Raw genomic sequence first — 55,635 nt, forward strand, 5'->3', positions numbered from 1 at the left:
CCGCGACCCGGCTGCGGGAGGTTCTCGACGCCACGCCGTCGTCCGCCCCGGTCACGGTCGTCGGGTCCGGGGCGACCGGCATCGAGGTCGCGTGCGAGCTGGCCGAGCAGGGCCGCGCGGTGACGCTGGTGTGTGGCAAGGTGCTCTGCCCCTACGTCCACCCGAAGATCCGACGCAAGTTCGCCAAGCGCCTCGCCAAGCTGGGCGTGACCGTGGTTGTCGGTGAAGGCGCCACGGTGACCGCGGTGTCCCGCGACGCGGTCCAGCTCCAGGACGGACGCCGGCTGACGAGTGACGTGACGATCTGGACCGCCGGCTTCTCCGTACCGGACCTCGCGCGGCGCAGCGGCCTGAGCACCGACGACACCGGCCGGCTGCTCACTGACGAGACGCTGACCAGTGTCGACAGCGACCGCATCCTCGCCGCCGGCGACTCGGCGTCGCCCTCCGGTGTACCGTTCCGGGCCAGTTGCGCGACCGCGCGTCCGCTGGGCGCGTACGCCGCGGACACGATCCTGGCACGGCTGGAGAACCGGCAGCCGAAGGAGGTCAACATCGGCACGGGGTTCCAGTGCTTCGCGCTGGGCCGCCACACCGCGATCGTCCAGCTCGCCTCGATGAGCGACGTCGCCAACCGCTTCTCGATTGGTGGCCCGCTGGCGCACAAGATCAAGTCGAGCTCGTACGGGCTGCTCACCGAGGAGCTGGGCAAGGAGGCGCGCAAGCCCGGGACCTTCACCTGGAGGTTCAAGGACAACAAGCGCCGGCAGAAACTGAGCGAGCTGCCTGTCGCGGCGCCGGGTTCCCGTACGGTTGCCTGATCGAGGGAACCAGGAGCGACTCGATGAGTGACAACACGATCGACCCGGCGACGCAGAGTTTGGTTGCCCACCGCAACCTGCTGTTCACCGTGGCGTACGAGATGCTCGGGTCGGCCACCGATGCCGAGGACGTGCTGCAGGAAGCCTGGCTGCGGTGGATGAAGGTCGACCGGGAGCAGGTGCGCGACGACCGGGCCTTCCTGGTCCGGGTCACGACCCGGTTGGCGCTCGACCGGCTGCGCACGATGAAGCGCCGCAAGGAGTCGTACGTCGGGCCGTGGCTGCCCGAGCCGTTGCTCACCGCACCGGACGTCGCCGACGACGTCGAGCTGGCCGAGAGCGTGTCGATGGCGATCATGATGGTGCTGGAGACGCTGTCGCCGACCGAGCGTGCGGTGTTCGTGCTGCGCGAGGCCTTCGGTTTCGAGTACGACGAGATCGCGGCGGCCGTGGACAAGACTCCCGCGGCCGTGCGGCAGATCGCGAGCCGCGCCCGGCGGCACGTCGAGGCGCGGCGTCCGCGCGCGTCGGTCACGCGCGCGGAGGCGCAGGCGGTGGCGGAGTCGTTCCGGCAGGCGCTCACGACCGGCGACTTCCGGAGTCTGCTCGACGTGCTCGCGCCGGACGTCGTCCTGGTGACCGACGGCGGCGGTCTCAAGCGCGCCGCTCTGCACCCGATCGTCGGCGCGGAGCGCGTGATCCGGTACGTCTCCGGTGGCGTGGGCAAGAGCGGCACGGCGCTGTCCGGCGATCTCACCGTGGTCAACGGCAACCCGGCGATACTCCTGCAGGTGGACGGTGTCGTCGACGGCGTGCTCGCGCTGCGGGTCGAGCACTCTCGGGTCGCGGGGATGTACTACGTCCGCAACCCGGAGAAGCTGACCCGCGTTGGGACCGAGACTCCCCTGATCCGGTCTTGAGGTGGAGGTGGACACTCCAACGACAGGGCCGCCCGTGTCGGATCGGGCCTTCGCCGTTCGTGGAAGCTGTAATCAAGGGGACAGACCGACGACATCCGAGATCCAGGAGACGAGCTGAGATGCGGTATCTGGTGTCCGTGATCGATGACAGGACGCGGCCGTTCCGGTGAGCGAGCTCGACGTCCACGAGGCGATCACCCAGGTTCATCGCGCGGAGTGGGCGCGCGTCGTCGCTTCGCTGGCCCGGCGGTTCGGGGATCTCGACGTCGCCGAGGAGGCCGCGGCCGAAGCGTTCGCGACGGCCGTCGAGCGGTGGCCGGCCGACGGCGTACCGCCCAATCCGGGTGCCTGGCTGACGACCACCGCGAACCGCCGGGCGATCGACCGGCTGCGGCGGGAGAGCAAGCGCGGGGACAAGCAGAAGGAGGCTCAGATGGAGTACGACGTCCCGCCGGAGCCGCTCGGCGCCGTCGACGACGAGCGGCTCCGGCTGATCTTCACCTGCTGTCATCCGGCGCTGGCGATGGAGACGCGGGTGGCGCTGACGCTGCGGATGGTCGGTGGTTTGACCGTGCCGGAGATCGCGCGGGCGTTCCTGGTGCAGGAGACCGCGATGGGTCAGCGGATCACCCGGGCGAAGGCGAAGATCAAGGCGGCGCGGATTCCCTACCGGGTGCCGGCCGCGGAGGATCTGCCGGCCCGCGTGTCCGGCGTACTGGCTGTGTTGTTCCTGGTCTTCAACGAGGGCTACCTGGCGACCGGGCCCGACACGGATCCGGTGCGTCACGAGCTGACCGCCGAGGCGATCCGGCTGACTCGCCTGATCCGCGGCCTGCTGCCGCACGACGGTGAGGTGGCCGGGTTGCTGGCGCTGATGCTGCTCACCGAAGCGCGGCGTCCGGCGCGGATCTCGGCGAGCGGCGAACTGGTGTCCCTCGACCAGCAGGACCGCGGTGCCTGGGACGCCGCGATGATCGCCGAGGGCCATCGGCTGGTCCGCGAGCGTCTCGCCGCCGGGCAAGCGCCGGGGCGCTACCAGATCCTGGCCGCGATCAACGCCGTGCACACCTCCGCGCGCGACGTGCGTGACACCGACTGGTCGCAGATCGTTGCTCTCTACAACCAACTGATCCGGGTCGACCCCACGCCGATCGTCGCGCTGAACCGGGCCATCGCGGTCGCCGAGCTCGACGGCCCGGAGGTGGCGCTGGCGGCCGTCGACGCTCTCGACGGCAAGCTGGCCGGCTATCACGCCTACCACGCGACCCGTGCCGACCTGCTGCGTCGGATGGGACGCAGTCAGGAATCGCGCGCGGCGTACGGCAAGGCGATCGAGCTGGCGGGCAACACGGCAGAAGTCGCGTACCTGACCCGCCGCCGCGACCAGCTGGGGTAGTTGAGCCGCTCCCCTGCCGCGAGGCTCAACGGGTGGTGTTCCATACCGGCGGGGCGTCGGCCATGCTGTGGTTGTGGAGTACGTGTCCAGAGTGCCGCGACCGCCGCTGGACGGGCTGATCGACGACCTCTACTACCTGGAGGGTGCGCCGCCGTACGCCCGGCTGATGCTGCCGCCGTCGCCGTCGGCGCTGCTCATCGTCAACCTCGGGGCGCCGTTCCGCATCCGCGGCGGCACCGACGTCGACACGGCCGAGTACGCCGACGGCTGCGTGGTCACCATGCCCACCCGCGCGCTGGAGTTCGGCTACCCACTCCCGACCCGGTCCGTCGGCGTGCACTTCAAGCCGTGGGGCGCGGCACCGTTCGTGCCGATGCCCGCGGCCGAGCTGTGTGACCGGCCGGTGACGCTGGAACAGGTCTGGGGCCGACCCGCCGTTGCTGAGCTGCGAGACCGGCTGGCTACGGCGGACGGAGCGCACGAGATGCTGACGCTGCTCGAGGAGGAGCTGATGCGGCGGCTGTGCGAGACCCCCGGACTGGCGCTGGTTCGCCATACGAGCAGCGTCATCGAGGCGACCGGCGGGGCGGTGGCGATCGGCGACCTGAGCGCGGCCGCCGGTGTCAGCACCACGCATCTGGCACAGCGGTTCAAGGAGCTCATCGGCGTCACGCCGAAGCGGCTGGCCCGCACCCACCGCTTCACCGCCACCGTGTTCGCGATCGACCCCGCCGGACCGGTCGACTGGGGCGACCTCGCCGCCGGCGCGGGCTACTTCGACCAGGCCCACTTCGGCCACGAGTTCCGGGCGTTCACCGGGTACACGCCGACCCGGTACGTCGAAGTCCGGCGGCGGTTCCTGCGCGAACATCCCGGCCACGTGCTGGACGGCTGGCCGCTGCCGGCCGATTGATTTCTTACAAGAGCGACCGCTCACGAGAACACTAGTCTCAGGGCACCCCGAAAACAGAGGAGAGTCCCGTGGGCAAAGTGGTCATGTACGCATCGGTGTCGGTGGACGGTTTCGTCGCGGACGAGAACGACCAGCCCGGACCGCTGTTCGAATGGTTGACCAGCGGTGACGTCCCGTTGGACGACAGTGGCGTGGCGAAGGTGTCACAGACGTCCTACGACTACACCCGGGCGTACTGGGACCAGATCGGGGTGACCATCGCCGGGCGCCACGTCTTCGACCTCACAGACGGCTGGGACGGCAAGCCTCCAGGCGGGATCGATCACGTGGTCGTCGTGACGCACCGGCCGCAGCCCGAGGGCTGGGACCCCACGGCGCCGTTTCACTTCGTCGACGGCGTCGAGGCAGCCGTGGCCAAGGCGCAGGAGCTTGCGGGTGACCGCGTGGTCGAGGTCGCCGCCGGCGACGTCGGTGGCCAGGCGCTGGCCGCGGGCCTGGTCGACGAGGTGCGTATGGACGTCGTACCGGTCGTGTTGGGGTCCGGCAAGCGCTACTTCGGGTCGGTCGACGCGCAGCACCTGCTGGAGGATCCCGACGCGATGATTCAGGGCAACCGGGTGCTTCACCTGCGCTATCAGGTGCGTCGCTGACTTTCTGAGTGGGTGGGCGAAGAATTCCGCTGCGAATTAACGCGTTGCGGCGCCGAGAACCAGCGGCCTAGCGTGGCGGGATGACGACCCGGCTGCAAGCGCTGTGCTTCGACGCGAACGACCCGGACCGGCTCGCGCGGTTCTGGGGTGGTGTGCTCGGCCTGGAGGTCGCCGACGACCCGAGTGGTGGACGGGTGCTGCTGCCGAAGGACGAGCTGGGGTTCCGGTTGCGGTTCCTGCCGGTGCCGAACGAGAAGTGGGGCCCGAACCGGATGCACTTCGATCTGACCAGTGCCACGCTCGAGCAGCAGCAGGAGACTGTGGCGCGGGCGCTCGAACTCGGCGGCCGGCACCACGACGTCGGGCAGCTGCCGGAGGACCTCCACGTGGTGCTCGCGGATCCGGAGGGCAATGAGTTCTGTGTGATCGAGCCGGGCAACAACTTCCTGACCGACACCGGGGCCATCGGGGCGGTGTCGAGCGACGGTTCGCAGGAGGTCGGGTACTTCTGGAGCAAGGCGCTGGACTGGCCACTGGTGTGGGATCAGGACGAGGAGACCGCGATTCAGTCGCCGCGCGGCGGGTCGAAGGTGTCGTGGGGCGGCCCGCCGTACGGGGAGAAGAAGGGGCGCAACCGGCTGCAGTTCGAGCTCGCTCCCCTGGCCGGTGGTGACGTGCGGACCGAGGCCGACCGGCTGGTCGCGCTCGGGGCGACTCTCGTCGGGGACGTGGACGGCGGCGTGGAGCTGACCGATCCCGACGGCAACGAGTTCCGCGTGGTGGCCGGCTCGTAGCTCAGGTCCTGGTGAGCGACTCGAGGACCTCGGCGATCATGCGGTGGCCCTGCTGCTCGTAGACCTCGGTGCCGACCTGGTACGCCCAGACCGTGGTGCTGATGGCGTCACGGACGGCCAGGCGGTGCCAGGCCTCGGGATCGCGCGGGTCGCCGCCGTAGCCGTCGAGCAAGGCGGCCTCCAGTGCGGGGTCGCGGCGGAACTGCTGCGCGGCGAGCCGGCCGAAGTCCGTCCAGGCTGGACGCAGGCCGGCCCGGCCGAAGTCGATCGCACTCACTGTCCCTTCGTGGATCAGCCAGTTGCGCGGCTGCCAGTCCCCGTGGGTCGGGACGAGGACGCTGGGCGGGGTCGGCCAGGACTCGACCTCCGCGCGCAGCTTTTCGACCGTGGCCGGTGGGATCCGATGGGGCTTGGCCAGCCAGCCGAGCGAGCGGAGTTGTTCGGTTGCCTCGAAGTCCTGGTCCTCGATCGCGAACTGCTCGTGCAGCAGCGCGAGCAACTGGCCGGCCTGGCGGTAGGTCTCGGGACGCCGCTCGTGGTCGGTGCCTTCGACCAGTTCGCCCGGCAGGTAGCGCGTCACGAGCAGCTTGGCGTCACTGTCGCCGTGGACGAGCTCCGGAGCGCGGTGGATCGACGTCCACGGCTCGAGCCAGTCGCGGTGCGCCTGGAGTTCGCGGGCCAGGTGGGTGTCCTGCTCGTCGCCCGCCTTGGCGACGTACCGCTGTCCTTGGTGGTCGAGCAGCAGCACCGTCGTACCGACGAGTCCCCAGCTGAGATCGCGAACGATGCGGGCGTGTGGCATCCACTGGTCCAGCAGTTCCCGCTGGCGGGCCGTCAGCGACGTCACGCGGGCACCCGTCCGTAGGCGTCCAGCAGCTTGTCCTGGAGCGAGGCGTACTCGCGCCCGCTGGCGCCCGCGCCGAAGGCTCCCATCGCGCGCATGTCGTCGCGATGGGGCTCGACCAGTTCCCACAACCCCTCGACCAGCAGCAGATGCAGCGTGGTGTCGAGGCCCGCGCCGACGCTCAGGTCCCAGCCGTGCACGACCAGTTCACCGAGCCGGAACCGTACGAAGGTGTCGTAGTCGATGTCTCGGCTCGGGTGGTGCAGCACGGCTGACCGGTCAGCTTCCTGGAAGGCCTTCAGCTGGTCCTCGCCCGTCGCCCGCACCGCGGCGACCGGATCGTCGCCCAGATGGCCTTCGCCGAGTCCGGCGGTCGCCTCCGCCGCGGACGCTCCACCCAGGAGCCGTACGGCGAACAGGTTGCCGGCCACGACGTGATCGACCACCTCGCGCACGCTGATGCCACACGGCGTGTCCCGGTCCCAGCCGTCCTCCGGCACAGCCGACACCCGTCCGAGAAAGTCGACAGTCGCCAGTGGCAGCAGATCCATGGGAACAGGTGTATCTGAAATGCTCCCTGGATGTCTCCTACGACTCGGCACCTCTATCTCGCCCGCCACGGCCACGCGTCGGCTGACGAGACCCGCTTGACCGCCGCGGGACGTCGTCAAGCCGTACTGCTCGGCAAGCGACTGAGCAAGGTGCCATTGTCGGCGATCCACCACGGTCCCTTGGCTCGAGCCGCCGAGACCGCTCAGCTGGTCGGCCAGCAGCTCGCCGGCGTTCCCGTCCGTACGTCGCCGGCCGCGGGCGACTATTGCCCGTACGCCCCCGAGTGGGACGAGTTGCCGGAAGAGTCGGCCGACGAGACTCTGAGCTGGCTCGAGGGGTTCACGGCGGAGGAACGCGCCGCCGGTCCAGTGCTGGCGCGTGAGGCAGTCGAGCTGTTCACCGGCGCGGTCGACGGCACGCAGCCCCGGCACGAGCTGGTGATCACCCACAACTTCCTGATCGCATGGCTCGTGCGGGAGGCGCTGGGAGCGCCCGCGTGGCGGTGGATCGGCCTGAACCATGCGAACGCCGGGTTGACCGTGATCCGCTACGCGCCGAGGCGGCCTGCTGAGTTGGTGGTGTTCAACGATCTGGCGCATTTGCCGGTCGAGGTGCGGTGGACCGGGTTCGCGGCGGCGCTTCAGGTTTGATCGGGCCAGGTGGCGGTGGCGGGGTCCACGCCGTGGGCCTGCGCGTTGGCGTTGATGGCGGCTTGCAGCCAGGTGTTGAGGCCGGGGTGGAAAGCGTCGTAGTACTCGGTGTAACCCGGGTCGGTAGTGAAGTTGCGGGCCAGGCAGACCTGCATGGCGTGGGTGCAGTCGAAGTGCTGGGAGATGCCGGCGCGGTGGCGTTCGGCGAGCGTATTGGCCTCGGGTGAGCCGGGGGCCACGCCGTTGCGGACGGCGGCGGCCAGGTCGGCGTTGAGCGCGTTGACCTCAGCGGCGAGGTGTTGCCAGTCGGCGGTGGTCCGGGTGGCGGCGCGGTCGGCGTACTGGGCCCACTGCGGGGTGCCGGACCAGCGGTTCTCGGCTTCCTCGACCCAGTCGATCCGCCAGGACGCGCCGAAGATCTCCGACTGCTGCTCGGGGGTGAGCTGGATTCCCTTGCCGCTGGCATCGAGCATCCGGTCGACCGCCTGCAGCATCGTCTGCAGGCGGTCGATGCGGTCGGCGAGTTGCGTGCGCTGGCGGCGCAGGTGCTCCTGCGGGTCGGTGTCCGGGTCGTCGAGCAGCCGGGCGATGTCCGCCAGCGGGATGCCGAGCTCGCGGTACACGAGCACGCGGTGGATACGCGCGATGTCCGCGGCGGAGTAGACCCGGTAGCCGGCCGGCGTACGGCCGCTGGGCACGACCAGGCCGATCGAGTCCCAGTGGTGGAGCGTGCGCACGCTGATCCCGACCAGCGCCGCCGCTCCCCCGACGGTCGAACTCTCCGCACCGCGCGTCATGCTCTCAGTCTGCCGGTACGACGATGCCCATCGCCCGCAGGCGTTCCGTGCTCTCCGCGTCGTGCGGGCGCGCCGCGGTCATCACGACGCGCGAGTTCTCGGGGGTGATCACGGTCAGCTCCAGTGAGTTCCACGGCTTGATCTCCGGCTCGGTGGTGCACCCGGGCCTCAGCTCCTCGCAGCGCGCGGCGATCTCGTCGATCTGGCTGAGTACGCACGAGAAACTGGTTGCGAGACCAGGGGCTTTCGCCGGCGCTTGTCCCGGCACGAGCAAGACGTCCTGGAACGCCCAGCGGCGCAGATGCGTGACTTGACCGGGGGCGGTGAACAGGTCGATGAACCCGAGCCCACGGATCCAGAAGTCCTTGGACACCTCCAGATCCTCGGTCGGGACGATCGTGAACATCGGCATCGGGTAGATCTCGCGGTAGATCTCGGGCGCGACGGCGTCGGGTCCCGGCAGCGGCACCGGGCTGGTGAATACGTTCATGGCGTCCATGCAAGAGCCTGACGTCGCGTCAGGGTCAAACCGAAAACCCTCGTCGCGCCCGGGGTTCGTGATGCAATCTGCGGATGACGGTCACGGCACGGGCGCTGAATCGCGCGTCGATGGTGCGGCAGCTGCTGGTGGAGCGGGAACCGATCGGGGTGGCCGACGCGGTACGGCGGGTGGTCGCGGTGCAGGCACAGCACCCGGCCTCGCCGTACGTCGCGCTGTTCAACCGGGTGGCGGGCTTCGATCCGCACGAGCTGGACGCGGCCTTCGGCAACGGGCTGGTGGTGAAGGCGACGTTGATGCGGATGACGCTGCACGCCGTGCACTGCGACGAGCATCCGGAGTTCCGGGCGGCGATCGTGCCGATGATGGACGGGACGCGGTTCCAGGCGGCGTTCGCGGCGGGCGGGCTGACCAGTGCCGAGGCGCAGGCCGTGGCGACCGAACTGGCGGCGTACGCGTCGGAGCCTCGCAGCGGCGCGGAGTTCGAGGCGTGGCTGCACGAGCGGCTGGGCACGGGGGCGACGGAGCTGTGGTGGGCGATGCGCGCGGTGGCGCCGTTGCTGCACGCACCGACCGGTGGGCCGTGGTCGTTCGGGCAGCGGCCCGCGTTCGTCGCGGCGCCGAGCAGCCCGGCCGATCCCTTGCGCGGGCTGGAGGTGCTGACCCGGCGGTACCTGGAGGGCTTCGGGCCGGCGACGGTCGCCGACATCGCGCAGTTCGTGAAGGTGCAGCGCGGCCGGGTGAAGACAGCGATCGCGGCACTCGACCTGGAGGAGCTCGAAGGGCCGGACGGCCAGCTCCTGTACGACGTACCGGGTGGCGCGCGGCCGGACGAGGACCTGCCGGTGCCGCCGCGGTTGATGGCGATGTGGGACAGCGTGCTGCTCGCGTACGACGACCGCGGGCGGGTGGTGCCGCCGGAGTACAAGACGGTGATCACGCGGACCAACGGCGACCTGCTGCCGACGCTGCTGGTCGACGGGTACGTCGCCGGGGTGTGGCGACCGGTCGAGGACGGGATCGAGGCGACCGCGTTCAAGCGCCTCCCGGCCGGCGTCTGGAAGGCGTTGAAGGGTGAGGCGCGGGAGCTGTTCGCGATGCTGAGAGAGCGCGATCCCCGGGTCTACCGGCGCTACGACCACTGGTGGAAGCACCTTCCGGCGGGCGACACCCGGGTGTTGCCTGGTCAGTAAAGTGCTCAGCTGGTGAGCACTTAGCCTGCGACACTGGCGGGTATGCGCGCTGATCGACTGGTGGCGACTCTGTTGCTGATGCAGGCCCGGGGCCGGGTGACCGCTGCCGAGCTCGCCTCCGAGCTGGAGATCTCGGTGGCCACCGCGCGGCGCGATCTCGAGGCGCTGTCGACGGCCGGCATCCCGGTCTACCCGCAGCCCGGCCGCAACGGCGGCTGGTCGCTGCTGGGTGGATCGCGCACCGACCTGAGCGGTCTGACCGCGACCGAGGCGCAGGCGTTGTTCTTGCTGGTCGGGCCCGCGGCCGCGATCGCGCCGGAGGCCAAGGCCGCACTGAGAAAGCTGGTGCGCGCTCTCCCGGAGACCTTCCGCGGTGACGCCGAGGCGGCCGCCGAAGCGGTGGTGATCGATCCGGCCGGGTGGGGTGAGCGCGACAAAGCCCGGCCGGTGCTGGTCAACGACCTGCAGCACGCCGTCGTCCGGCGCCGCAAGGTGCAGCTCACGTACGCCGGGCGCCGGGGCACGGCACCGTCGGAACGGCTGGTCGATCCGCTCGGGCTGATCGACAAGGACGACGTCTGGTACCTGATCGCGGGCACGGACCGCGGGCAACGCACGTTCCGTGTCGATCGGGTGCTGGAGGCAACGGTCACCGAGGAACCGGCCGAGCGCCCAGACGACTTCGACCTGTCGGCGGCCTGGGCCGAGGTGGTCGACGAGATGGAGCACAACCGGTCGTTGCTGGCGGCGACCGTGCTGGTGCGGGAGCGGCACCTGTGGGTGATGCAGGACCGGCTCGGCCGGCACTGCGAGGTGCTCGAGTCCCCCGGCGACGGCTGGGTCCGGACGCGGATCACGGCGCCGACGCCGCTGATGATCGCGCAGCACCTGGCCGGCTGGGGTGGGTCGATCGAGGTGCTCGACCCGCCGTCGGTGCAACAGGAACTCGCTCGTCTCGGCGCCGAACTGGTGAGCCGGTACGGGGGCTGAGCGAACACGGTTCGGAACCGGCCGGTGACGGCTGGTTGGCGGGCGACAAAGTTCCGGCACCGATGGAACCGGGACGGCTGGGTTGACCGTCAGTGGTGAGTAAGGTCCATCTGTCCCAAAGCTGTCCCCGAGCGAGCCACAGGAAGTTCTCGTGACCACCACTCCCCCTCAACCGCCCCACAACCCGTACCCGGCCCAGCCCGGCGGCTACGGTCCTCCGCCCGAGCAGTTCCCGCAGTACGCCGGCCAGCCGGGCACGGTCCCGCCGGGCCAGCCGATGCCGGGTCAGCAGCTTCCCGGTCCGGGTCAGCCGCACGAGTACCAGGGCCCGCCGCCGCAGCAGGCGCCGTACGGGCAGCCGTTCGACCAGGGGCAGCAGCCGGGTCAGCAGTTCGGGCAGCCTCCGTTCCAGCCGCAGTTCCAGCCGCAGGCGGCGCCGATGGGTGCGATGCAGTGCCGGTTCTGCGGGTCGTTCCCGGCGGTGCAGGCCACGGTCCGCGGACACATGGGCCTGCTGATCCTGATGCGTTTCCTCAAGCTCGAAGGCCCGTTCTGCCGCACCTGCGGCATCGCGACCGTGCGGGAGATGACCGCCAAGAGCATGTGGCAGGGCTGGTGGGGCATCGGATCGGCGATCATCAATCCGTTCGTGATGTTGTCGAACATCGGCCCGTGGAAGAAGTTCAACGAGCTGCCCGAGCCCGCGCCGGGCGCGCCGGGCCGGCCGATGGACCTGGGCAAGCCGCTGTTCAAGCGCCCCGCCGTCCTGGGCCTGCTGGTGCCGGTGCTCGTGATCGCGGCAATCGTGATCGGCAACCTGACCACCACGACCTCGTCCGAAGCCCAGGCCGGCGACTGCGTGAAGAACGCCGGCACGATCAGCGACCCGGACGTGAAGGTCGTCGACTGCGGCTCGCCCGACGCGGAGTACAAGGTGCTCGGCCGCGTCAGCTCGTCGGTCTCCAGCTTGTGCGACCAGTACGAGGGCGCGACGGTGACCTACACCGAGAAGCGCCGGGCGACGGGCTACACGCTCTGCCTCGGACCGAAATGAGTCGGTGGGGCCTGGCTCCCAGGCCCCACCTCGGTCAGCTCTTGTAGTACTCCGCCGCGACCGCGCTCGCCTCTTCCGGCAGCAACGGTCCCTCCGACGGGACCGGCAGGAAGCCGCCGCCGGGCTTGAGCGCGTTCACCTGGTCACCGGACATCGCGTACACCACACGGCCCAGGCCGGAGCGTTCGAGCGCACCGGCGCACATCCCGCACGGTTGGCAACTGGTGTACATCGTCGTCCCGGCCGCCGTCTCCGCGTCCAGGTTCGCCGCCGCCCATCGCGCCAGCTTCAGCTCGGGGTGAGCGCTGATGTCGTTCTCGGTGATCGAGGTGTTGTGGTCCTCGGCGAGCACGGTGCCGTCCGGCCCGACCAGCAGCGAGCCGAACGGCGGATTGCCGCTGGTGATGGCGTCGGACGACAACGCGATCGCGCGCCGCAGGAAGTCCTCGTCTGTGGTCACCGTTTCTCCATTCCTGCCTTGACGGTCGCCAGGGCCTGCCAAGCGATCTCGGGATGTTCGGTCTCGGCCGGGTCACCGACGAACGGGTCCAGCACGACGGTGTGCGCGCCGAGCTGCTCCAGTTCCTCGAGGTCGGCGAAGATCTGGTCGATCGACCCTTCGCCGGCCTTCCGGGTCGCGTCGGGCTGCGGCTCGTCGGTGAGCCGGAGCAGGATCCGCGGTACGAAGCCGGGATCCGGCGCGCCCAGCTCGTCGACTGCCACGCGGAGGCGGACGGCGGCGGCGCGATGCCAGCCCATCGTCTGACGCAGCGGGTGCCACGCGGCGCCGTACCGGATCGCTCGGTGCAGTCCCGCGTCGCTCACGCCGCCGACCCAGATCGGGATGCCGCCGGGGCCGTAGTCGCCGGTGTCCTGCCAGGCGGCCGCGAGCGCGTCGAGCAGCTGGTCGGTCTCCCGCCCACGGCGCCGGAAATCGAGGCCGAGGGCCTCGAACTCCTGGGGCGCCCAGCCGACGCCGACGCCGAGCACGAAGCGGCCGCCGCTGAGCTGGTGCAGGTTCGCCGCCATCCGCGCGACCAGCAGCGGATGCCGGTACGGCGCGATCAGCACGGTGGTCCCGAGCTGGATCGTACCGGTCTGGCCCGCCAGCCAGGACAACGTGGTGAACGGGTCGTAGAACGGAGCCGGGTACTGCTCGGCCACGTCGGGAGTGATGGCGACGTGGTCGGACATCATCAGCAAGTCGTAGCCGAGCCCCTCGACCGTCCGGGCCCAGGCGAGCAGCCGGTCCGGGGTCGCGCCGGGGCCGAAGTTGGGAACATTCACGCCGAGTCGCATGCCGTTCAGGCTAGCCAGCGCAGGGGGCGGTTCTGAACGGATTGCTCGCGGAAATCCGGGGGTCGCGCCGGGGATCTGCCGGTAGTTTGGCGGGATGACCGTGAGTCTCGATCCGACCGACTGGGCCATCCTCTGCGAGCTGCAGCGCGACGGCCGGCTGCCGCTGACCGAGCTCGGCCGCCGGGTGAACCTGAGCGCCTCGGCGGCGACCGAACGGGTGAAGCGGCTGGAGTCGACCGGCGTGATCAGCGGCTACCGCGCGCAGGTCGACCTGAGCAGGACCGGGTACGCCGTACTGGCGGTGGTCCGGCTGAAGTACCCGGGCAACAAGCACGAGCCGTTGCACCGGTTGCTGGCCGAGCGGGTCGAGATCCTCGAGTGCCTGCGAACGACCGGCGACGACTGCTATCTGCTGAAGGTCGCGGCCGGATCGATGGCGCACCTCGAGCATCTGGTGAACGAGCTGACCGAGTTCGGCTCGACCACGACGAACCTCGTCTACACCGAGACCCAGCCGTACCACGGACCACTCGGCCCACCGGCGATGTCGTGATCGAGGTCGCCGGGATCGCGCTCTCCGACGATCTCCTCCGCCGCTGGGTGGACTGGCTCGCGCCGGACCGCCAGCCGTTCTACGTGACGGCCCGGCAGGCGGCCGAGTGGGAGTTGCCGCTGTCCGACGAGGAACCGGATCCGCAGGTGCGCGACACCTACCACTCGTACGCCGTCGACGGGCGGCTGCGGAGTGCGTGGTTGCCGGAGAGCGCGTTCTCGGCGTACCCGCGGAAGGTCCGGGCGAGGCTGGTCCGGGCGCAGGTGGTGCACGAGCGGGGCGCCGTACCGGCGGTGCGGGCCTGGCGCGAGGTGCTCGGCGACGAGATCCGGGACCAGGCCGACGGGCACCGGTTCGTCTGGTGGAAGTCGTTGCTGCGCGACCCGGAGGTGCTGTTGCCGCGGATCGTGAGCGGGGAGATCGGCGTGAGCCGGCACGCGAAGGTCGGCGCGGACGTGTGGCGTGGGGTCGAGCGGCTGCTCCCCCGGGCTCACGAACTGGCCGGGACGTTTCCGGAGGGCAGCGGGCCGAACTGCTTCGGCACGGTGATGGCCGCGGCCGGGATCGAGGGCGCCGAGTCGGAGTGGATGCAACGAGAGCCGTTCGACCGGTGGCTGGACGAGTCGACCACGCGCGGTGGGCGTGACGGCGTACCGGGGACTGTGCTGGTGTGGCGATCGGCTGATCGGGCGGTGCAGCACGCGGCCGTCACACTCGGAGCCGGCTGGGTGCTGCACAAGCCGTCGCAGTCGTGGATGACGCCGCGCAAGGTCCGGACGGCCGCGGAGGTGCTGCGGGCGACGAGGACCGCCGGCTGGAGACTCCAGCGGCACACGCTGCATCGGTAGGAGCCGCGCCCGGGCAACCACGAGCACCGGCTTCGCGCGACGGTTCGCCCTGGGATCCTGCACCCCCGCCGACCAGGGGTAGCGTCCCGCGCGTGGAGTTCTCGGAGATGGTGACGCGGGCGCGCGACGTCCGCCGGAAGTACGCAGCGATGGAGACCGACCGCTACGGCCGCGAGTGGAGCCGGGAGGAGCTGATGCTCGGCTTCCTCGGCGACGTCGGCGATCTCGCGAAGCTCGTCCAGGGCAAGGAGGGCGTGCGCCCCCGCGACGACCTGGACGAGGCGTTCGCGCACGAGCTGGCCGACTGCCTGTGGTCGGTGCTCGTGCTGGCCGACGTCTACGACGTCGACCTGGAGACCGCGTTCAGTCGGACGATGGATCAGCTGGACGATCACCTGAGCTGACCGTCAGCTCGCCGTCGTTCAGGTCGAGGGCCACCGGTGTGCCCAGTTCGACCGTGCGGCTCACGGTGCACAGGCGGTCGTGGGACATCTTCACCGCCCGCGGCAACGCCTCCCGCGCCTTGTCGCCGTCCTCCCCCTCGGGGAAGGTGATGGTGAACTCGACCTTGAGGTTCTCCAGCCGGTTGCCCTGCTCGGTGTCGCGGATCTTGTCACCGCTGACCACCGCGCGGAACTCGGTCGGCTCCGCGCGCCGGCTGGTGACCACGTCGACGTCGATCGCCGAGCAGGCACCGATCGCGGCGAGCAGCAGCTCGACCGGGGTGAAGTCGGTGTCGTCCGGTCCGCCCGAACCGACCGGCAACGTGCCGCCGCGCCGGTTGTGCACCAGGTACTTGCTGTTCTGCGTGCGCTCGAAGTGGACCTGCCGCAGAGACTCGTCGCCCATCCAGAAATCGCAATCTGTTGCCGGTGGCAACGTCAGAGGTGGTTCAGCGCGTCGGCGACGGGGGTGTCGCCGGCGATCAGCTCGAGGGTCCGGCCGATCGCGGCCGGGGTGTCGCACAGGCCGGCCAGCACCGCGGCGACGTCGTCGCGGCTGACCGCGCCGTTGCCGGTGTGGTCCGCGAGCAGGACGCGGCCCGTGGCCGGCTCGTCGGTGAGGCGGCCGGGACGCAGCACGGTCCAGTCCAGGTCGCGCGAGCGCAGATCGTCCTCGGCGGCAAGCTTCGCCTTCAGGTAGACGGTGAAGGTCGCCTCCGGGTCCAGGCCGTCGATCTTGTCGACACCCATCGAGCTGACCTGCAGGTGCCGCCGTACGCCGGCCCGCTCGGAGGCCTCGGCGAACAGCGCGGCCGCGCCCCGGTCGACGGTGTCCTTGCGCGCGTTGCCGCTGCCCGGTCCCGCCCCGGCGGCGAAGATCGCGACGTCCGCGCCGCTCAGGACCTCGGCGACCTCGTCGACGCCGGCCTGCTCGAGATCCAGCACGGCGATCTGTCCGCCGGCCGCGGTGACGTCCGCCTCGTGCGCCGGATTGCGGACCAGGCCGACGACCTGGTGACCGCCGTCGGCGAGGATCCGCGTCAGGCGCAGCGCGATCTGTCCGTGTCCACCCGCTATCACGACTCGCATACCTGGAGCCTAACCCTTCACCCCAGGGCGGCAGACTGTCCCCATGTTCGCGATCGCCGCCGACGGATGCCGGATCGCCTACCAGTTGGGTGGCGAGGTAGGCGCCGCAGGCAACGGACCTGCGCTGCTGCTGCTCGCGGGGCAGTCGAACAACCACCACTGGTGGGATCCCGTTCGCGCCGACTTCGAGACCGGCCGGACGACGATCACGCTGGACTACCGCGGCACCGGCGCGAGCGACAAGCCGGACGAGGTCTACAGCACGCCGGGCTTCGCGGAGGACGCCGTCGCGGTGCTCGACGCGCTCGAGCTGGAACAGGTCGACGTGTACGGCACGTCGATGGGTGGCCGGGTCGCGCAGTGGCTGGCGATCCTGCATCCGGAGCGGGTCCGCCGGCTGGTGCTCGGATGTACGTCGCCGGGCCGGTCGCACGGGTTCGAGAGAAGCCAGGAAATCCGGAGAGCGCTCTCGGTCCGGGATCAGGCGGCGCGCGACGCCGTACTGACCGAGCTGATGTACACGCCGCAGTGGGTCGCGCGTCATCCCGGGCCGTACCCGGTGCTCGGCGACGCGACGATGCCGACGTACGCGAAGGGGCGGCATTTGGTGGCCAGCAACAACCATGACGCCTGGGACGGCCTGGACACGATCCAGGCGCCGACGCTGGTGCTGCACGGGACCGACGACGTCTTCAGCCCGGCGGCCAACGCGCAACTGCTCGCCGAGCGGATCCCGGACGCCCGGGCGGAGCTGTTGGACGGCGCTCGGCATGCGTACTTCCACGAGTTCCGCGCCACGGCGAGCCCGCTGGTCACGGACTTCCTCGCCACAGGCTGAGCGTTCCGGGGCGGGGCACGCAAGAGAGCGCTGCCCGCGGCGATCCGGCCGAGCGCGTCGCCGGGGCCGGGGCACGCCCGAGCGCACTGCCGCGCGGTGATCTGGCTGAACGCGTCGCCCGACCCGGGAGGTCAGGTCTGCCGCTGGCCGAGGTAGCAGGCGAGTGTGTCGCGGGTGCGCTGCAGGCTGTCCAGCTGCCGGTCCATGGCGGCGAGTTCGTGGTCGAGCAGCTCGCGCAGGCTCTGGCACCAGTCGAAGACGGTCTCGTTGTCCCGGATCTCGCGCGTACAGGGCAGGACGCGGCGAATCACCTCGGTGCTCAGCCCGGCGTCGAGCAGGATCCGGATCTTGCGCACGGTGAGCTCGGAGTCGTCGGCGTACTCGCGGTACCCGTTGGGAGCGCGGTCGGCGCTGAGCAGACCTTGCGCCTCGTAGTACCGGAGCAGGCGCGGGTTCACGCCGGTGCGTCGGGACAGCTCGCCGATCAGCACGTGCCCAACCTCCCTTGACCTTCCAACCAGTGTCAGCCTTTAGCGTCGTCGCATGACCACGTACGCCGTCCACCGTAACGGCCGCCCGGCCGACGACCTCGCACCACTGGCCTTCGCCGGCTACGCGCATTTCACCGCGATGCAGGTGCGCGGCCGCCAGGTCCGCGGCCTCGACCTCCACCTCGACCGGCTGCGCAACGCGTCGCTCGAGCTCTACGGCCAGGCGCTGCCCGACGAACAGATCCGCGACCACCTTCGCACGGCCGTCGCGGCCGGACCCGAGGACGTCTCGCTGGTGGCCACGGTCTTCTCCTCGACCGGCGAGTTCACCGCCGCCGCCGCGCAGCCCGAACTCCTGATTCGCACCGGCCCACCGTCGTCCGGCCCGTCAGGTCCGCTCGCCCTCGCCGTCGTCGAGCACGAACGATTCCTGCCGGCCCTGAAGCACACCGGCGAATCCGCGAAGACCTACGCCCTGCGCCAGGCCGTCCGCGACGGGTACGACGACGCGGCCTTCGTCGACCGCAACGGCCGCCTCACCGAAGCCACGATCTGGAACCTCGCGTTCTGGGACGGCACCAGCGTCGTGTGGCCCGACGCCCCGATGCTGCTGGGCACGACCATGTCGATCGTCCGCCGCCGGCTGACGGTCCCTCAGCGAGCCACGGAGATCACGCTCTCCACGCTCGCGAACAGCGAGGCGCCGTACGCCGGTGCTGTCGTGATGAACTCCTGGTCGCCAGGCGTCCCGGTCAGCCGGATCGGCTCGGTCGAGTTCCCCTCGTCGCCCGCCTTCGCCGACCTCCTGCACCAGGCCTACGCCGAGGAACCGCTCACTGACTTCTGAGGATCGGCCGCAAGCTGTCCAGCACCGTGGCGTCCTCGATCGTCGACGGGACCGCCTCGGGCCGCCCGTCGGCGATGTTGCGCATGGTCTTGCGCAGGATCTTGCCGGAGCGGGTCTTCGGCAGGGCCTCCACGATCGAGACATCACGGAACGCCGCGACCGGGCCGATCTCCCGCCGTACGGCGGCGACCAGCTCGTCGCGCAGCGTCTCCTCGGCGATGTCCACGCCGGCCTTCAGCACCACCAGCCCACGCGGCAGCTGGCCCTTGAGGTCGTCGTGGACGCCGATCACGGCGCACTCGGCGACGGCAGGGTGGGCGGCCAGCACCGCTTCCATGCTGCCGGTCGACAGACGGTGCCCGGCGACGTTGATCACGTCGTCGGTGCGGCCCATCACGAAAACGTAGCCGTCGGCATCGATGTAGCCGGAGTCGCCGGTCAGGTAGTGGCCGTCGAAACGGCTCAGGTAGTTGTCGATGTAGCGCTGGTCGTCGCCCCACAACGTCGGCAGCGCGCCCGGAGGCAGCGGCAGCCGGATCGCGATCGAGCCTTCCTCGCCGGCCGGCAGCTCCGATCCGTCGGCGTCGAGGATCCGGACGTCCCAGCCCGGCAGCGGCACGGTCGCCGATCCGGGCTTGGCGGGCATCGGTTCGAGCCCGCGCGGGTTGGCGACGATCGGCCACCCGGTTTCGGTCTGCCACCAGTGGTCGACGACCGGTACGCCGAGATGGTCGTGCGCCCAGTGATAGGTCTCCGGGTCCAGCCGCTCGCCGGCCAGGAACAAGCTCCGGAAACTGCCGCTCAGGTCGTACTTGGTCAGCTCCCCGCCGTCCGGGTCGACCTTCTTGATCGCCCGCAACGCGGTCGGAGCGGTGAAGAGCGCTTTCGCGTGATGCTGCGAGATCACGCGCCAGAACGCGCCCGCGTCGGGCGTGCCGACCGGCTTGCCCTCGTACAGGATCGTGGTCGCGCCGATCAGCAGCGGCGCGTAGACGATGTAGGAGTGGCCGACCACCCAGCCGACGTCGGAGGCGGTCCACCACACGTCGCCCGGCCCGATGTCGTAGACGGCGCCCATCGACCAGGCCAGCGCGACCGCGTGACCACCGTTGTCCCGGACGACGCCCTTCGGCTTTCCGGTCGTTCCCGAGGTGTAGAGCACGTAGAGCGGATCGGTCGCGGCGACCGGCACCGGATCGGCCGGCTCCGCGCCGGCGACCAGCGTGTTCCAGTCGAGATCGCGCCCTCCGAGTTTCCCGGGCGCGATCTCACGCTGTACGACGACGGTGTGCTCGGGCTGGTGGGTGGACAGCGCGAGCGCCTCGGAGATGATCGGCAGGTACTCCACGATCCGGTTCGGCTCGATGCCGCAGGAGGCGGCGACGATCACCTTCGGCGTCGCGTCGTCGATCCGCGCCGCCAGCTCACGCGGCGCGAAGCCACCGAACACCACCGAGTGGACCGCCCCGAGCCGCGCGCAGGCGAGCATCGTGATGACGGCCTCGGGAATCATCGGCAGGTACACGATCACCCGATCGCCCTTGCCGACACCGAGCGACCGCAAGGCACCGGCGAAGACGGCGACCTCGTCGCGCAGTTCGGCGTAGGTGTAGCTGCGCTTGGTGTCGGTCACCGGGGAGTCGTAGACCAGCGCCGTCCGGGCGCCGTGCCCGCCCTCGACGTGCCGGTCGAGCGCGTTGTACGCCGTGTTGAGCTCGCCGTCGGGGAACCAGCGGTAGATCGGTGCGGCGGAGTCGTCGAGCGCCCGCGTGGGTGGCCGCGACCAACTGATCGCTTCGGCGGCGTCCAGCCAGAACCCTTCCGGATCGGCCAGGCTGCGGCGGTAGCTGTCGTCGTACGCACCCATCACGTGCCTCCCAGGTGTCGGAGTCATTCGCAGTCTTACCTATCGGTGCGGGTGGCAACAGGCCCTTGGCCGTGGCGTGGCAAGGTGGGCGTTGTGACGGTGACGCGGGAGCAGGTCGAGGAAGCGGCGGTTCGGATCTCCGGTCGGGTACGGCGGACACCGGTGCTGCGGGTGTCCGCGACGATGACGTTCAAGCTGGAACTGCTGCAGCACGTCGGGTCGTTCAAGCCGCGCGGGATGTTCAACCGGTTGCTGGCCGCGAAGGAGGACGGCTCGCTGACCGGCGTCGGCGCCGTCACCGCGTCCGGCGGCAACGCGGGCCTGGCCGTCGCGTACGCCGCCCGCGAGCTCGGCGTACCGGCCCGGATCTTCGTGCCGGAGAGCGCTCCCGCGGCCAAGGTCGCGCGGTTGCGAACGCTCGACGCGGACGTCGTCCAGGTCGGCACCGAGTACGCCGAGGCCTACGCGGCGGCGCTCGTGGCGAGCGAGGAGTCGGGCGCGTTGTTCGCGCACGCCTACGACCAGCCGGAGGTCGTCGCCGGACAGGGAACGCTGGGACTCGAGCTGCTCGAAGAGATCGACCGGTTCGACACCGTGCTGGTGGCCGTCGGAGGCGGCGGTCTCGTCGCGGGCATCGCGGCCGCGATCGGCGACCGCGCGAAGGTGGTCGGCGTCGAGCCGGAGTTGGCGCCGACACTGACGCGCGCGCTCGAAGCCGGGCGACCGGTCGACGTACAGGTCGGTGGCGTGGCTGCCGACTCGCTGGGCGCTCGCCGGATCGGTGAGATCGCGTTCCAGGTCGCCGGGGAGCAGGGCGTCGAGTCGCTGCTGGTCGCCGACGCCGCGATCGTGGCGGCTCGCGAAGAACTGTGGCGCGAGTACCGCCTCGCGGTCGAGCACGGCGCCGCGACCGGCTACGCGGCGCTGACCTCGGGTGTCTACAAGCCGGCGACGGCCGAGCGGGTCGTCGTGGTCATCTGCGGAGCCAACACAGACCCCGGCACTCTTATTTGAGTTTGGCCGGGCGCCGCTCGTCGGTCAGGAACCAGGCAGCCAGTACGCCGGCGATGGCACCGAAGAGGTGGCCTTGCCACGAGATGCCGTCCTGGGGCAGCAGACCACCGAGGAGAGCGCTCCCCCAGACCAGGACGACGACCACGCCGATCAGCACCTGACCGATCCGGCGGTTGAACACGCCCCGCGCGATCAGGTACGCCGCGTACCCGAACACGAGCCCGCTGGCACCGATGGTGATCGTGTACGACGGCGAGATCAGCCACGTGCCCAGGCCGCCGACGGCGGTGACGATCGCGGTGACCGAGAGCAGCCGGGCCGCGCCGGAGATCGCGATCAGCGCGCCCAGCGTGAGCAACGGCAGCGTGTTCGAGATCAGGTGGCCGAACCCCAGATGCAGGAACGGCGCGGTGACGATGCCGATCAGGCCCTCGGGGTTGCGGGCGACGATGCCGTAGCGGTCGAGTTCGCCGTGCAACGCGGTGTCGACGATCTCGCTGACCCACATCAGGCCGACCAGGACGGCCAGCAACTTCACACCGCCGCCGATCCGGGCGGCGTCCACCACCGGCTTCGGCCGGCGCGCTGGGCTCGGGTAGCTCATGTCACCACCATGCCCGATCCACCCAAGCCGCACCCTCCGGCGCCGCGTTTCCGTCGGTGCCGGACGCGACGATGCTCGGGGTTAGCTTCACCACATCGCGGACACCGGGGCGCCGACGGCCCGCAAAGTGTGTCACGATGTGCAACTCGTAAGTCGCTGTGCGCGATGGGGTGGGGGCCCCGGTACGACCGCACCGTCGGTGCGCTGTCCCCGATCGATCGCCGGGCCCGTCCGCCCATGCCGTCCCTGAGGAGGATCGCGATGCCGCTCGCCGTCTACATCATCGGGCTCGCGATCTTCGCCCAAGGCACCTCGGAGCTGATGCTCGCCGGCCTGCTGCCCGAACTGGCCGGCGATCTCGACGTCACGATTCCCCAGGCCGGCCTGCTCATCTCGGCCTTCGCCGTCGGCATGCTGGTCGGCGCCCCGGTGCTCGCCGTGGTCACCCTGCGCTGGCCGCGCCGCACCGCGCTGCTGGTGTTCCTCGCGATCTTCGCGCTCACCCACGTCGCCGGCGCCCTCACCCCCAACTACGGCGTCCTGCTCGCGACCCGGATCGTCGGAGCGTTCGTGTACGCCGGCTTCTGGGCCGTCGCCGCCGTCACCGCGGTCGGCCTGGTCGCGCCCGGCCGCCGCGCGAAGGCGATGAGCGTGGTCACCGGCGGTCTGACCATCGCCACCATCATCGGGCTGCCGGCCGGCACGGTGATCGGCCAGAACTTCGGCTGGCGCGCGGCGTTCTGGGCTGTCGCCCTGATGTCGTCGCTGGCCATGATCGGCGTCCTGCGCACGATCCCCGGCGGCCGGCCCGACCCGGACAGCTCACCCCGCCTCGACGCCGAGCTGCGCGCGATGCTCAACCCGCGGCTGTGGCTGTCGTACGCGACGACCGCGCTGGTCACGGCCGCGATCCTGGTCGTGTTCAGCTACCTCGCTCCCCTGCTCACCGACGACACCGGTCTGCCGCCCGGCGCCATCCCCGCCGTGCTCGCCCTGTACGGCGTGGGCTCGCTGATCGGCATCACGATCGGCGGCCGCACCGCCGACGCGACGCCGTTCCGGACGCTGCTGTTCGGCATCACCGGCGTGGTCGTGATGTCGGCCGTGCTCGCGCTGCGGGCCGACCAGCCGGTGATCGCGATCGCGGCGGTGTTCCTGCTCGGCGGCTTCGGCTTCGCGGTCAACCCGGCGCTCAACGCCCGCGTCTTCAGCCTCGCCGAACGCGCCCCGACGCTGGCGACCGCGGTGAACTTCTCCGCCTTCAACGTCGGTATCACCGTCGGCCCGTGGCTCGGCGGGCGCGCGATCGACGCCGGCGCCGGTTACCCGTCGCTGGGCTGGATCGCGGTCGGGCTCGGCATCGTTGCCCTCAGCACCGTCGTCCTGGCGGCGCTGCTGCCGCTGCGGGCGATCCGTCCGGGTGCCGGTGGCCGGGCCCGCCAGGCGACTCACCTTCCCGGCTGATCCCACGGACAGCAGCGGGCCCCCGCGCCTCAGGTCGAGGAGCGAGGGCCCGCGTCGTGTGTCGCCGAAGGATCAGTTGACCGGACCGCTGGGGTCGATGTGCGACGGGTCGAAGTCCGCCTTGCGGTGGAACACGTACTTGTTCAGCACCCAGGTCAGCGCCCACAGACCGACACCGACCACCATCAGCCAGCCGGCGATCTTGTAGTCGTCACCGGCCCGCCCGGACAGCGGGCTGGCCAGGTAGACGCACAGGATCGCGCCGAGCACCGGCAGCGCGGTCGGCGCGTTGAAGTGCTTGTGCTCGACCGGGTCGCGGCGCAGCACCAGCACGGCCACGTTGACGATCGCGAACACGCACAGCAGCAGGAACGCCGTCGTACCGCCGAGTGCGGCCAGGTCGGCGAACCCGATCAGGAAGAACGCCAGCAGCGTGGTGAACAGGATCGCCACCCACGGCGTACGGCGCCGGTGCAGGACCCGGCCGAGCGGACCGGGCAAAACCTTCTCGTGCGACATGCCGTAGAGCAGCCGGCTGGCCATCAGCATGTTGATCAGCGCCGAGTTGGCCACCGCGAACATCGTGATCCAGGCGAAGATCTCGAGCGGGAAACTCGGCGCGCCGGCCTGGATCACCTTCAGCAATGGGGTGGAGCCCTCGTTCAGGTCCTCCGGCGAGACCAGCGTGACCGCGGAGATCGCGACCAGTACGTAGATCACCCCGGTGACACACAGGCCGATCAGCATGATCTTCGGGAAGATCCGGACCGGGTCCTTGGTCTCCTCGGCCATGTTCACCGAGTCCTCGAAACCGACCATCGCGAAGAACGCCAGCGCGGTCGCCGCGGTCACCGCACCGAACGCGGTATCGCCCTCGGGCGTGTGGAACTCGGTCAGCCGCGAGGTGTCGCCGTTGCCGCCGGCGATCGCCCACGCGCCGACCGCGATCACGATCAGCAGACCGGACAGCTCCACACAGGTCAGCACGACGTTCGCCTTGACGCTCTCGCCGACGCCGCGAAGGTTGACCACGGCAATCAACGTCATGAAGGCCAGCGCGGTGATCGTCAGCAGGCTGCCGCGGTCGGGATCGATGTCGACCGCGGAGAAGAAGTTCGCCGCGAACGCCTTCGACGCGCTCGAGGCCGAGGTCAGGCCCGAGCACATCACCGCGAACGTGAGCAGGAAGGTCAGGAAGTGCACGCCGAACGCCTTGTGCGTGTAGACCGCGGCGCCACCGGCCTTCGGGTACTTCGTGACGAGCTCCAGATAACTGGTGGCCGTCAGCAGCGCGACGACGAACGCGCACAGGAACGGCAGCCAGACCGCGCCGCCGACCTCGCCCGCGACCTTGCCGGTCAGCGCGTACACGCCGGTGCCGAGGATGTCTCCGACCACGAACAGCAGCAGCAGCCCGGGGCCCATCACCCGCTTCAGCTCGGGCCGGTCCGGTACGGCCTCGGTCGTCGCCGCACTGGTGCTCTCGCTCATCTCGCCTCCCTGGATCGCTGGGCTGCGGTCGATCACAGCCGCGGCGCACCGGGACAGATCTTCGACGTGATCCGAACAGACCATCACGCCGGCTGGTGCACCGTCGACTCATCGTCCCACCGGATCGACCGGCGCGCTTCCGGACACGCTCGCCCGGCAGGTACCTGCTCGGTAAGGCAGTGCCTGCTGGGTGAGGCAGTGCTGCTGGGTGAGGAAGGCCGGGCGCGGGGTTGAGGCTTGACCAGGCGTCCCCTGCCCGGTCCCCCGCGCCCGGCGGTACGACCCCGCTGGACGCGTTCGACCCGGTCCGGCCGATGCTGCCCTTGCCCCGGCCGGAACCAACAGCTCGAACTGACCACGTTTTACCCAGGTAGGACGCCCTCCTACCGCGTCCGGGGCGAGGTCTTGGTCAGTGGTATCCAATCCAGGACGGCCCGCACCAGGCGATAGCGTGACGCAGGCCGGACTTGTCCACTACTGGCCAGGAGACCGCATGCTCGAGTCCGTCGGAGTGTCCGCCGACGACGAAGCCGCCTACCGGGCGCTGTTGTCGTTGCCCGGCTGCAGCGTGCACGACCTCGCCCAGCGCCTCGGACGCTCCCCCGGCGACCTGCTTGCCACGGTCGGCCGGCTGGAGGAGCTCGGCCTGCTCACCACGACCTCCGACGACCCGCCACGCCTCCTGCCGACCAGGCCCGACGTCGCCGTCGATGCCCTGGTCGCCGTACGCCGGGCCGAGCTCGACCGGGTCAGGGCCGAGGCGCGCGAGCTGTTGTCGGAGCTGCGCGCCCAGGAGCAGTACCGGCCGGAGAACCTGGTCGAGGTGATCGTCGGGCAGGAGGCGATCGCGGCGCGGTTCGCCCAGCTGCTGAACCAGACCAAGGAGCAGTTGCTGGTGCTCGATCGGCCGCCGTACGCCGCGGCGGTCGAACAGTCCGACACCACGGTTCGCAGCCTGCTCAGCGCCGGGGTCACCGTGCGCGGCATCTACTCCCCCGACTCGCTGGAGGTCGGCGGCGTCGACGAGGCCTACAGCGCGGCCGACGCCGGTGAGACCTCACGAGTGCATCCGCAGGTACCGATGAAGCTGGCGATCTTCGACTCGACGGCCGCGTTGCTGCCGTTGTCGGTGGACCAGTTGGTCGACAGCGGGCTGGTGGTGCATCCGTGCGCGCTGCTGGATGCGTTGATCGAGATGTTCTCGCTGCTGTGGGACCAGGCCGCGCCGATGGCACCGGCCGCGCGCGATCCGCTCGACGCGCGGCTGATGACGTTGCTGGCGGCCGGCTTCAAGGACGACGCGATCGCCCGGCAACTCGCGCTGAGCAGCCGCACGGTCGGGCGCCGGGTCGCCGAGCTGATGGAGACGCTCGGCGCCCGGACCCGCTTCCAGGCCGGCATCCACGCCCAGCGCCGCGGACTGCTCGACCCCGACACCTAGCGTCCGAAGAACCCGAGGCTATTGCCTCGGGTTCTTCGGACGCTGCGAGAAGGGTCAGCAGGCGTTGAGCATCTGCTGGAGCGCGGTCTTCTCCGCCGACTGCAGGGCCAGCTTGTAGGTGTACTTCACCCAGATCCACTCGCGCGCGTAGATGCAGTGCACCGAGGTGTTGGTCGGTTTCCACGACGCGGGGTCCTTGTCGCCCTTCGAGCGGTTGCTCGACGCCGACACCGCGATCAGCTGCGCGATGGTCCGGTCGTTGGCGAACTGCTGCCGCCGAGCCGTCGTCCAGGTGTTCGCGCCGGACTTCCAGGCCTCGGCGAGCGGGACGATGTGGTCGATGTCGACCGCGGAGTCGTCGGTCAGGTACGTCGCGTCGTACACGCTGTACCAGCGGCCGGCGGTCGGTTCGCAGTTGGCGTCGACGGTCACGCCGGTGCCGTCACGCTTGAGCACCTCGTCGCGGGTGTCGCAGGTGCCGGACACGGTGCTCCAGTGCGGGAACAGGTCCCGGCTGTAGCCCGTGGTGGAGCCCTCGGCCTTGACGGTCAGCGTGGCCAGCTGGCTCGCCGCCGTACTGGCGGCCGGCGGGTCGGGTGGATAGGCGAGTGCGGTTCCGGCGCCGATGATCCAGGTGGTGGCCACGGCGGTGGCGAAGGTGAGCAGGCGTCGCATCGGTCAGGTCCTCCGAGGGTCGGGCGGGTCCCCCCTGACGAGCTGACCCAAGCCTTCCCCGGACACGACCGCCGGAAAACCACTCGGCGATGAAGGCTCGGTGAATCAGTCGTGCTCGACGACCGTCAGCGTCCAGCCGGCGCCGGTCCGGTCCAGCTCGGCGTGCCACTGTTCGGCGATCAGCTTGTGCAGCGCCTTCGGCGTCCCGGGATCCTTGCCCGACTCCAGCAGGAACCGCGCGACCAGGCCGCGGGTGTGCTTCGCGTTGTGCGACACCACCGAGCGCACACCGGCCCGCTCGCGCACCACCGACACCGCGACCCATTTCGCGGCCAACTCCTCGGACGGGCGCCAGGCCGCGGCGTACGTCGAGGAACGGCAGTCGACGATGACGCTCTTCCCGACCGCCGCGTCGAGCGTCGTCCGCAGCGGACCACGCCAGACCGACGCGAGCTGCCCGAGCCCCGGCAGCGTCGTACCCATCGACAGCCGGTACGGCGGAACGCGGTCGGTCATCCGCAGCGCGCCCCAGGCCCCTGACACGACCAGGAGCCGGCTGTTCGCGCGACGCTTCGACCCCGGCGGCAAGGTGGCGTAACCGAGCGCGTCGTACAGGACGCCGGAGTACAGCTCCGACGCGGGAACCGCCGGCTCGGAGCGCCAGTTGATGTTGCGCTCGACCTCGTGCGCCAGCGACGGCCCAACCCCCAGTACGCCGAACGCGTCACTGCTCGCCGACACCTTCGCCAGCGTGTCGAGCACGGTCTCGCGCGTCGGATTGAGCTCGGGGAACGACAGCGTGTCCAGGTCCACCGACCGGCCGCGAGTGCGACCGGTCTTGCCCTCCGAAGGTGGGAGGAGAATCAGGGTCACGTCAGCTCGTCCAGGATGGCCAGGTCCTCCGCGGTCGGCTCCCACGACCCCGCCGCGACGTTTTGAGCGATCTGCTCCGGCCGGGTCGCGCCCGCGATCACCGAGCTGACCGCGGGCTGGGCCGCCAGTCCACCGATCGCGACGTCGAGCAGGGACAGGTCGCGTTCGGCGGCGAAGGTTTCCAGCGCCTCGATCTTGTCGAAGTCGGCCCGGGCGAGCCGCTCCGGCATCTTGGCCAGCCGGGTGCCCTCGGGAGCGTCGGCACCGCGCCGGTACTTGCCGGTGAGCAGCCCGGACTCCAGCGGGAAGAACGGCAGGATCCCGATCCCCAGGTGCTCGCAGGCCGGGACCAGCTCGTCCTCGGCGTCGCGGTCGAGCAGGGAGTACTTGTTCTGCGCGCTGATGAAGTGCTCGGTGCCGTTGGTCCGCGCGGCCCAGTCGGCGTCGACCACCTGCCAGCCGGCGAACTGCGAGCTGCCGATGTAGCGAACCTTGCCCTCGGCAACGAGATCGGACAGTGCGGCCAGGGTCTCCTCGATCGGGGTGACCGGGTCCGGCACGTGCAGCTGGTAGAGGTCGATCCAGTCGGTGCCGAGCCGGCGCAGGCTCGCCTCGACCGCCTTGCGGATGTAGCGCCGGGAGCCGCGCACGCCCCAGTCCGGCCCGTTGCCGCCCTTCATGTCGCCGCCGAACTTGGTGGCGATCACCACCTCGTCGCGACGCGACCCGAGCGCCTCCCCGAGGATCTGCTCACTCGAGCCGAGCTCGCCGCGGTACACGTCGGCGGTGTCGAACAGCGTGATCCCGGCGTCCACCGCCGCGGTGACCACCGCCTTGGCCTGCTCGGCGTCGATCCGGCCGCCGAAGTTGTTGCAGCCCAGTCCGACCACGCTCACGGTCAGGCCGGAGTCACCTAACTGGCGATACTCCATCTCGGTCATGGGCAAACCCTATCGATGGCGCTGGGTGCGTCGGCATAGAGTGCCGATCATGCCGAGTCTCACAGTCGACGGCGCCCTCACCCGGGCGGCCGCACTCACCGTTCACAGCTACGACGTCGACCTCGACCTGACCCGCGGCGACCGCGTGTTCGGGTCCACCACCCGGATCACGTTCAGCGCGGCCGAGCAGCACAGCTGGCTGGACGTCCGGCCCGACGAGCTGATCTCGGTGACCCTGAACGGCACGCCGGTCGACGTCGCCGGCCTGAACGACGGACGGCTCGAGCTGACCGGCCTGACCGCGGACAACGAGCTGGTCGTGGTCGCCACGATGCTCTACTCCAACGACGGCGAGGGCCTGCACCGCAGTGTCGACGCGGCCGACGGCCTGGTCTACCTGTACGCGATGTCGTTCCTCGAGGCCGCGCCGCGGATCTTCGCCTGCTTCGACCAGCCCGACCTCAAGGCGCCGTACCGGGTGAAGGTGACCGCGCCGCAGGACTGGATCGTGCTCGGCAACGGCGCCGCGCGGCAGGTCGCGCCGGGCCGGTGGGAGCTGGCCGAGACCCAGCCACTGTCGACGTACTTCGTCACGCTGGTCGCAGGTCCCTACCACCAGCTCCTGGACAGCCACGACGGCATTCCGCTCGGCATCGTCGCGCGGCAGTCGCTGAAGGACGCGCTGGACCGCGAGGCCGAGGACATCTTCGAGGTCACCAAGCAGGCCTTCGACGAGTTCCACCGGCTGTTCGGCTACCGGTACCCGTTCGGCGAGTACCACCAGGCGTTCGTCCCAGAGTTCAACGCCGGCGCGATGGAGAACCCGGGCTGCGTGACGTTCCGTGACTCGATGGTGTTCCGCTCCACCGCCACCGACTCCGAGCGGTCGAACCGGGCCCGGACGATCGTGCACGAGATGGCCCACCAGTGGTTCGGGGACACCGTCACGATGAAGTGGTGGAACGACCTGTGGCTGAACGAGTCGTTCGCCGAATACATGGCGCACCGGGTCTCCACCGCCGCGACCAAGTACGCCGACAACTGGATCGACTTCGCGTTCGACCGCCGCTGGTGGGGTCTGCAGGCCGATCAGCGCAGCTCGACGCACCCGGTCGCCGCCGACCCGGGCAAGGACGCCGCCGCGTCGCTGGACGACTTCGACGGCATCTCGTACGCCAAGGGCGCCGCGGTGCTGAAGCAGCTGGCCGCCTACCTGGGTGACGACGTGTTCCTGGCCGGCGTCCGGGCGCACATCAAGGACAACGAGTTCGGCAACGCGACGTTCGCCGACCTGGTCGCGAAGTGGACCGCGGCCGGCGCGGTCGGGCTCGACGAGTGGGCGCAGGCCTGGCTGCGGACGCCGGGCCTGGACACGATCGCCGCCGAGCGCACCGCCACCGGCGTACGGCTGCGGCGGACGGCACCGGCGCAGTTCCCGGCGAACCGCCCGCACAAGTTCACCATCGGCGCGTACGACGCCTCCGGCGCGCAACTCGCCTCCGTACCGGTGCTGCTGGACGCCGACCAGGTCGACGTCCGGCTCGACCCGTCGGCCGCGGTGATCGTGCCGGACGCCGGCGACGACACCTGGGCCAAGATCCGGCTCGACGCGGAGACGCTCGCGCGGCTGGCCGACGTCGTTCCGAAGATCGAGGACGGCGTGACCCGGGCGGTCGTGTTCAACAGCCTGCGCGACGCCACCGGCGATGCCGAGGCCGACCCGCGGCTCGGGTTCGAGACCGTGCTCGCGCTGCTGGCGACCGAGACCAGCGACATCGCGGTCGGGTCGATGGTCGGCTGGGCGCGGACGCACCTGCTCGGCATCACGCTGCCGTACGAGGAGTACCGGGCGCGGTTGTCCGCCGTACTGACCGAGCGGGTGCGGTCGGTCGAGGCCGGGAGCAGCGTGCAGCTGATGGTGCTGCGCGCGGCGATCCACACGAGCACCGACGCGGAGCTGCTGCGCGGCTGGCTCGACAGCGTGAACGTGCCGGACGGCATCACCGTCGACGCCGACCTGCGCTGGCTGATCACGCTGCAGCTCGCCCGGCTCGGCGCGATCGACGACGCCGGCATCGACGCCGAGCTCGCTCGCGACACCTCCTCGGAAGGGGTCGTGCACGCCACCCGGTGCCGCGCCGCGCTGCCGACCGCCGAGGCCAAGGACCGCGCCTGGGCCCAGATCATGACCGACGGCGAGGTCTCGAACTACGAGCTGTACGCCGCGTGCGAGGGCTTCTGGCACCCGTCGCAGACCGAGCTGACCGCGCCGTACGTCGACCGGTTCTTCGCCGAGATCGCCGGGACCGAGAAGCTGCGGTCCGGCTGGGTGATCGCCAGGGCGGCGACGCTGGCGTTCCCGGTCTACGCGGTCGAGCAGCGCACCGCCGACCTGGCCGCCGGGCTGGTCGCCGACGAGTCGGTCGCGGCCGGAATCCGGAGGTCGGTGGGTGACCGGGCCGACGATCTGCAGCGCGCCCTCGCGGTGCGTACGGCGTACCCGGTCGGATGATCACTACGGGTTGTGACTAGTGTGACTGGTGTGACCAGAAGGACCTTGCTGAGCAGGCAAGATGTGATTTCGTGACGTAACCTCCACAATGACCGCCCGGCACGGCGCGCCGGTCTTGGTCAGGCAGCACGTCACGGGAGAGACTGTCGAGAACCGCACAGGAGAACATAGGCAATGCGCGAGGCGAGGCTCGTCGGTCTGAGCCAGGACGGCACCAAGCTGGTCCTGGCCGTGGCCGAAACGGGTGAGGAGTTCGCCGTCCCGGTCGACGACCGGTTGCGTGCGGCCCTGCGCGGCGACCGTGCCCGACTCGGCCAGCTGGAGATTCAAATGGAGAGCGCGCTGCGCCCACGAGACATCCAGGCTCGTATCCGCGCCGGCGAAAGTCCCGAGGCGGTGGCCGCCGTCGCCCAGATGCCGATGGAACGGGTGATGGCCTTCGCCGGCCCGGTCCTGGCCGAGCGCGACCACGTGGCCAACCTCGCCCAGCGGGCTTCCGTCCGCCGTCGCGGGGGCGGCGACGCCCCCACCCGCAACCTCGGCGCCTGGGTGACCGAGCGGCTGCGGATCCGGGGCGTGGACCCCGGTGCCGCCGAGTGGGACGCCTGGCGGCGCGAAGACGGGCGGTGGGCGGTCCGGGTGTCGTACCCGGTCGCCGAGGACGACGAGAAGGTCGCCATGTTCGCCTACGACGCTCCCGGGCGGTACGCCGTACCGGACGACGACGAGGCGCGCTGGCTGGTCGGCGAGCAGGCCCAGGTGATGCCGCCGCAGCAGCCCGAACGCCGGCTGACCGCGGTCGCCGACATCGATCTGTCGCTGGCCCCCGACCACGGCGCCGACAGCTACGAGGCGGCCGGTTTCGAGGACACCGTCAACCTGAACCGTGCCCGGCAGTACGCCCGCGACAACAACCCGCGGGACTTCGGCCAGGACATCGACCGGGACTTCGGGCGCGACCCGCAGTCGCCGGTCAGGGACCGTCCGTTCCCGCGCGAGGGGGCCGGGCGGGACAACTCCGGCCGGGAGCTGCCGGGCCGCGAACCGGCCGGGCGTGACTTCGCCCACGACTCGGTCCGCGAAAGCTTCACCGGCCGCGACGTCGACCGGGGTCCGCGCCGCGTGCACTCCGTGCCGTCCGCCGACGAAGAGCCGACCCTGATCAACATCCCGACCGAGCCGCCGCCGACCCTGCGGCCGACCGTGCGCGCGGTCGAACGCCCGGCCCAGCCGCCGACGGAGTCCGCCGCCCTGGCTCCCCCGGAGGAACGCGCCGCCGCGCCCGAAAACCCGTTCACCGAACGCCGTACGCCGCCGCCCGCGCCTGAGCGTCAGACCGAGGCTCGGCAGACCGAGCCGGGTCCCTCCGAGCGCCCCGCCGACCTCCGTCAGCCCGACCGCCCGGCCGACCTCCGTCAGCCCGAGCGGCCGGCCGAGCCTCGTCAGCCCGAGCGGCCCGCCGAGCCTCGTGACACCGAGCGTCCAGCCGAAGCCCGTCAGGCGGCAGTGCGGCCCGAGCCCGCTCAGCCCGCGGGGCCCGCGATCCCGAGGCCGTTCGATCCACGCCGCGGCGCCCAGGAGAACCGGCCCAGCCAACCGACCCTCCCGACCCCCAACCAGCCGGCTCGCGCTCCCCAGCCGGCCGCGGACGCACCGGCGCGCCCGGCAGCGGGCCCTCCGCCGACCAACGGCACCGCGATCGGCGCCGCCACATCAGCAGGCTCGCCTCAGCCCGGCGAGCACGCTGAAGCGCCCGCCGAACCCACCCCGGAGCCGAAGAAGAAACCGGCTCGCCGAGGCTCCAAGCGCGCCAGCGTCCCCAGCTGGGACGAGATCATGTTCGGCAAGAAAGCCGACTGAAGCACAGGCTCACACCAGCGCCCCGCCGTCCGCACCAAGGGACGGCGGGGCGCTGTGCTGCTGACCGGCCACGGACAGTCGTCTCAGATCGCGGTCGGTGTTTGAAGCCGGCCCGGAGGTCTGTCATGATCCTCCGCATGCGTATCTCGCTGTGTTGTCGCTGTTGTTGTCGCTGACGCGCGCCGTCTGAGGCGCGCGAGGCCCTGTCCATTCCCAGGCCCGCCCGCCGACACCAGCACTCACAGGATTCCGGATACTCCCGATGAACCTCTCCGCACTCGCCGACCTGTTCGCGTCGAACGGTCTGCGCCTGCTGCCCGGCTCGTACGCCGTCCCGGTCGACCTGCTCGTTCAGTTGCCCGACGCAACGATCGTCCGGTTCACCGCGCGCGGCCGCACGCTGCGCCTGCGCCAGTACGCCGCCGGCGCGCTGACCACCGTCGTGATCCCGACCGAGTGCGGCTGCGGCGACCACCACCCGCAGACCGGCCCGAACCGCGTCACGATCAGCGCGTATGCCGAACCGCTCGCCGAGCGCGTGATCGACGGCGAACTGCTGTTCGGCTGGACCCGCCACGAGGCCGGTCTGCTGCGCCTGGCCGACGCCGTACCGTACTTCTTCGAGCTGCTCGCCGCGCTCCCCCAGCCGGAACGCGCCCTGGTCGGCGTCGCCTGATCAGAGCGGCCGCGACGGACTGGTGGTCGCCAGGTACACCAGCCCGTCGTACTCCTGTGTCAGCAGCGTCGGCGCGAACTGGTACTTGTACGTCCAGCGCTGCACGAACGCCCCGAAACTCCGGAACATCTGCGGCTCCTCCAACCAGCCCTTGATCTCCGCCGGCGCCTCGTCCACCGCGCGCAGATCGAGAAAGTGGTCGCCCGGGTTCGCAGCCGCCAGCAGCCCCTCCAGCGAACTGAACCCACCGCGCTCCAGCTTGTTCACCTCGACCGGCCCGCCCAGATCACCCGGCCATGGGCCCGGCCACATCCGCCGGGCCCGGAACGCGCCCGACCCGCACAGCAACGCCACCGCGTAGTACGCCGACCCGTACCGCTCGCGCAGATACTGTCCCATCGGCCGCAGCTCGGGCGACTGCCGGCTCGCGGCCAGGTGCCCGTTGTGCGCCCACAGCACAGCCTTCAGGTCGTTGCCGTGCAGAAACGCGCTCACCGCGTCAGCCATCGCCCGGTCCCGGACGGCGAACGTCGTCGCTCCGGCGTCCTTGTGCTCCTTCGACGAGCACACCACGTCGGCCGCCCGGACGAGCTGCTCACCGGCCGCCAGGACCTCGTCCGGCGCCGAGTGCTTGTCCAGGAATCCGACCAGTGCCTCGGTCTCCCGCACCAACAAGCGCTTCGGGTCCGGCTTGGCCCCCGGCCCGGCGTCGACCTCGGCCGCGATGCCGCCGTCGAACAGCTCGAGCCGCTCCGGCGCGTTCTGCTCCAGATAGCCCCGGACGACGGCCAGCGCCGCCGAGCACTTCTGCGGATCGATGCCCACGAAGCCGACCTGCTCGTCGGCCGGCCGTCCGGCGTTGTACTTGCGCATCCACTGGACCATCGCGACGACCTCTTCGGTCCGCCAGACCCAGAAGCCGAGATCGCTCACCACCGTCGGCGCGTCACCAGGACCGCCCCGGACGTAGGCGTCCACCGCGATCGCCGCGGACTCGCTCGCCTCCATCAGCAGCGTGCGGAACCCGAGCTCGGTGACCAGGAACTCCAGCAACCGGTGCTTGAGCTGGAAGAACTCCCGCGTGCCGTGCGTGGACTCGCCGAGCCCGACCAGGCGTACGTCGGCCAGCACCTTCTTCAGCGGTTCCAGATCGCCGGTCGGCGTTCCCGCCTCGACTCCGGCCAGCGGCCACGCCGTCCGCTCCAGCCACTGCCGCACCCGAGGCTCACTCACGCCGGAAGCCTATCCAGCCAGGTGCCGGCCCGAGCCCTTGAATAAGTAACACGCATGGTTTAACTTACACGAACGTTCCCGCTGCGTGTGCGGCAGATCACGTCCGGCTGTCGCCCCGGCGATCCCTTGCTTGCTTCCGGCCCGCCACCTGGAGGTCCCCCGATGACCGTACGACGACGCCTGCTCGCGGGGCTGTTACCCGCGACGCTGCTGGCCGGAGTGCTCAGCGCAGCACCGGCCGCGGCGGCCACGATGTACCCGAGCGGCGTCGGCGCCGATCTCGGCGCCACTCCGACCACGCTCGGCGTCGCACCCGCCGCCGGAGCCGACCCGGCCGGTCTGCAGGCCGGGACCGAGCAGGGCCGCGGCTTCTGGCGGACCAACCAGGCCGCCGGCACCAGCTGGTTCTCCTTCGACGTCGACCGCGACTACGTCGACGAACTGAACACCGACGACGTGGTCGTCACCGTCACTTACCTCGACTCTGGTACCGGGTCGCTTCAGCTGACCTACGACGCCGCGGCCGGTCCCGAGACGCGCGCCGACGACGTACCGCTGAAGAACACCGGCCAGTGGCAGACCGGCACCTTCGCGCTCGCCGACATCGAGTTCGCCGACCGCCTCGGCGGCGCGGACCTGCGCCTGTCCGGCAGCACCGACATCACCGTGGCCGGCCTGCGGATCAGCACGGCGGGTGCCACGGTCGCGCTCGGCGCCTCTCCGCTCGAGAGCGGTATCTCGCCGCGTGCCGGGGACCGGCCGGAGAACCTGAAGACCGGTGTCCAGGACGGCCGGCCGTACTGGCAGACCGACCGGACCGCGCCCGCGCCGGGCACGAACTTCTTCTACATGAACGTGTCGGACACCTACCTGTACGACAACCGGGGCCTGGTGCTCGTCAGTGTCGACTACTTCGACGAGGGCAACGGCCAGTTCGGGCTGCACTACGACTCCCCCGGCGAGACGATCCCGGAGAAGTTCAAGAACTCCGAGGTCGTCACGTACGGCGACACCCGGACCTGGAAGACGCACACGTTCGCACTGCCCGACGCGGTGATGACCAACCGCTCGAACGGCGCGGACTTCCGCATCCACATCGGCGAGGGCGCGGCCGACCTCAAGGTGGCGGCCGTCCGGGTCGCGAAGGTCGCCGGAGCGCTCGACGTCACCGAAGGCCTGAACGACCTGATCGACGAAGCCGCGCGCGCCCACAAGGCGGCCCGCGAAGGCAGCCGCGACGGTCAGTACCCGGCGGGGAGCCGCGCGACGCTGCTCGCCGCGATCGACGACGCCCGCGAGGTCGCGGCCACGCCGAACGTCACCGACGTCCAGGTGAAGGCCGCGCTCCAGACGCTGCAGTCCAAACTCGACGCGTTCACCGCTTCGGTGGTCGACACCAACTTCGCGCCTTCCGGTACGGCCTCCGCCAGCGGCGGCACCGGCGCCACGAACGTCAACGACAACAACCACGAGACGGCCTGGACCAGCGGCGCCGGCGACGCGTGGCTGCAGATCGACCTCGGCACGGCCCGCAAGGTGAACGACGTCCGGGTCGAGTGGGCCCAGGCGTACTCCCCCGACTACACCGTCCAGGTCTCGAACGACGGCCGGATCTTCACCACCGTTGGCCGCACCGGATCCCCCGGCGCGAACCAGTTCAGCAAGACCCGCTTCGCGACCACGAGCACCCGGTACGTCCGGATCGCGCTCTCCGGCTCTCCGACGTACGTCGTGAAGGAGCTGCAGCTGCGCGAGTCGCCGGTTGTCGTCCCGCAGCCGAAGCTGGTCCGGACGGTGAACCCGACCGAGGACGGCGTGGTCGCCGACTTCGACGCCACCTTGTACGGCGCCGACCGCACCGGGCGCTCGGATGCCACCAAGGCCATCCAGAGAGCGCTCTACGCGTGCCAGGACGCCGGCGGCGGCACCGTCTGGCTGCCGAGCGGCAAGTATCTGGTCAAGGACACGGTCGAGGTCCACTCGTTCTGCACCCTGCGCGGCGACCGCCGCGACCCCGACCGCAACCGCGGCGCCACGACCACGAACGGCGGCCGGACGTTCGACTACGGCACCGTCGTCGTCGCCGATCTCGCTGCCGGTGACGACGGGCCGAGCCTGTTCCGGATCGGTGGATCGGCCGGCGTGATCGGCGTGACCACCTGGTACCCGCGGCAGAGCGCGACCCGGCCGGTCCCGTACAACTACACCTTCGAGATCCCCGGCGGCGCGTGGATCGGCAACGAGAACTACATGATGGCGACCGTCCAGGACGTCACGATGCTGAACTCCTACCGCGGCATCGGCATCAGCACGATGCCCAACGACCGCGGCAACGCGCCGAGCTCCGGCCAGGTGCACGAGTCCAGCACGATCCGGAACATCCGGGGAACCGCGCTGTTCGAAGGTGCCCGCGCCTACAACGGCGCCGACGTCGGCACCTGGGAGAACGTGACCTTCGGCAACGCGTACTGGTCACAGGCCCCGGCCGCCTACCGGCCGCCGGCGCGGGCCGCGCTCGACGCCTGGACCCGCGCGAACGGCACCGGGCTCGTACTGGGCGACCTCGAATGGGACCAGTTCCACAAGATCACGCTGTCCGACTACCAGGTCGGCATCCACGTGGTCGCCGGTCAGCGCGCCCAGTTCACCGGCAGCTTCCTGGAGCCGGACATCCGCCGGACCGGGACCGGCATCCTGGTCGACGTGATCGACGACCGCTGGGGCATGACGCTGGCCGGCGGGCATGTCGAGGGCAGCACGGCAGCCATCCGCAACAACGCCCGCGGCTACGTGAAGATCACCGGCACCCGGACGCAGGGAGCGCTCTCCGGGATCATCCACCGGATGTCCGGGACCGCTCCGACGTACGCCCAGAAGCCGCTGCCCGCTCCGGCCGGCCGGAAGCTCACCGTCGTCGACGCGCCGCACGGCGTCGGCTACCTGCCGGCGGCCGACGCGACCAAGGCGGTTCAGAAGGCGCTCGACAAGGCCGGCCGCAACGGTGGCGGCATCGTCTACCTGCCCGCGGGCTGGTACCGGATCAGCACCCACCTGACCGTCCCCGCCAACGTCGAGCTGCGCGGCGCCTCCGCCGTACCGAACCGCGACCAGAGCGGCGCCAGCGGCGGCACGGTCCTGCACGCCTTCGAGGGCCGCGGCACCACCGCACCCGACTCGGCCACCGCGCTGGTCACGCTCAACGGCAGCAAGTCCGGCCTCCGCGGTCTGCGCGTCTTCTATCCCGAGCAGAACCCGGGCGCGGCCGAGGGCATCGTCACCTACCCGTACGCCGTCCGCGGCAACGGCAGCCACACCTACGTGATCAACGCCGGCTTCCCGAACGCCTGGAACGGCATCGACCTCACCACCCACCGCAACGACCATTTCGTCGTCCGCAAGGTCGCCGGAGCGTTCTTCGACCACGCGATCGCGGTCGGCCGCAGCACCGGCGGCCGGATCGAGGGCGTGCTGTCCAACGGCAACGCGGTCACCCGGATCGGCTACCAGCAGCCGTACTGGATGAACGAGGGCAGCATCTTCGAGCTCGTGATCGACAAGGTGATGCGCAAGCAGGCGAAGATCGTCACGGTCGACGGCGCGACCGGGCTGACCCTGTTCAACGTGTTCGCCTACGGCTTCCACGACGGGCTGGTGGTGCACGACGGCCAGGTCGACGCCTTCAACCTGGGCACCGACAACCTCGGCGCCGACGGCTACACGGTCAAGGTGGTGAAGGGCGACGTCGAGGCGACCAACCTGGCCCGCTACAACGGTGCCACCAGCACCGGCCCGGTCACCCTGCACAACGTGATGGTGATCAACGTGGTCCAGCGCGCGGTCTCGGTCCAGGCCGAGGGCAACGGCACCGTGAAGATCCTCGGCAACGAATCCGAGCCGGGGACCTACGAAGTCGGCGCGCAGGTCACCGTGACGGCGGCGCCCGGATCGGATAGCGTTTTCCAGAACTGGACCGTCGACGGTCAGGTGGTCTCGACCGACGCGTCGTACACCTTCACCGTGACGGCGGACCGGATACTGACCGCGCACTTCACTTCCTGAAACCGTACTGAGGAGCGAGATGGCTGACTCGACGACGCCGCACCAGGTCGCGATCGTGGGCTGCGGCATCATCGGCCACACCCACGCCGACACCATCGCGGCCCGGTCCGACGCCACCGTCACCGCCTTGGTGGACGTCGACCCGGCCGCGGCGCGGGCCCTGGCTGCCCGGCTCACCGAAGCCGGGCAGCCGGAGCCCGCGGTGTACGGCGACCTGGCGGCGGCGCTCGCCGGGTCGGACGTCTCGCTGGTGGCGATCTGCACCCCGAGCGGCACCCATGCCGACCTCGCGGAACAGGCGCTCGACAACAAGCTGCACGTCGTGATCGAGAAGCCGCTCGACGTCGACCTGGGCCGGGCCCGCCGCCTCAGCGCGGCGGTCACCCGGGCCGCCAACCACGGCGTGCTCTGCTCGGTGATCAGCCAGCACCGCTTCGACCCGGGCAGCGCGCGCGTCGCGGACGCCATCCGCGCCGGCCGCTTCGGGCAGCTCACCTCCGCTGTCGCCACCGTCGCGTGGTGGCGCAGCGACGGGTACTACGCCTCGGCCGGCTGGCGAGGCACCTGGGCCCAGGACGGCGGTGGCGCGCTGATGAACCAGGGCGTGCACACCGTCGACCTGCTGCTGTGGTTCATGGGCCGGCCGGTGGAGATCCAGGCCCAGGCGCTGCGGGCCGCGCACCACGCGATCGAGGTCGAGGACACCGTGGTCGCCACCCTCACCTTCGAGAACGGCGCGGTCGCCACCCTGCACGCGACCACCGCGGCGTACCCGGGCGGCCGTACCCGGATCGCGGTCCACGGCACGCAGGGTGGCGCCGAGATCGAGGACGACGTGCTGCGGCGGTTCAACGCCGACGGCGCCGAGCAGGACCTCCCCGTCGAGCAGCAGGCGAACGACGACACCAGCCGTCAGCAGTTGTCGATCGCGGGCCACAGCCGCCAGTACGCCGACATCTTCGATGCCGTCAGCAACGGTGTCGAGCCCGGCCTCACCGTGCGGGACGGGATCGAGGCGCTGGCCGCCGTGCGCGCCGTCTACATCGCCTCGACCCTGCAGCGCCCGGTCAAGTTCCTCGACGTGCTCGAAGGCCGGTACGACGACGTCGACGTCGCCCGCGGCATCGGACTGCCACCGCGCTGACCGTCGAGCGCGAGCCGCCGGTTCAGGCCGGCGGCTCGCCCGGCTCGCGGTCGTTGAGGATCCGCTGGTAGAGCTTGCTGTCCCGCCACTGCCCGTTGATGTGCAGGTAGCGCGGCGCGAAGCCGTACTGCTCGAACCCGCACTTCAGCAGCACTCGCTGCGACCGGGTGTTGTCGTGGTTGGTGCTCGCCGCGATCCGGTGCAGCAGCAGGACCTCGTCGGCCAGCCGGCACACCGCCGACAGCGCTGCCGTCGCCAGGCCCCGGCCGACCTCCGCGACGTCGACCCAGTAGCCGACGTCGCCGTTGCGCCACGGTCCGAGCACGATGTTCGACAGCGTCGCCGTACCGATCACGCGATCGTTCTCGACCAGCATCCACGGCACGACGTTGTCGCGCTCGAGCAGTTCGGTGAACCGCGCCGCCTGGAAGTCCACGTCGTACCACTGCTCGGTGCGCTGCGGCTCGAACGGGATCAGCTGCTCCCGGCTGCGCAACTGCGCCTCGCAGAACGACGCGGCGTCCTCGGGCCGGACCACCCGGAGCTGGACCGAGTCGGTGAGGGCGGCGGTCAGGATTTCGGGCGCGGAGACAGTCGGAATCACCCCGGCAGCCTAAACCCCGGCGGTCCGATCCGCCGGGCTATTTCGGCAGCCGCCGGGCCTGGCTCGAACCGCCCACCCGCGGCGTGAACGCGTCGTGGAAGATCGTCGACGCGGCGCCGACCGCGGCCGCGTCGGCCTGCAGCATCGACTCCTCCACCGCGACCGTCCGGGTGCCTTTCGCGATCGGGAACGAATTCACCGCCCGTTCGATTTCGGAAATCAGCGTCGCCGCGATTTCCTTTTCGTACGCCGGCCCGCCCAGAACGATCAGGTCGATATCCAGCAGGTCGACCAGTCCGACCGCACCCTGCGCAATCACTCCGGCGACCTGGGTGACCGCTTTCCGGGCCGCCTCGTCGCCCTCGGCGGCGGCTTTGCAGACCGCTTTGTAGCGTTTCGCCTCGTCGGTCGCGCCCGGGTCGGTCTCGACATATCCGAAGCCGGCCGCGATCACCGGCAGCGAGGCGGTCGGGTTGCACTCGGCCATCATCCGCGGACCGCCCTCGCCGTCCCACTCCCCCATCCGCAGCGCGGCCAGCTGGCCGAACTCACCGGCGTTCGCGGTCAGGCCGCGGTAGATCGAGCCGTTCAGGATCAGGCCGCTGCCGACGCCCGTGCCGAGGTAGAGGTAGGCGAAGTCGCGGGCCCGCGCCGAGCGGCCGATCCAGCGCTCGCCGATCGCGGCCGCCGTACCGTCCTTCTCGACCAGCACCGGATGGTTGAGTTTCTGCTGCAGCAGCTGGCGGATCTCCAGCCCACGCCATGCCGGTTGCAGCGGCAGGTCGAGCAACGTGCCGTCGGCGTTGATCGGACCCGGTACGGCGACGCCGACGCCGAGCAGCGAGGCGGTGTCGACCTGACTGATGCTGATCGCGGCCACCACCGTGGCGGCGACCAGATCGACCAGGCGGTGGGCGTCCAGGTCGGCGGCCAGGTCCACGGTCTCGCGCCGCACGATCGTGCCGTCCAGGTCGACGACGGCGACGGTCAGCAATTCGGGGTCGATGTGGATGCCGACCGCGTGCGCCGCGTTGGACCGCAGCCGGACCGGGGTCCGGGGCTTGCCGAGCCGCTCGGCGCGCTCCTGCGCCTCCTCCACCAGCAGCCCCTGCTGCAGCAGCACACGCAGGATCCGCGACACCGACTGCTGGGTCAGCCCGGTCCGCCGGGAGATCTCGGTCCGGCTGATGATGCCGGCCACCCGGATCGTCTCGATGATCACGGCCTCGTTGAAGGAGCCCAGGTCGTACTGGTTCGCGCCGGAACGGGTCGGTTCGTCCAGCACCGCCGAGTCACTGTCAGGCGTGACCATCGCCCACCTCCCTTGTCGCTTTCTTTCCCCGCTGGTGTCGGTTTCTTTCCCGATCGGCAATTGGCCGCGCCCGGGTCAGCGCAGATCGTACCCCGCGGCCCGCGCCACGGCGGTGAGGTAATCCAGATTGCCCGCGGTCCTTTCCGGCAATGGCAGCGCGGTGGAGAAATCCTCCACCGCGACCCACCCGTCGTAACCGGCCCGCGCCAGCGCGGCGAACAATTCCGGCAGTGACGCCCGGCCTTCCCGCAACGGCACCCATTTCGGCTCCCAGCGCAGCGTCCCGTCGCTTTCCACCCCGGCCAGGTGCCAGGCGCAGTTCTTCACGTGCACGTGGGCCAGGTACTCACCCAGCAGGTCCAGCCCGTGTTCCTCCCAGCCCTCGATCACCAGGTTGCCGATGTCGTGGATCACGCCCACGTACGCCGGATCCAGCCCTTCGAGCAGCCGCCGGGCCGCCGATGCGCTCGGTGTCAGCGTCTCGTGGTGGAGCTCGACCAGCGCCTGTACGCCGTACTGGCGGGCCTTGTCCTCGACCCACTCCCAGTGTTCCCGGCAAGCGGCGAACGCCTCCCGGTAGGTCTGGCCTGGCTCGACCTTCAGCCCGGCGATCCGGACCCGGCCGGCGCCGAGCCGGGCCGTTGCCGCCAGCATCCGTTCGGCGTCGTCCCGACGGGTCGGCGGCACGTAGCCGCCGAGCGCCGAGTACTCCAGTCCCGCGCCGGTGGTGATCGCCTCGATCTCGTCCAGCCGGTCCTCGAGGCCGGTCAACGGCCAGGTCGCCCGGTTGCCGGACCAGAACCCGGTCTGCCCGTCGGCCGCCGCCTGGTCGATGATCCGCCACTCGATCCCGTGCCAGCCCTGCTCGGCCAGGATCTCGGCCGCCTCGGCGGGAGTCCAGTCGGGCGTCGACGCGGTGAACACGGAGAACTTCACGGAGCCTCCAGGGCCCCGTCGATCCGCCGTACGCCGGCCGCCCACTCGTCGTGCCCGGACAGCTCCGCCGGGTACCGCGCGGCGGCGGCCTCGTCGATCTCGATGCCCCAGCCGGGCGCCTCGTTCGGGGTGAGCCAGCCGTTCTTGATGCGCAGCGTGCCGGGAAAGACCTCGTGCGTCGCGTCGTTGTAGATGTGGCCCTCCTGGATGCCGAACGCGACCGAGCTGACGTCGAGAGCGACGTTGGCCGCGGCACCGATCGGCGAGGTGTCCCCCGGCCCGTGCCACGCCGTCCGTACGCCGCACAGCTCGGCCAGGTCGGCCAGCTTGCGCGCCGGCGTCAGACCGCCGATGTCGGACACGTGCGACCGGATGAAGTCGACGCCGCCGTCGCGCACCAACCGGACCGCGTCGCCCATCGAAGTGGTCAGCTCACCGACGGCCAGCGGGACCGGTGAGGCGGCCCGCACCTCCGGCAGCCGGTCCCAGAGCTCCGGGGCCAGCACGTCCTCCAGGAAGAACAGCCGGTACGGCTCGAGCGACCGCGCCAGCAGCACGGCCTCCTTCGGGGTGAGCCGCGAGTGGACGTCGTGCAGCAGCTCGATGTTGTCCGGCAACGACTGCCGGGCCGCAGCGAACAGGTCGGGCGTCGTCCGCAGGTAGTCCCGCGCCGACCAGCCGTTGTGGTACGGCATGCCCGGATAGAGCGTGGCCAGCCGCGGCGCGCCGTACCCGCCGCCGCCCGGCGTCGAGATCTGCAGCCGGATGTGCCGCCAGCCCTGCGCGACGAACTCCTTGGCCTGCTCCAGGCACTGCTCGATGTTGATGCCGCTGGCATGGATGTAGGTGTCCGCGGCCGCGCGGACCTTGCCGCCGAGCAGCTCGTAGACCGGCATGCCGGCGCGCTTGCCGGCGATGTCCCACAGCGCCTGGTCGATCCCGGAGATCGCGTTGTTGGTCACCGGGCCACCCCGCCAGTAACCGGAGAAGCCGGCCAGCCGGGTCAGGTCGCCGATGTCACCGGGATAGCGCCCGATCAGCAGGCGAGCCAGGTGCTGGTCGACGAACGTCTGCACCGCCTTCCAGCGCTGCGTGAACGTCGCGCAGCCCAGCCCGTACAGGCCTGGCTCGGTGGTGTCGATCCGGACCACCACCAGGGGGATGCCCTGCGGTGCCGTCACGATCGCCTTGACCCCGCGGATCCGCACGTCGTCGCGGACCGGCCAGGGCTGGGCGAAGGTGGCTGGCGTCTCGTGCGGCATTCAGGTCTCCAGTCGGTCGATCGGCAGGTCCAGCTCGTGCTGGGCCTGGAAGCCCAGCACGGTCCGGGCGGCGGTCAGGTCGATCGGTACTTCGCGGCCGGCGAACCGCCGCAACCGCGGCACGCCCGGCGCGAAAGCGTCCAGCAGGTCCTCGGTCGCGAACGGCGCGTTGGTCGTGCTCGCGGCGACGAACAGCGTGTGCTGCCCGCTCAGCTCCGCGGTCAGCCCGAGCTCGATCGCGTACGCCGCGTCGCGGGTGTCCAGGAAGGCCCAGCCCTCCCGCACCCCGGCGCCCGGGTTCTCCCGGAACCCGTCGGCCTGCCGGCGCAGCACGTCGGCGGTGTTCACGTGCGGGAACCGCAGCGACACCACGTCGATCCCCCAGTGCCGCCAGGCCATCCGCGCGGTGTTCTCGTCGTTCTGCTTCGACAGCGAGTACCAGTCGTCGACGTCGGACGGGATCTTCTCGTCCAGCGGGTAGTAAGCCGGCAACACGTCGTGATGGTTCATCGGTACGCCGAAGGCGTTGATGCTGCTGGCCACGACCGCCCGCCGGATCCCGAGCGCCCCCGCCTGCGCGAGCACGTTGAAGGTCGAGACCACGTTGCCGGTGTAGACGTCGTACGGCGTACCGGAGTCGCGGTGCGGCAGCGCGGCCAGGTGGACGACCAGGTCCACGCCGGTCAGCGCGTCGGCGACGTCGTCCTCGGACCGGGTGTCGCCGATCACCGCCCGGTCGGCCTTCAGCTCCGGGGCGTCGACGATCGTGAGCGCGGTGACGAGCGCGCCCAGTTCGGTCAGGTGCCGGGTGGTGACGGACCCGATCCTTCCGGCGGCACCCGTCACCAGCACCCGGCGCCCGTTCAGCGATGAGCTCACTCCTTGATCCCTCCGGACATTCCGACCCCTCTCAGGAACTGTTTCTGGAACACCAGGAACAGCACCACAGGTACCAGAACGGCCAGGAACAATGCGCTCATCTGCAACGAGATCTCCGTCGTCTGCTGCACCCGCGGCAGCGCGACCGAGATCGGCTGCAGCCGCGGGTCGGGCAGCACCAGCAGCGGCCACAGGTAGTCCTTCCACGACCCGATCACGGTGAGCAGCGCGACCACGCCGAGAATCGGCTTGGACAGCGGCAGGATCAGCGCGGTGAACAGCCGCAGGTTGCTCGCGCCGTCGATCCGGGCCGCCTCGATCAGCTCGCGCGGGATCGCGTCGAAGTACCGCTTCATCACCAGGATGTTGAACGCGCCGGCGGCCTGCGGCAGCCAGACCGCCCAGAACGTGTTCTGCAGGTTCACCCCGAGCACCGGCATCTTCAGGATGGTCAGGTAGAGCGGGACCAGCGAGATCACCCCGGGCAGGAACAGCGTCGCCAGCACCGCGCCGGTGACGATCGGGCCCCACCGCGGCCGCAGCACGCTGAGCACGAAGGCGCCCGTCGTACAGACGAACAGGGTGGACAGCAACGACCCGATCGCGATGATCGCGGTGTTGCCGAGGTAGGAGCCGATCTGGACCTTGGTCCACGCGTTCGGCAGGTTGGCCCACTGGATCCCGCTCGGCCACAGCTGCATCGGCCCCTGCAGGATGTCCTGGCTGGTGGACAACCCCGACTTGAGCAGCCACAACAGCGGGCCGACGCCGGCCACCAGGACGCCGACGAACAGCAGCACCTGGACGGTCGGCATGCCGTACCGGATCAGCGGACGTTTGCGGTCCGCGGTCGAGATGATGCCGCGCTCCTGCGCTTCGGCCGTACGGCGTCTGCTGCGTTTGGCCGGTGCGGCCTCGTCCGGGGAGGCCGCGACCTGCTCGGTGATCGGAAGACTGGTCATGTCGTGCTCCAACGCCGGGTGAGGAAGTGGTACACGACCGACAGCACGCACAGCACCCCGGCCAGCAGCACGCTCAGCGCGGTCGCGGCGCCGAAGTCGCCGTTGACGAACGCGTAGCGGTAGATCAGCAGCAGGATCGTGGTGGTCGCGTTGTTCGGGCCGCCGCCGGTGAACAGGAACGGCTCGGTGAAGACCTGGAACGTGCCGATCAGCTGCAGCAGCATCATGATCAGGATGATTCCGCGGATCTGCGGCAGCGTGACGTGCCAGACCCGCGACCAGATCCCCGCGCCGTCCAGCTCGGCCGCCTCGTACAGCTCGGTCCGTACGCCGGTCAGCGCGGCCAGGTAGATGATCGCGGTGGCTCCCGCGCCGGCCCAGGTCGCCTCGAGCACGATCGCGGGCATCGCCAGGCTCGGCGAGTTCAGCCACGACAGTGGATCGATGCCGAACCAGCCGAGCATCGTGTTGAACACGCCGGTCGCGCTCGGGTCGTAGAAGAACTTCCAGAGCAGGATCGCGGCCACCGGCGGGACGACCGCCGGCAGGTAGGACAGCACGTTGTAGAGCCAGCCGGTGCTGCGCAGTTCGCTGATGAACACCGCCAGGAACAGCGGCACCGGAAAGCCGAACACCAGCGCCAGCGCCGCGAAGTACAAGGTGTTGAGCGTGGCCTGCGGCAGCTGGGGATCGGTCAGCACGTAGCTGAAGTTGGACCACCCGACCCACTCGGGGGTGGTGACCAGGTTGTTCTTCTGGAAGCTGAGCACCAGCCCGCGCACGATCGGGCCCCAGGAGAAGTAGAGAAAGATCAGCACCAGGGGCAGTGCGAACAGGACGGCGCTCAGCCCGCCGGAGCGGTACCAGGTCAGCACACCCCGGCGGGACTGGGCGTTCGGTCGGATCGACAGGGCCATGGTGGGTTACCGGGCGAGACGGGCGTCGATCTTCGAGGCGGCGTCCGAGAGCAGTTTGTCGATGTCGGCGTCCTTCTTGGTCAGCACCTGCTGGACCACCGGGTCGAGCAGCGCGTAGACCTCCTGGGCCTTGTTCGACGGCTCAGGCATCAGCTTCAGCGTCTTCATCGACTCGATGTAGCCCTTGAACTGCGCGACCGGCACGTTGTTGTAGGGCTCACGCCACTTGTTGTACTGGTCGTAGGTCTCCTGGCTCAGCGGCGTGACGCCCGGCCGGCCGACGAAGCCCTTGTCGGCGATCGCGGTCTTGGCGTCCTCGACCGCGAGCTGCTCGTTGGTGTACTTGTCGAACTCGGTGGCCTTGATCCACTTCAGCGCGGCGACGATCTCGTTCTTGGTCGCTTTGGGGTTGATCATCTTGATCGAGCCACCGGTCAGCGTGCCGTGCGGGCCGCCGTCCTGCGGCAGCGCGCCGTGGCCGTAGTCGGCCGGCTTCATGCCGAAGTTCTTCACGCACATGTCGTAGGCGTCCGAGGCCTGCATGACCATGCCGATCTTGCCGGCCGCGAAGTCCTGGCGCACCTCCTCCTGGTTGTAGAGGAAGTTGCTGCCCATCGTGTTGTCGGTCCAGCGCATGTCCTTGAGCAGCTGCAGCGCCTTCTTGGCCGGCGCGTCGTTGAACGTGGACTTCTTGCCGTCGTCGGACTGAACCGTGCCGCCCATGCTGTAGGTCATCGTGGTCAGCATCCAGCCGCCGGTGTTGTCCTTGGTCAGCTGCGCGTAGCCGGCCTTGCCGGTCTTCTCGGTGATCTGCTTGGCGTACTGCCGGACCTCGTCCCAGGTCGTCGGCGGCTTGTCCGGGTCGAGCCCGGCCTGCTTGAACAGCGTCCGGTTGTAGGCCAGGCCGACCGAGAACGCCTCGAACGGCACGCCGTAGATCCGGCCGGCGTCGTCCTGGACCAGCTTCAGCGTCTCCGGGTTCAGGTCCTTGGTCAGGTCGACCAGCTTCAGCTCCTCGGTGATGTCGGGCAGCTGCTTGTTCGGGATCATGTTCAGCGGCTCGGTGAAGCTGATGCTCATCACGGTCGGCAGCGAGCCACCCGCCACCTGCGCCTGGAAGGTCTGCGCGTCCCACTCGGTCTCGGTCGACTTCACCGTGATGTTGGGGTGCTTGTCGGTGAACGCCTTGATCTTGCGCTCGAACGACGCGACGTCGGCGGGCTTGTCGGGTTTCGGCCGGTTGCCGACCGTGATCGTCACCGGCGCCTTCTCGTCGATCGCGCCGCCGGTGTCGGCGGCCGGCGTCGTACCGTCCGCGCAGGCCGCCGCCGCCAGCAGGGCCACTGCGGACGCGCAGGTCGCGACGTACCTAGCCGTTCTCGTCATCGGAACTCCTCAGGTCTCCGCCCCGCCGACGGGCGGTCAGGGGTGTGGTGTGGGCCACAGCGGGCTCCAGTGCCGAGTAAGTTAAACCATGCGTGTTACTTTATCAACGGCTGGTGCGGTCACGGTTCGGCAGTGAGTGGAAAGGGACTACCGGGCGCGGATCAGCAGTCCAGCGCGCCACCAGGGATGAGCTTCGGCGTCTGCTCGGGGGCCAGGAAGTCGAGCAGCAACTGGTTCACCAGGCCCGGCTTCTCCAGCGGCAGCCCGTGCGAAGTCCCCGGTACGACGGCCAGTTGCGCGTCGGGCAGCGCCTTGGCGACCTCCACGCTGTGCTCGAGCCGGACGGCGTCGTCGTCGCCCTGCATCACCAGCACCGGCATGGTCAGCCTGGCGAGGTCGGCCAGGTCGAGGTCCGGCATCGTGCGCCACATCTCGGCCCACTTCGCGAACACGACCGGGAAGTGCCCCGGCCCGTCCGGAGCCACCGCCTCGTACTCCGGACGGAAGGCCTCGGCCAGTTCCTCCAGGCCTTCCGGTGTCATCAGCTGCTCGGTCGCGGGCGTCTGCCCGGCGCGGGTGAGTTCGGCGCCGATCAGCACCAGTTTGCGGACCAGGTCCGGCCGGGAGAGCGCGAGCCAGGCGCCGACCTTGCCGCCGTCGCTCCAGCCGATCACGTGCGCCTGCGGAATCTCCAGGCGATCCATGAACGCCGCGAGGTCGGCGGCCAGCAACTCCATCGTGACCGGGCCGTCGACGTCCGGCGTCCGGCCGTGCCCGCGGCGCTCGGGCACGACGACAAGGTAGTGCTGGGACAACGCGGCGGTCTGCGCGACCCAGGAGTCGCCGCCGACGCCTCCGCCGTGCAGCAGGATCACCGGTTCGCCCTCACCCTCGACCTCGAAGTAGGTCAGCACTCCCCCGGCCTCGACATATTGGCCCACCGCTACCACCCGTCCTCAGCTCACCGATGTGTGAGCTCCATCTTCGACCACTTCGGGGATCCGGGAGAGCGCGGTCTTCGGTTCTCGGAGCTTTGTTTCGGCCAAACTCCGGGCCACCTCGGTGGTCCGGGGGCCGGCCGGCAGCAGCGGGAGTCTGACGTCGGGTGTCGGGATCTCGCCGTTCGCGTGCAGGACGGCCTTGATCACGGTCGGGTTGGGTTCGGCGAACAACGCCTTCGACAGCGGGACCAACTGGTGGCCGAGCCGCCGGCCCGTCGCCACGTCCCCGGCACGCCACGCGGCGACCATCGCGACGAAGCTTCCGGTCGCCAGATGGGCCGACGCCAGGATCCCGCCGTGCGCGCCGAGGGCGAGCATCGGGGAGACGAACGGGTCGTCGCCGGCGAGCACCGCGAAGTCCTTCGGCAGCTCGGTGAGGAACAGCATCGTCTCGTCGTCGATCCCGCCCGCGGCGTACTTGATCCCGGCAACGCCCGGCAGCTCGGCGATCCTGCGCAAGGTCTCAGCACCCAGCTGCTGACCGGTCCGGTACGGGACGTGATAGATCACCAGCGGCACCGGGCATTTCAGCCGGCGGAAGTACTCCAGCACTCCTGCCTCCCCCGGCCGGACGAACGGCGGCACCACGCTCAACGCGGCATCTCCACGCGCCAGCAACTCGGGATCTTTGCCGCCGACAATCAAAATCGCGTCGTGCGCTCGGCATGCTCGGGCTGCGGCCTCGACCACCACGCGCTGTTCGGCCGCGGACAGACTGCTCGGCTCACCGGTCGTACCCAGCGCGACCAGCCCGCTCGCCCCCGCCGCGAGCAGACGATCCGCAAGCCCTTCGAGCGCGTCGGCCGCGACCTCACCGTCGGTGCCGAACGGGGTGATCAGTGGAACGAGGACGCCGGTCAGGTTCATGTCCACCAGCCTCGGCGGTCGAGTTGCGTAAGGTCCAGTTCGGTTTTCTGGCGGTCAGCTTAAGCTGACCTTATGCTCGACGTCCGCCGCCTCCGACTGCTCCGCGACCTTTCCCAGCTCGGCACGATCGCGGCCGTCGCCGAGGCGCACACGTACACGGCCTCCGCGGTCTCCCAGCAACTCACCGTCCTGGAACGCGAAGCCGGCGCCCGGCTGCTCGAACGCACCGGCCGCCGCGTCACGCTCACCCCCGCCGGTGCTCTGCTCGTCCAGCACGCGGAGAAGATCATCGCCGCTCTTGAAGAGGCCGACGCCGAGCTGGCCGCCGTTCGCGACGAGCTCACCGGTCCACTGCGCATCGGTGCGTTCCCCACGGCCGTTCGCACGCTGCTGCCGTCCGCTCTCGTCCGCCTCGCCCGCGACCATCCGCGGCTCGAGCTCAGCGTCACCGAGCTCGACCCCGCCGACGCTCCCCGCGAACTGCGCGAGCACCGGCTGGATGTTGCCTTGATCAACGATTACGACGTGATGCCGGCCCTCGACGCCGGTGAGACGCAACCGTTGCTGGACGAGACGGTCTACCTGGCGGTGCACGGCGCCGAGCGCTCCGTGGCCGATGCGGAGAGCGCTCCCTGGATCTCCGGAACTCCGGGGACGGCGTGCCACTCTGTCATGCTGCACGTCTGCCGGGCCGCCGGCTACCAACCGCGGATCCAGCACACCGCCGACGACTTCGACGCCGTACTCGCACTGGTCGCCGCCGGCCAAGGCGTTTCGCTCGTGCCGCAGCTCGCGGCCGGCTCGCCGCCTGCCGGGGTCACGCTGGTCCCGCTGCCGGTGCGCCGGCGTACGAGGGTCGCCTACCGCAAGGGCGCAGCCCGGCATCCCGCGGTCGCGGCCTTCGTCGCCGCGATCCGGACCTCGGCTTCGGCGTACTGAGGCAGCGACGGTTCTGCCCCGCGGAACTGCTCTCCCGGTATCGCAACCTTTTCGGCAGCGTCGGCATCGTGCCGGGTAGACGGGGCGATCGGCTCCGGCGAACTGGAAGGGTGGGACATGTCAGCGGTCAACAACGTCGACGTGAACGGATTCTGGGAGAACGGCTGGACGATCGTACGCGGGGTCTACTCGCCCAGCGACGTCAAGCGCCTGCGGGAAGCGGCGTACTGGTCCCGGAAGAACTTCGGTGGCGACCTGCTCGCCAACCCCAGGCTGCGCGAAGTGCTGACCGACGGCAACTTCGTGAAGATCGCCCGGCAGATCCTCGGCGACGACAAGATCGTCTACACCGGCGACAGCGCGTTCACCGTCAACGGCGTCCAGCGCGGCTTCCACAAGGACAACGCCGACCGGGTCGATCCGAACGCCCCGGACTGGAACGGCCGGTACACGATCCTGCGCTTCGGCATCTACCTGCAGGACCACTACCGCCACACCGGCGGCCTCAACCTGCGGCACCAGTCGCACAACACCCCCGACCTGAACGTCGGTGACAACGTCTACGTGCGGACCCGGGTCGGCGACGTCGCGGTCTGGAGCCTGCGCACCACGCACAGCGGCAACGGCACCCTGCTGCGCTTCCCGAAGTCGAAGGCGCCGCTGCCGAACGAGCACGACAAGTACCCGAAGTGGCGGATCGCCGGCAAGGACGGCGACCGCATCGCGCTGTTCGCCGCCCTCGGCCTCGACGACGCCCACATGGCCCGGTACGTCGACTACCTCAAGACCCGCAAGTACATGGTCGACATCTGGCGCAAGACCCGCTACGACCAGGCCGCCCTCACCGCGGCGGCCGAAGCCGGCCTGATCGTCCGCGACGTTCCCCGCGAGGTCGCCGACGACCCCACCGCCGGCCAGCACGTGGACTACGTCGCACTGCCGTACTGAGCTGCACTGATCGATCGGCCGAGCCCCGCTCCTGCACCGAGATGGGAGTGGGGGCTCGTCCTGTCCGCGTTCGTCGGCCGCACCACGAAATCGGATGACGCCTGATCCCTGCCGGGGCATCATCACGACATGCACCTTCGACCGGCGACCGCCGACGACTTCGACCTGTTGGCCGCCATGTTGCTGGAGGCCTTCAACTGGGACGGGCAGCGGCGGTTCACGCTGGACCAACTGAAGGCCGAGGACCACGCCTGGCGGTACGTCGACGGCTGGATGCGAGCCGGTGACTTCGGCGTCGTCGCGGAGCTGGACTCGCGCCCAGTCGGAGCCGCGTGGGCACGCCTTCTGACCGCCGACCGGCCCGGCTACGGCTACGTCAGCGACGACGTCCCCGAGCTGAGCATCGGGGTGAGCCCGGACACCCGCGGCCAAGGGGTCGGCCGCGCGGTGCTCACCGCACTCGTCGACGCCGCCCGCGAGGCGGCGTACGAGCGGATCAGCTTGAGCGTGGAGCCGGAGAACCGCGCGGCCGAGCTCTACCGGTCGCTCGGCTTCCGCGCGGTCGGCCGCAACGGCGGCTCCGACACCATGGTGCTCGACCTCTGAGCGCCGTGCTCACACGCGATCCGGCAGGTCCATCGCCGCGAGCCCGGCCGGGTCTCCGCGGTGCTGCCAACGTAACCGATCGGCCTACCCGAAACCGCGGACGCGGAACTGCATCACCCGGTACGGCCAGCCGGCCGAGGTGTTCCACTGGCTGACCGCGAGGTGCAGGTCGCTGAGGGTCGAGCCCGGGATGATGTAGCCGCCGTACAGCTGGGCCACGTGGTTGTCGTTCTCCTGGCCCCAGGCGCCGCCGTAGATCAGCGTCTGGCGATGGGCGGTGTAGAGGTTCGACGTGGGCGTGTCCATGATGATGCCGTCGATGCGGTAGTCGCCGGCGTTGAACCAGGTCAGCACCCACTTGCCGCCGAGCGGCCGCAGGCACAGCTCGCCGAAGCTGCCGGTCAGGATCGGCGTGGCCGGGTTACCCCAGGCCCAGACTCCGTTGCGAAACCCCCACGGCTCGTACGCCGCCGGATTGGCGATCTGGTTGCTGCGGACCCGTTTCAGGATGATCGGCTTGTTGCGCTGGAACCCGGTCGAGTACACGTAGACGTAGCCGTCGTTGCCCTCACCCCAGCTCAGGCACTGGAACAGCCCACCGTCGAGGTTCGGGTCGAACTTGGCGCCGGTGTCGTACCAGCTCGCACCCGAGTTGTCCGACCGCCAGATCTCTGTCCAGACAACATTCCCAAGGCCCTTGTTCACCATCGCGTGCAGGTACATCGAGCCGCCGATGGTGATCACGTCCGAGGGCAGCACGGTCGAGAACGTCGGGTTGTCGTGCGGGTAGTCCCACAGCTGCTGGGCCGCCGCGCCGCCGACCGCGCCCGACCACTGCACGCCACCGGCCAGATCGGTCGTCGTCGACCACAACGCGACCGGCGAGCGCCACCATCCACCGCCGACCCACGCCTGCTCGAAGGTGTCGCCGAACATGAACAGCATCCGCCCGTCCGGCGTGCGCACCGGGATCCCGAGGTCGGTCGCCGCCATCCGGAACCGGTCGGTCAGCCCCGGCCCGGTCAGGTCGGCGACCTTGGTGGTCAGCACGGCCTGGGTGGCCGCTGAGGCGGTAGCGGGTACGGCGAGCAGCGCGCCGGCGCCGGCAGCGGCTTTCAGCAAGGTCCTTCGGCTCATCGGCTCGGACATCGGCGATCCTCCAGGGGCGGGAGAAGAAATCGATTTCCCTCGACTCTGGAGTCACGGCAGAGGCAAGTCAACGACTCGGCCGGGCCTTACCACCCTGGTCGAAAGGTCGCGCTCAGTCCCGCCCGGTTGCGACCGGCCGGTCCGGATCCGTGATCCACTCCGACCACGACCCGACGTACACCGGCGCGTCCACCCCGGCGATCTCCAGCGCGAGCGCCTCGTGAGCGGCCGTCACGCCCGAGCCGCAGTACGCGCCCACCTGCGTGGACCCGTCGACACCGAGGGCGGCGAAGCGGGCGCGCAGATCCGCGGGAGCCAGGAAGCGCCCGTCAGGGCCGACGTTCTCGGTGGTCGGCGCGTTCACCGCGCCCGGGATGTGCCCGGCGACCTTGTCCATCGGCTCGACCTCGCCCGCGAACCGCTCCGGCGCCCGCGCATCCAGCAGTACGCCGAACTCCGCCAGCGCGGCCGCACCCCGCGCGTCGAGAATCGTCAGCTTCCCGGGCGTCGCGACGAACGAACCACCCGCGTCCGCCGGCACCTCCGTGCTGACCGCTCCGCCGGCCGCCTTCCACGCCGCGAGCCCGCCGTCGAGCACCCGGACGTCCCGGACGCCGAAGTACCGGAACACGAACCGCGCTCGCGCGGCCGCCATCGAGTTGGCCGCGTCGTACACGACCACCGGCGTACCGGCCTCGACCCCGGCCCGTCGCAGCACCGCTTCGACGACGCTTGCGTCCGGCAACGGATGCCGGCCGCCGTCACTGGGCGGGCCGGCCAGCTCGGTGTCGAGGTCGACGAAGTACGCGCCCGGGACGTGCCCGGCGTCGTACGCCTCGCGTCCCGGCGGGCCCATCAGGTTCCAGGTCGCGTCGACGACCACGACGCGGTCGAGTTCGTCGAGCAGTTCGGCGGCGGTGATCAACGGCTTCATGAAACGGAACCTCCGAACGGGAGAACCTCGGGAGACAGCGTGGCCCGGGCCCGGGCCGTGGTCAGCCGGCGCCGGTGGTGCCGTCGGCAGAGTACTTCGTAGGCGACCTCGCGGTCCTCCTGCACCATGTCGCCGACGACCAGCTGCTCACCTTCGGTGACCATCTCGCCGTCGACCGTGCGCGCGTTGTGGGTGGCGCGTTCGCCGCACCAGCACAGCGCCTCGACCTGGAGCAGCTCCATCCGGTCGGCGAGCTCGACCAGCCGGGCCGAGCCCGGGAACAGCGTCGCCCGGAAGTCGGTCAGGATGCCGAAGCAGAACACGTCGATCTGCAGCTCGTCGACCATCCGGGCCAGCTGCTCGACCTGCTCGGGCTGGTAGAACTGCGCCTCGTCGCAGACCGCGTAGTCGATCCGGCCGCCCCGCGTCAGCTCGCCGACGACGTACTCCCAGAAGTCGAAGTCCGGGCGCACCTCGATCGCCTCGGCCGCCAGCCCCAGCCGCGACGACAGCACCGACTCGCCGGCGCGGTCGTGGCTGGTGAAGATCCTGCCCTGCCGGCCGCGGGCTCGATGGTTGTGATCCATCTGCAGCGCGA

At 70.3% G+C, this 55,635-nt stretch carries 55 protein-coding genes (2 of these 55 only partly in view); 26 read left to right on the forward strand and 29 right to left on the reverse strand.

Annotation, left to right across the window (positions count from 1 at the left end):
• The 6 genes from BWI15_RS20840 to BWI15_RS20865 all read left to right on the forward strand — a co-directional run.
• On the forward strand, positions 1-821 hold the 3' portion of the coding sequence (locus BWI15_RS20840) for an NAD(P)/FAD-dependent oxidoreductase (RefSeq protein WP_077016170.1). 397 nt of this gene lie to the left of the window's left edge; the window shows 821 of its 1,218 coding nt (coding positions 398-1,218); its start codon lies off the left edge, out of view; its stop codon occupies positions 819-821.
• Between the two features lie 23 nt (positions 822-844).
• Positions 845-1,741: an RNA polymerase sigma-70 factor gene (locus tag BWI15_RS20845; protein ID WP_077016171.1), complete on the forward strand. Its 897-nt coding sequence runs from the start codon at positions 845-847 to the stop codon at positions 1,739-1,741.
• A gap of 166 nt (positions 1,742-1,907) precedes the next feature.
• Positions 1,908-3,137, forward strand: coding sequence for an RNA polymerase sigma factor (locus BWI15_RS20850; RefSeq protein WP_077016172.1), 1,230 nt, complete (start codon positions 1,908-1,910; stop codon positions 3,135-3,137).
• Between the two features lie 73 nt (positions 3,138-3,210).
• Entirely contained in the window at positions 3,211-4,050 is an 840-nt protein-coding gene (locus BWI15_RS20855; protein ID WP_237771386.1) for a helix-turn-helix domain-containing protein, read from the forward strand.
• A gap of 68 nt (positions 4,051-4,118) precedes the next feature.
• Positions 4,119-4,700 (forward strand): dihydrofolate reductase family protein, encoded by a 582-nt coding sequence (locus tag BWI15_RS20860; RefSeq protein ID WP_077016174.1) that lies wholly within the window; start codon positions 4,119-4,121, stop codon positions 4,698-4,700.
• Between the two features lie 80 nt (positions 4,701-4,780).
• Entirely contained in the window at positions 4,781-5,494 is a 714-nt protein-coding gene (locus BWI15_RS20865) for a VOC family protein (RefSeq protein WP_077016175.1), read from the forward strand.
• 1 nt (position 5,495) lies between these two features.
• Here BWI15_RS20865 and BWI15_RS20870 read toward each other — a convergent pair whose 3' ends face one another.
• Entirely contained in the window at positions 5,496-6,341 is an 846-nt protein-coding gene (locus BWI15_RS20870) for a phosphotransferase (protein ID WP_202817702.1), read from the reverse strand.
• The gene (locus tag BWI15_RS20875; protein ID WP_077016176.1) at positions 6,338-6,889 is read right to left on the reverse strand and encodes a TIGR03086 family metal-binding protein; all 552 of its coding nucleotides are present in this window, start codon (positions 6,887-6,889) and stop codon (positions 6,338-6,340) included. The genes BWI15_RS20870 and BWI15_RS20875 overlap by 4 nt, the downstream gene beginning before the upstream one ends.
• Positions 6,890-6,919: 30 nt before the next feature.
• Here BWI15_RS20875 and BWI15_RS20880 point away from each other — a divergent pair, with 30 nt between their 5' ends.
• The gene (locus BWI15_RS20880; protein WP_077016177.1) at positions 6,920-7,540 is read left to right on the forward strand and encodes a histidine phosphatase family protein; all 621 of its coding nucleotides are present in this window, start codon (positions 6,920-6,922) and stop codon (positions 7,538-7,540) included.
• Here the strand turns inward: BWI15_RS20880 and BWI15_RS20885 are convergent.
• Both BWI15_RS20885 and BWI15_RS20890 read right to left on the reverse strand, forming a co-directional pair.
• Positions 7,531-8,337, reverse strand: coding sequence for a MerR family transcriptional regulator (locus tag BWI15_RS20885; RefSeq protein ID WP_077016178.1), 807 nt, complete (start codon positions 8,335-8,337; stop codon positions 7,531-7,533). The two genes, BWI15_RS20880 and BWI15_RS20885, sit on opposite strands and share 10 nt — an antisense overlap.
• A gap of 4 nt (positions 8,338-8,341) precedes the next feature.
• Entirely contained in the window at positions 8,342-8,827 is a 486-nt protein-coding gene (locus tag BWI15_RS20890; protein WP_077016179.1) for a glycosyltransferase, read from the reverse strand.
• A gap of 83 nt (positions 8,828-8,910) precedes the next feature.
• Here BWI15_RS20890 and BWI15_RS20895 point away from each other — a divergent pair, with 83 nt between their 5' ends.
• The 3 genes from BWI15_RS20895 (at position 8,911) to BWI15_RS20905 (ending at position 12,073) form a co-directional block, all read left to right on the forward strand.
• On the forward strand, positions 8,911-10,029 hold the full coding sequence (locus BWI15_RS20895; RefSeq protein ID WP_077016180.1) for a winged helix DNA-binding domain-containing protein: 1,119 nt from the start codon (positions 8,911-8,913) through the stop codon (positions 10,027-10,029).
• Positions 10,030-10,071: 42 nt separating this feature from the next.
• Positions 10,072-11,019, forward strand: coding sequence for a helix-turn-helix transcriptional regulator (locus BWI15_RS20900; protein ID WP_077016181.1), 948 nt, complete (start codon positions 10,072-10,074; stop codon positions 11,017-11,019).
• A 151-nt stretch (positions 11,020-11,170) separates the two neighbouring features.
• Positions 11,171-12,073 (forward strand): LppU/SCO3897 family protein, encoded by a 903-nt coding sequence (locus BWI15_RS20905; protein ID WP_077016182.1) that lies wholly within the window; start codon positions 11,171-11,173, stop codon positions 12,071-12,073.
• A 34-nt stretch (positions 12,074-12,107) separates the two neighbouring features.
• On the opposite strand, the gene BWI15_RS20910 is transcribed toward BWI15_RS20905, so the two are convergent.
• Together BWI15_RS20910 and BWI15_RS20915 are read right to left on the reverse strand one after the other, a co-directional pair.
• The gene (locus BWI15_RS20910; protein WP_077016183.1) at positions 12,108-12,533 is read right to left on the reverse strand and encodes a nucleoside deaminase; all 426 of its coding nucleotides are present in this window, start codon (positions 12,531-12,533) and stop codon (positions 12,108-12,110) included.
• Positions 12,530-13,372: an LLM class flavin-dependent oxidoreductase gene (locus BWI15_RS20915; protein WP_077016184.1), complete on the reverse strand. Its 843-nt coding sequence runs from the start codon at positions 13,370-13,372 to the stop codon at positions 12,530-12,532. The genes BWI15_RS20910 and BWI15_RS20915 overlap by 4 nt, the downstream gene beginning before the upstream one ends.
• A gap of 94 nt (positions 13,373-13,466) precedes the next feature.
• Between BWI15_RS20915 and BWI15_RS20920 the strand changes: the two genes are divergently transcribed.
• From BWI15_RS20920 to BWI15_RS20930, 3 genes are all read left to right on the forward strand, one after another.
• Positions 13,467-13,925 carry an Lrp/AsnC family transcriptional regulator gene (locus BWI15_RS20920; protein WP_077016185.1) on the forward strand — a complete coding sequence of 153 codons (459 nt, stop codon included), beginning with the start codon at positions 13,467-13,469 and terminating at the stop codon, positions 13,923-13,925.
• Entirely contained in the window at positions 13,922-14,773 is an 852-nt protein-coding gene (locus BWI15_RS20925) for a hypothetical protein (RefSeq protein ID WP_237771387.1), read from the forward strand. Before BWI15_RS20920 ends, BWI15_RS20925 begins: the two co-directional genes overlap by 4 nt.
• A gap of 92 nt (positions 14,774-14,865) precedes the next feature.
• Positions 14,866-15,177, forward strand: a complete 312-nt coding sequence (locus BWI15_RS20930; RefSeq protein WP_237771388.1) for a MazG nucleotide pyrophosphohydrolase domain-containing protein — start codon at positions 14,866-14,868, stop codon at positions 15,175-15,177.
• Here the strand turns inward: BWI15_RS20930 and BWI15_RS20935 are convergent.
• Together BWI15_RS20935 and BWI15_RS20940 are read right to left on the reverse strand one after the other, a co-directional pair.
• Positions 15,137-15,622 (reverse strand): OsmC family protein, encoded by a 486-nt coding sequence (locus BWI15_RS20935; protein ID WP_077016186.1) that lies wholly within the window; start codon positions 15,620-15,622, stop codon positions 15,137-15,139. The genes BWI15_RS20930 and BWI15_RS20935 overlap by 41 nt on opposite strands.
• A gap of 32 nt (positions 15,623-15,654) precedes the next feature.
• Entirely contained in the window at positions 15,655-16,305 is a 651-nt protein-coding gene (locus tag BWI15_RS20940; protein ID WP_077016187.1) for an SDR family oxidoreductase, read from the reverse strand.
• 43 nt (positions 16,306-16,348) lie between these two features.
• On the opposite strand from BWI15_RS20940, the gene BWI15_RS20945 reads away from it, so the two are divergent.
• A complete protein-coding gene (locus BWI15_RS20945; RefSeq protein WP_083750915.1) occupies positions 16,349-17,143 on the forward strand; it encodes an alpha/beta fold hydrolase in 795 nt (264 codons plus the stop codon).
• A gap of 131 nt (positions 17,144-17,274) precedes the next feature.
• Here the strand turns inward: BWI15_RS20945 and BWI15_RS20950 are convergent, their stop codons facing one another.
• Positions 17,275-17,634, reverse strand: a complete 360-nt coding sequence (locus BWI15_RS20950; protein WP_077016188.1) for a MerR family transcriptional regulator — start codon at positions 17,632-17,634, stop codon at positions 17,275-17,277.
• Between the two features lie 52 nt (positions 17,635-17,686).
• Between BWI15_RS20950 and BWI15_RS20955 the strand changes: the two genes are divergently transcribed.
• Positions 17,687-18,481, forward strand: a complete 795-nt coding sequence (locus tag BWI15_RS20955; protein WP_077016189.1) for an aminotransferase class IV family protein — start codon at positions 17,687-17,689, stop codon at positions 18,479-18,481.
• Here the strand turns inward: BWI15_RS20955 and BWI15_RS20960 are convergent.
• Positions 18,468-20,348 carry a propionyl-CoA synthetase gene (locus BWI15_RS20960; RefSeq protein WP_077016190.1) on the reverse strand — a complete coding sequence of 627 codons (1,881 nt, stop codon included), beginning with the start codon at positions 20,346-20,348 and terminating at the stop codon, positions 18,468-18,470. The two genes, BWI15_RS20955 and BWI15_RS20960, sit on opposite strands and share 14 nt — an antisense overlap.
• Positions 20,349-20,441: 93 nt before the next feature.
• On the opposite strand from BWI15_RS20960, the gene BWI15_RS20965 reads away from it, so the two are divergent.
• A complete protein-coding gene (locus tag BWI15_RS20965) occupies positions 20,442-21,362 on the forward strand; it encodes a threonine/serine dehydratase (protein ID WP_077016191.1) in 921 nt (306 codons plus the stop codon).
• Here BWI15_RS20965 and BWI15_RS20970 read toward each other — a convergent pair.
• Positions 21,355-21,966, reverse strand: coding sequence for a rhomboid family intramembrane serine protease (locus BWI15_RS20970; RefSeq protein WP_083750916.1), 612 nt, complete (start codon positions 21,964-21,966; stop codon positions 21,355-21,357). The two genes, BWI15_RS20965 and BWI15_RS20970, sit on opposite strands and share 8 nt — an antisense overlap.
• Positions 21,967-22,227: 261 nt before the next feature.
• Here BWI15_RS20970 and BWI15_RS20975 point away from each other — a divergent pair, with 261 nt between their 5' ends.
• Positions 22,228-23,430 carry a Cmx/CmrA family chloramphenicol efflux MFS transporter gene (locus BWI15_RS20975; protein WP_077016193.1) on the forward strand — a complete coding sequence of 401 codons (1,203 nt, stop codon included), beginning with the start codon at positions 22,228-22,230 and terminating at the stop codon, positions 23,428-23,430.
• Between the two features lie 72 nt (positions 23,431-23,502).
• Here the strand turns inward: BWI15_RS20975 and BWI15_RS20980 are convergent, their stop codons facing one another.
• Positions 23,503-24,921: an APC family permease gene (locus BWI15_RS20980; RefSeq protein WP_077017160.1), complete on the reverse strand. Its 1,419-nt coding sequence runs from the start codon at positions 24,919-24,921 to the stop codon at positions 23,503-23,505.
• 493 nt (positions 24,922-25,414) lie between these two features.
• On the opposite strand from BWI15_RS20980, the gene BWI15_RS20985 reads away from it, so the two are divergent.
• Positions 25,415-26,362, forward strand: coding sequence for a LuxR C-terminal-related transcriptional regulator (locus tag BWI15_RS20985; protein ID WP_077016194.1), 948 nt, complete (start codon positions 25,415-25,417; stop codon positions 26,360-26,362).
• A gap of 54 nt (positions 26,363-26,416) precedes the next feature.
• Here the strand turns inward: BWI15_RS20985 and BWI15_RS20990 are convergent, their stop codons facing one another.
• From BWI15_RS20990 to BWI15_RS21000, 3 genes are all read right to left on the reverse strand, one after another.
• Positions 26,417-27,037, reverse strand: a complete 621-nt coding sequence (locus BWI15_RS20990) for an HNH endonuclease family protein (protein WP_077016195.1) — start codon at positions 27,035-27,037, stop codon at positions 26,417-26,419.
• Between the two features lie 105 nt (positions 27,038-27,142).
• A complete protein-coding gene (locus BWI15_RS20995) occupies positions 27,143-27,910 on the reverse strand; it encodes a YaaA family protein (protein ID WP_077016196.1) in 768 nt (255 codons plus the stop codon).
• Positions 27,907-28,851 carry an aldo/keto reductase gene (locus BWI15_RS21000; protein WP_077016197.1) on the reverse strand — a complete coding sequence of 315 codons (945 nt, stop codon included), beginning with the start codon at positions 28,849-28,851 and terminating at the stop codon, positions 27,907-27,909. Before BWI15_RS21000 ends, BWI15_RS20995 begins: the two co-directional genes overlap by 4 nt.
• Positions 28,852-28,900: 49 nt before the next feature.
• Here BWI15_RS21000 and pepN point away from each other — a divergent pair, with 49 nt between their 5' ends.
• The 3 genes from pepN (at position 28,901) to BWI15_RS21015 (ending at position 33,899) form a co-directional block, all read left to right on the forward strand.
• On the forward strand, positions 28,901-31,363 hold the full coding sequence (pepN, locus tag BWI15_RS21005; protein WP_077017161.1) for an aminopeptidase N: 2,463 nt from the start codon (positions 28,901-28,903) through the stop codon (positions 31,361-31,363).
• A gap of 174 nt (positions 31,364-31,537) precedes the next feature.
• A complete protein-coding gene (gene sepH / locus BWI15_RS21010) occupies positions 31,538-33,223 on the forward strand; it encodes a septation protein SepH (RefSeq protein WP_077016198.1) in 1,686 nt (561 codons plus the stop codon).
• Between the two features lie 262 nt (positions 33,224-33,485).
• Entirely contained in the window at positions 33,486-33,899 is a 414-nt protein-coding gene (locus BWI15_RS21015; RefSeq protein WP_077016199.1) for a hypothetical protein, read from the forward strand.
• On the opposite strand, the gene BWI15_RS21020 is transcribed toward BWI15_RS21015, so the two are convergent.
• Complete coding sequence (locus tag BWI15_RS21020; protein WP_077016200.1) at positions 33,900-35,132, reverse strand: erythromycin esterase family protein; 1,233 nt, start codon at positions 35,130-35,132, stop codon at positions 33,900-33,902.
• 162 nt (positions 35,133-35,294) lie between these two features.
• Between BWI15_RS21020 and BWI15_RS21025 the strand changes: the two genes are divergently transcribed.
• Both BWI15_RS21025 and BWI15_RS21030 read left to right on the forward strand, forming a co-directional pair.
• On the forward strand, positions 35,295-39,191 hold the full coding sequence (locus BWI15_RS21025) for a glycosyl hydrolase family 28-related protein (protein WP_077016201.1): 3,897 nt from the start codon (positions 35,295-35,297) through the stop codon (positions 39,189-39,191).
• A 19-nt stretch (positions 39,192-39,210) separates the two neighbouring features.
• Positions 39,211-40,335 carry a Gfo/Idh/MocA family protein gene (locus BWI15_RS21030; RefSeq protein ID WP_077016202.1) on the forward strand — a complete coding sequence of 375 codons (1,125 nt, stop codon included), beginning with the start codon at positions 39,211-39,213 and terminating at the stop codon, positions 40,333-40,335.
• Between the two features lie 22 nt (positions 40,336-40,357).
• On the opposite strand, the gene BWI15_RS21035 is transcribed toward BWI15_RS21030, so the two are convergent.
• The 10 genes from BWI15_RS21035 to BWI15_RS21080 all read right to left on the reverse strand — a co-directional run bounded on the left by BWI15_RS21035 (position 40,358) and on the right by BWI15_RS21080 (position 50,461).
• Complete coding sequence (locus BWI15_RS21035; protein ID WP_237771389.1) at positions 40,358-40,939, reverse strand: GNAT family N-acetyltransferase; 582 nt, start codon at positions 40,937-40,939, stop codon at positions 40,358-40,360.
• Between the two features lie 37 nt (positions 40,940-40,976).
• A complete protein-coding gene (locus BWI15_RS21040) occupies positions 40,977-42,251 on the reverse strand; it encodes an ROK family transcriptional regulator (protein WP_077016203.1) in 1,275 nt (424 codons plus the stop codon).
• Positions 42,252-42,326: 75 nt separating this feature from the next.
• Positions 42,327-43,187 carry a sugar phosphate isomerase/epimerase family protein gene (locus tag BWI15_RS21045; RefSeq protein ID WP_077016204.1) on the reverse strand — a complete coding sequence of 287 codons (861 nt, stop codon included), beginning with the start codon at positions 43,185-43,187 and terminating at the stop codon, positions 42,327-42,329.
• Complete coding sequence (locus BWI15_RS21050) at positions 43,184-44,449, reverse strand: enolase C-terminal domain-like protein (protein WP_077016205.1); 1,266 nt, start codon at positions 44,447-44,449, stop codon at positions 43,184-43,186. Before BWI15_RS21050 ends, BWI15_RS21045 begins: the two co-directional genes overlap by 4 nt.
• On the reverse strand, positions 44,450-45,328 hold the full coding sequence (locus BWI15_RS21055; RefSeq protein ID WP_077016206.1) for an NAD-dependent epimerase/dehydratase family protein: 879 nt from the start codon (positions 45,326-45,328) through the stop codon (positions 44,450-44,452). It abuts the gene before it with no gap.
• Positions 45,325-46,290 carry a carbohydrate ABC transporter permease gene (locus BWI15_RS21060; RefSeq protein WP_077016207.1) on the reverse strand — a complete coding sequence of 322 codons (966 nt, stop codon included), beginning with the start codon at positions 46,288-46,290 and terminating at the stop codon, positions 45,325-45,327. The genes BWI15_RS21055 and BWI15_RS21060 overlap by 4 nt, the downstream gene beginning before the upstream one ends.
• Positions 46,287-47,207, reverse strand: a complete 921-nt coding sequence (locus BWI15_RS21065; RefSeq protein WP_077016208.1) for a carbohydrate ABC transporter permease — start codon at positions 47,205-47,207, stop codon at positions 46,287-46,289. The genes BWI15_RS21060 and BWI15_RS21065 overlap by 4 nt, the downstream gene beginning before the upstream one ends.
• A 6-nt stretch (positions 47,208-47,213) precedes the next feature.
• Positions 47,214-48,593 carry an ABC transporter substrate-binding protein gene (locus BWI15_RS21070; RefSeq protein ID WP_077016209.1) on the reverse strand — a complete coding sequence of 460 codons (1,380 nt, stop codon included), beginning with the start codon at positions 48,591-48,593 and terminating at the stop codon, positions 47,214-47,216.
• Between the two features lie 161 nt (positions 48,594-48,754).
• The gene (locus BWI15_RS21075; RefSeq protein ID WP_077016210.1) at positions 48,755-49,534 is read right to left on the reverse strand and encodes an alpha/beta fold hydrolase; all 780 of its coding nucleotides are present in this window, start codon (positions 49,532-49,534) and stop codon (positions 48,755-48,757) included.
• 15 nt (positions 49,535-49,549) lie between these two features.
• Entirely contained in the window at positions 49,550-50,461 is a 912-nt protein-coding gene (locus BWI15_RS21080; protein WP_077016211.1) for a dihydrodipicolinate synthase family protein, read from the reverse strand.
• A gap of 72 nt (positions 50,462-50,533) precedes the next feature.
• Here BWI15_RS21080 and BWI15_RS21085 point away from each other — a divergent pair, with 72 nt between their 5' ends.
• The 3 genes from BWI15_RS21085 (at position 50,534) to BWI15_RS21095 (ending at position 52,954) form a co-directional block, all read left to right on the forward strand.
• Complete coding sequence (locus tag BWI15_RS21085) at positions 50,534-51,400, forward strand: LysR family transcriptional regulator (RefSeq protein ID WP_077016212.1); 867 nt, start codon at positions 50,534-50,536, stop codon at positions 51,398-51,400.
• A 117-nt stretch (positions 51,401-51,517) separates the two neighbouring features.
• Entirely contained in the window at positions 51,518-52,348 is an 831-nt protein-coding gene (locus BWI15_RS21090; protein ID WP_077016213.1) for a hypothetical protein, read from the forward strand.
• A 129-nt stretch (positions 52,349-52,477) separates the two neighbouring features.
• On the forward strand, positions 52,478-52,954 hold the full coding sequence (locus BWI15_RS21095; RefSeq protein ID WP_077016214.1) for a GNAT family N-acetyltransferase: 477 nt from the start codon (positions 52,478-52,480) through the stop codon (positions 52,952-52,954).
• Between the two features lie 84 nt (positions 52,955-53,038).
• On the opposite strand, the gene BWI15_RS21100 is transcribed toward BWI15_RS21095, so the two are convergent.
• From BWI15_RS21100 to BWI15_RS21110, 3 genes are all read right to left on the reverse strand, one after another.
• A complete protein-coding gene (locus BWI15_RS21100; protein ID WP_077016215.1) occupies positions 53,039-54,103 on the reverse strand; it encodes a DUF4185 domain-containing protein in 1,065 nt (354 codons plus the stop codon).
• A gap of 112 nt (positions 54,104-54,215) precedes the next feature.
• Positions 54,216-55,037 (reverse strand): sulfurtransferase, encoded by an 822-nt coding sequence (locus tag BWI15_RS21105; RefSeq protein WP_077016216.1) that lies wholly within the window; start codon positions 55,035-55,037, stop codon positions 54,216-54,218.
• Positions 55,034-55,635 carry the 3' portion of a thymidine kinase gene (locus tag BWI15_RS21110; RefSeq protein WP_077016217.1) on the reverse strand. 52 nt of this gene lie beyond the right edge of the window, so 602 of the gene's 654 nt are visible here — the last part of the coding sequence; its start codon lies beyond the right edge, outside the window; its stop codon occupies positions 55,034-55,036. Before BWI15_RS21110 ends, BWI15_RS21105 begins: the two co-directional genes overlap by 4 nt.

This window comes from Kribbella sp. ALI-6-A, from assembly GCF_001984195.1.
GTDB lineage: Bacteria > Actinomycetota > Actinomycetes > Propionibacteriales > Kribbellaceae > Kribbella.

Excerpts from the sequence above, each read along its gene's own strand:
- BWI15_RS20955 (WP_077016189.1), top strand. The coding sequence starts at position 17,687 with ATGACCACGTACGCCGTCCACCGTAACGGCCGCCCGGCCGACGACCTC.
- BWI15_RS20980 (WP_077017160.1), bottom strand. The coding sequence starts at position 24,921 with ATGAGCGAGAGCACCAGTGCGGCGACGACCGAGGCCGTACCGGACCGG.
- BWI15_RS20960 (WP_077016190.1), bottom strand. The coding sequence starts at position 20,348 with ATGGGTGCGTACGACGACAGCTACCGCCGCAGCCTGGCCGATCCGGAA.
- BWI15_RS21050 (WP_077016205.1), bottom strand. The coding sequence starts at position 44,449 with ATGCCGCACGAGACGCCAGCCACCTTCGCCCAGCCCTGGCCGGTCCGC.
- BWI15_RS21095 (WP_077016214.1), top strand. The coding sequence starts at position 52,478 with ATGCACCTTCGACCGGCGACCGCCGACGACTTCGACCTGTTGGCCGCC.
- BWI15_RS20940 (WP_077016187.1), bottom strand. The coding sequence starts at position 16,305 with ATGCGAGTCGTGATAGCGGGTGGACACGGACAGATCGCGCTGCGCCTG.
- BWI15_RS20900 (WP_077016181.1), top strand. The coding sequence starts at position 10,072 with ATGCGCGCTGATCGACTGGTGGCGACTCTGTTGCTGATGCAGGCCCGG.
- BWI15_RS21025 (WP_077016201.1), top strand. The coding sequence starts at position 35,295 with ATGACCGTACGACGACGCCTGCTCGCGGGGCTGTTACCCGCGACGCTG.
- BWI15_RS21040 (WP_077016203.1), bottom strand. The coding sequence starts at position 42,251 with ATGGTCACGCCTGACAGTGACTCGGCGGTGCTGGACGAACCGACCCGT.
- BWI15_RS20945 (WP_083750915.1), top strand. The coding sequence starts at position 16,349 with ATGTTCGCGATCGCCGCCGACGGATGCCGGATCGCCTACCAGTTGGGT.
- BWI15_RS20885 (WP_077016178.1), bottom strand. The coding sequence starts at position 8,337 with ATGACGCGCGGTGCGGAGAGTTCGACCGTCGGGGGAGCGGCGGCGCTG.
- BWI15_RS20890 (WP_077016179.1), bottom strand. The coding sequence starts at position 8,827 with ATGAACGTATTCACCAGCCCGGTGCCGCTGCCGGGACCCGACGCCGTC.
- BWI15_RS21090 (WP_077016213.1), top strand. The coding sequence starts at position 51,518 with ATGTCAGCGGTCAACAACGTCGACGTGAACGGATTCTGGGAGAACGGC.
- BWI15_RS20915 (WP_077016184.1), bottom strand. The coding sequence starts at position 13,372 with ATGCGACTCGGCGTGAATGTTCCCAACTTCGGCCCCGGCGCGACCCCG.
- BWI15_RS20975 (WP_077016193.1), top strand. The coding sequence starts at position 22,228 with ATGCCGCTCGCCGTCTACATCATCGGGCTCGCGATCTTCGCCCAAGGC.
- BWI15_RS21000 (WP_077016197.1), bottom strand. The coding sequence starts at position 28,851 with ATGACCGAGATGGAGTATCGCCAGTTAGGTGACTCCGGCCTGACCGTG.
- BWI15_RS21015 (WP_077016199.1), top strand. The coding sequence starts at position 33,486 with ATGAACCTCTCCGCACTCGCCGACCTGTTCGCGTCGAACGGTCTGCGC.
- BWI15_RS20865 (WP_077016175.1), top strand. The coding sequence starts at position 4,781 with ATGACGACCCGGCTGCAAGCGCTGTGCTTCGACGCGAACGACCCGGAC.
- BWI15_RS20845 (WP_077016171.1), top strand. The coding sequence starts at position 845 with ATGAGTGACAACACGATCGACCCGGCGACGCAGAGTTTGGTTGCCCAC.
- BWI15_RS20880 (WP_077016177.1), top strand. The coding sequence starts at position 6,920 with ATGTCTCCTACGACTCGGCACCTCTATCTCGCCCGCCACGGCCACGCG.
- BWI15_RS21085 (WP_077016212.1), top strand. The coding sequence starts at position 50,534 with ATGCTCGACGTCCGCCGCCTCCGACTGCTCCGCGACCTTTCCCAGCTC.
- BWI15_RS21060 (WP_077016207.1), bottom strand. The coding sequence starts at position 46,290 with ATGACCAGTCTTCCGATCACCGAGCAGGTCGCGGCCTCCCCGGACGAG.
- BWI15_RS21100 (WP_077016215.1), bottom strand. The coding sequence starts at position 54,103 with ATGTCCGAGCCGATGAGCCGAAGGACCTTGCTGAAAGCCGCTGCCGGC.
- BWI15_RS20990 (WP_077016195.1), bottom strand. The coding sequence starts at position 27,037 with ATGCGACGCCTGCTCACCTTCGCCACCGCCGTGGCCACCACCTGGATC.
- BWI15_RS21065 (WP_077016208.1), bottom strand. The coding sequence starts at position 47,207 with ATGGCCCTGTCGATCCGACCGAACGCCCAGTCCCGCCGGGGTGTGCTG.
- BWI15_RS21105 (WP_077016216.1), bottom strand. The coding sequence starts at position 55,037 with ATGAAGCCGTTGATCACCGCCGCCGAACTGCTCGACGAACTCGACCGC.
- sepH (WP_077016198.1), top strand. The coding sequence starts at position 31,538 with ATGCGCGAGGCGAGGCTCGTCGGTCTGAGCCAGGACGGCACCAAGCTG.
- BWI15_RS20895 (WP_077016180.1), top strand. The coding sequence starts at position 8,911 with ATGACGGTCACGGCACGGGCGCTGAATCGCGCGTCGATGGTGCGGCAG.
- BWI15_RS20875 (WP_077016176.1), bottom strand. The coding sequence starts at position 6,889 with ATGGATCTGCTGCCACTGGCGACTGTCGACTTTCTCGGACGGGTGTCG.
- BWI15_RS21080 (WP_077016211.1), bottom strand. The coding sequence starts at position 50,461 with ATGAACCTGACCGGCGTCCTCGTTCCACTGATCACCCCGTTCGGCACC.
- BWI15_RS20985 (WP_077016194.1), top strand. The coding sequence starts at position 25,415 with ATGCTCGAGTCCGTCGGAGTGTCCGCCGACGACGAAGCCGCCTACCGG.
- BWI15_RS21070 (WP_077016209.1), bottom strand. The coding sequence starts at position 48,593 with ATGACGAGAACGGCTAGGTACGTCGCGACCTGCGCGTCCGCAGTGGCC.
- pepN (WP_077017161.1), top strand. The coding sequence starts at position 28,901 with ATGCCGAGTCTCACAGTCGACGGCGCCCTCACCCGGGCGGCCGCACTC.
- BWI15_RS20920 (WP_077016185.1), top strand. The coding sequence starts at position 13,467 with ATGACCGTGAGTCTCGATCCGACCGACTGGGCCATCCTCTGCGAGCTG.
- BWI15_RS20970 (WP_083750916.1), bottom strand. The coding sequence starts at position 21,966 with ATGAGCTACCCGAGCCCAGCGCGCCGGCCGAAGCCGGTGGTGGACGCC.
- BWI15_RS21030 (WP_077016202.1), top strand. The coding sequence starts at position 39,211 with ATGGCTGACTCGACGACGCCGCACCAGGTCGCGATCGTGGGCTGCGGC.
- BWI15_RS20935 (WP_077016186.1), bottom strand. The coding sequence starts at position 15,622 with ATGGGCGACGAGTCTCTGCGGCAGGTCCACTTCGAGCGCACGCAGAAC.